At 68.4% G+C, this 57,671-nt stretch carries 50 protein-coding genes, 1 tRNA gene and 1 pseudogene (2 of these 52 running past the window's edge); 19 read left to right on the top strand and 33 right to left on the bottom strand.

Translation table 11 applies throughout. From position 1 onward, the window contains the following. Window positions 1-917: the 5' portion of a DEAD/DEAH box helicase gene (locus K9U37_RS18470; RefSeq protein ID WP_243072929.1), read on the bottom strand. 580 nt of this gene lie to the left of the window's left edge; the window shows 917 of its 1,497 coding nt (coding positions 1-917); it begins with the start codon at window positions 915-917; the stop codon falls past the left edge of the window. 247 nt (window positions 918-1,164) lie between these two features. Between K9U37_RS18470 and K9U37_RS18465 the strand changes: the two genes are divergently transcribed. After that, window positions 1,165-1,878 carry a ferritin-like fold-containing protein gene (locus K9U37_RS18465; protein ID WP_243072928.1) on the top strand — a complete coding sequence of 238 codons (714 nt, stop codon included), beginning with the start codon at window positions 1,165-1,167 and terminating at the stop codon, window positions 1,876-1,878. On the opposite strand, the gene K9U37_RS20270 is transcribed toward K9U37_RS18465, so the two are convergent. After that, window positions 1,879-2,448: an MmpS family transport accessory protein gene (locus K9U37_RS20270; RefSeq protein ID WP_243072927.1), complete on the bottom strand. Its 570-nt coding sequence runs from the start codon at window positions 2,446-2,448 to the stop codon at window positions 1,879-1,881. It lies immediately after the preceding gene. A gap of 176 nt (window positions 2,449-2,624) precedes the next feature. Here K9U37_RS20270 and K9U37_RS18455 point away from each other — a divergent pair, with 176 nt between their 5' ends. Further along, window positions 2,625-2,873 (top strand): DUF3107 domain-containing protein, encoded by a 249-nt coding sequence (locus tag K9U37_RS18455; protein ID WP_243072926.1) that lies wholly within the window; start codon window positions 2,625-2,627, stop codon window positions 2,871-2,873. Between the two features lie 18 nt (window positions 2,874-2,891). Here K9U37_RS18455 and fasR read toward each other — a convergent pair whose 3' ends face one another. After that, entirely contained in the window at window positions 2,892-3,566 is a 675-nt protein-coding gene (gene fasR, locus K9U37_RS18450; protein ID WP_243072925.1) for an HTH-type transcriptional activator FasR, read from the bottom strand. 163 nt (window positions 3,567-3,729) lie between these two features. On the opposite strand from fasR, the gene K9U37_RS18445 reads away from it, so the two are divergent. The 3 genes from K9U37_RS18445 (at window position 3,730) to K9U37_RS18435 (ending at window position 7,006) form a co-directional block, all read left to right on the top strand. Then, window positions 3,730-4,767, top strand: a complete 1,038-nt coding sequence (locus K9U37_RS18445; RefSeq protein ID WP_243072924.1) for a DUF3152 domain-containing protein — start codon at window positions 3,730-3,732, stop codon at window positions 4,765-4,767. A 180-nt stretch (window positions 4,768-4,947) separates the two neighbouring features. Then, window positions 4,948-6,114, top strand: coding sequence for an adenylyltransferase/sulfurtransferase MoeZ (gene moeZ, locus K9U37_RS18440; RefSeq protein ID WP_243073454.1), 1,167 nt, complete (start codon window positions 4,948-4,950; stop codon window positions 6,112-6,114). Between the two features lie 37 nt (window positions 6,115-6,151). Beyond that, window positions 6,152-7,006, top strand: coding sequence for a TIGR02569 family protein (locus K9U37_RS18435; RefSeq protein WP_243072923.1), 855 nt, complete (start codon window positions 6,152-6,154; stop codon window positions 7,004-7,006). Window positions 7,007-7,016: 10 nt separating this feature from the next. On the opposite strand, the gene K9U37_RS18430 is transcribed toward K9U37_RS18435, so the two are convergent. Together K9U37_RS18430 and K9U37_RS18425 are read right to left on the bottom strand one after the other, a co-directional pair. Continuing rightward, a complete protein-coding gene (locus K9U37_RS18430) occupies window positions 7,017-7,316 on the bottom strand; it encodes an MGMT family protein (RefSeq protein ID WP_243072922.1) in 300 nt (99 codons plus the stop codon). 2 nt (window positions 7,317-7,318) lie between these two features. Next, entirely contained in the window at window positions 7,319-8,104 is a 786-nt protein-coding gene (locus K9U37_RS18425) for an alpha/beta hydrolase (protein WP_243072921.1), read from the bottom strand. Between the two features lie 211 nt (window positions 8,105-8,315). Between K9U37_RS18425 and K9U37_RS18420 the strand changes: the two genes are divergently transcribed. Together K9U37_RS18420 and K9U37_RS18415 are read left to right on the top strand one after the other, a co-directional pair. After that, on the top strand, window positions 8,316-11,447 hold the full coding sequence (locus tag K9U37_RS18420) for an ATP-dependent DNA helicase (protein WP_243072920.1): 3,132 nt from the start codon (window positions 8,316-8,318) through the stop codon (window positions 11,445-11,447). Then, a complete protein-coding gene (locus K9U37_RS18415; RefSeq protein WP_243072919.1) occupies window positions 11,444-14,683 on the top strand; it encodes an ATP-dependent helicase in 3,240 nt (1,079 codons plus the stop codon). The genes K9U37_RS18420 and K9U37_RS18415 overlap by 4 nt, the downstream gene beginning before the upstream one ends. Here the strand turns inward: K9U37_RS18415 and K9U37_RS18410 are convergent. Further along, the gene (locus tag K9U37_RS18410; RefSeq protein WP_243072918.1) at window positions 14,658-15,062 is read right to left on the bottom strand and encodes a DoxX family protein; all 405 of its coding nucleotides are present in this window, start codon (window positions 15,060-15,062) and stop codon (window positions 14,658-14,660) included. The genes K9U37_RS18415 and K9U37_RS18410 overlap by 26 nt on opposite strands. A gap of 57 nt (window positions 15,063-15,119) precedes the next feature. On the opposite strand from K9U37_RS18410, the gene K9U37_RS18405 reads away from it, so the two are divergent. Then, a complete protein-coding gene (locus K9U37_RS18405) occupies window positions 15,120-16,193 on the top strand; it encodes a potassium channel family protein (protein ID WP_243072917.1) in 1,074 nt (357 codons plus the stop codon). A 99-nt stretch (window positions 16,194-16,292) separates the two neighbouring features. Here K9U37_RS18405 and K9U37_RS18400 read toward each other — a convergent pair whose 3' ends face one another. Beyond that, window positions 16,293-16,544, bottom strand: a complete 252-nt coding sequence (locus tag K9U37_RS18400) for a mycoredoxin (RefSeq protein ID WP_243072916.1) — start codon at window positions 16,542-16,544, stop codon at window positions 16,293-16,295. Between the two features lie 62 nt (window positions 16,545-16,606). On the opposite strand from K9U37_RS18400, the gene K9U37_RS18395 reads away from it, so the two are divergent. From K9U37_RS18395 to K9U37_RS18380, 3 genes are all read left to right on the top strand, one after another. Further along, complete coding sequence (locus K9U37_RS18395) at window positions 16,607-18,694, top strand: ATP-dependent DNA helicase UvrD2 (protein WP_243072915.1); 2,088 nt, start codon at window positions 16,607-16,609, stop codon at window positions 18,692-18,694. 697 nt (window positions 18,695-19,391) lie between these two features. Next, window positions 19,392-19,550: a hypothetical protein gene (locus tag K9U37_RS18385; RefSeq protein ID WP_243072914.1), complete on the top strand. Its 159-nt coding sequence runs from the start codon at window positions 19,392-19,394 to the stop codon at window positions 19,548-19,550. A 135-nt stretch (window positions 19,551-19,685) separates the two neighbouring features. Further along, entirely contained in the window at window positions 19,686-19,955 is a 270-nt protein-coding gene (locus K9U37_RS18380; RefSeq protein ID WP_243072913.1) for a WhiB family transcriptional regulator, read from the top strand. A 25-nt stretch (window positions 19,956-19,980) separates the two neighbouring features. On the opposite strand, the gene K9U37_RS18375 is transcribed toward K9U37_RS18380, so the two are convergent. The 3 genes from K9U37_RS18375 to K9U37_RS18365 all read right to left on the bottom strand — a co-directional run bounded on the left by K9U37_RS18375 (window position 19,981) and on the right by K9U37_RS18365 (window position 23,608). Then, window positions 19,981-21,348: a macrolide-binding ATPase MABP-1 gene (locus tag K9U37_RS18375; protein WP_243073453.1), complete on the bottom strand. Its 1,368-nt coding sequence runs from the start codon at window positions 21,346-21,348 to the stop codon at window positions 19,981-19,983. Window position 21,349: 1 nt separating this feature from the next. After that, a complete protein-coding gene (locus K9U37_RS18370) occupies window positions 21,350-22,162 on the bottom strand; it encodes a bacteriocin biosynthesis cyclodehydratase domain-containing protein (protein ID WP_243073452.1) in 813 nt (270 codons plus the stop codon). A gap of 66 nt (window positions 22,163-22,228) precedes the next feature. Beyond that, on the bottom strand, window positions 22,229-23,608 hold the full coding sequence (locus K9U37_RS18365; RefSeq protein ID WP_243072912.1) for a zinc-dependent metalloprotease: 1,380 nt from the start codon (window positions 23,606-23,608) through the stop codon (window positions 22,229-22,231). 96 nt (window positions 23,609-23,704) lie between these two features. Here K9U37_RS18365 and K9U37_RS18360 point away from each other — a divergent pair, with 96 nt between their 5' ends. Beyond that, a complete protein-coding gene (locus K9U37_RS18360) occupies window positions 23,705-24,727 on the top strand; it encodes a YlbL family protein (protein WP_243072911.1) in 1,023 nt (340 codons plus the stop codon). Between the two features lie 84 nt (window positions 24,728-24,811). After that, complete coding sequence (locus K9U37_RS18355) at window positions 24,812-27,805, top strand: UPF0182 family protein (protein ID WP_243072910.1); 2,994 nt, start codon at window positions 24,812-24,814, stop codon at window positions 27,803-27,805. A gap of 50 nt (window positions 27,806-27,855) precedes the next feature. Here the strand turns inward: K9U37_RS18355 and K9U37_RS20625 are convergent, their stop codons facing one another. Continuing rightward, entirely contained in the window at window positions 27,856-28,521 is a 666-nt protein-coding gene (locus K9U37_RS20625) for a hypothetical protein (RefSeq protein ID WP_372489537.1), read from the bottom strand. Window positions 28,522-28,666: 145 nt separating this feature from the next. Between K9U37_RS20625 and K9U37_RS18345 the strand changes: the two genes are divergently transcribed. Continuing rightward, window positions 28,667-28,743, top strand: a tRNA-Met gene (locus tag K9U37_RS18345). Here K9U37_RS18345 and K9U37_RS18340 read toward each other — a convergent pair. After that, window positions 28,738-29,718, bottom strand: a complete 981-nt coding sequence (locus K9U37_RS18340) for a hypothetical protein (protein ID WP_243072909.1) — start codon at window positions 29,716-29,718, stop codon at window positions 28,738-28,740. The genes K9U37_RS18345 and K9U37_RS18340 overlap by 6 nt on opposite strands. A 122-nt stretch (window positions 29,719-29,840) precedes the next feature. Between K9U37_RS18340 and K9U37_RS18335 the strand changes: the two genes are divergently transcribed. Further along, window positions 29,841-30,635: a DUF1906 domain-containing protein gene (locus K9U37_RS18335; RefSeq protein ID WP_372489536.1), complete on the top strand. Its 795-nt coding sequence runs from the start codon at window positions 29,841-29,843 to the stop codon at window positions 30,633-30,635. A gap of 20 nt (window positions 30,636-30,655) precedes the next feature. On the opposite strand, the gene K9U37_RS18330 is transcribed toward K9U37_RS18335, so the two are convergent. The 4 genes from K9U37_RS18330 to K9U37_RS18310 all read right to left on the bottom strand — a co-directional run bounded on the left by K9U37_RS18330 (window position 30,656) and on the right by K9U37_RS18310 (window position 36,128). After that, the gene (locus K9U37_RS18330) at window positions 30,656-31,060 is read right to left on the bottom strand and encodes an STAS domain-containing protein (RefSeq protein ID WP_243072907.1); all 405 of its coding nucleotides are present in this window, start codon (window positions 31,058-31,060) and stop codon (window positions 30,656-30,658) included. A 174-nt stretch (window positions 31,061-31,234) separates the two neighbouring features. Continuing rightward, complete coding sequence (locus K9U37_RS18325; RefSeq protein WP_243073502.1) at window positions 31,235-31,630, bottom strand: hypothetical protein; 396 nt, start codon at window positions 31,628-31,630, stop codon at window positions 31,235-31,237. A 218-nt stretch (window positions 31,631-31,848) separates the two neighbouring features. Further along, complete coding sequence (locus K9U37_RS18315) at window positions 31,849-33,492, bottom strand: peptide chain release factor 3 (RefSeq protein WP_243072905.1); 1,644 nt, start codon at window positions 33,490-33,492, stop codon at window positions 31,849-31,851. 101 nt (window positions 33,493-33,593) lie between these two features. Next, window positions 33,594-36,128, bottom strand: a complete 2,535-nt coding sequence (locus K9U37_RS18310) for a DEAD/DEAH box helicase (RefSeq protein WP_243072904.1) — start codon at window positions 36,126-36,128, stop codon at window positions 33,594-33,596. Window positions 36,129-36,198: 70 nt separating this feature from the next. On the opposite strand from K9U37_RS18310, the gene K9U37_RS18305 reads away from it, so the two are divergent. From K9U37_RS18305 to K9U37_RS18290, 4 genes are all read left to right on the top strand, one after another. Continuing rightward, window positions 36,199-36,942 (top strand): Crp/Fnr family transcriptional regulator, encoded by a 744-nt coding sequence (locus K9U37_RS18305; RefSeq protein ID WP_243072903.1) that lies wholly within the window; start codon window positions 36,199-36,201, stop codon window positions 36,940-36,942. Window positions 36,943-37,038: 96 nt separating this feature from the next. Further along, a complete protein-coding gene (gene hcp, locus K9U37_RS18300) occupies window positions 37,039-38,721 on the top strand; it encodes a hydroxylamine reductase (RefSeq protein ID WP_243072902.1) in 1,683 nt (560 codons plus the stop codon). Continuing rightward, window positions 38,721-39,791: a 2Fe-2S iron-sulfur cluster-binding protein gene (locus tag K9U37_RS18295; protein ID WP_243072901.1), complete on the top strand. Its 1,071-nt coding sequence runs from the start codon at window positions 38,721-38,723 to the stop codon at window positions 39,789-39,791. The genes hcp and K9U37_RS18295 overlap by 1 nt, the downstream gene beginning before the upstream one ends. A 184-nt stretch (window positions 39,792-39,975) precedes the next feature. Further along, the gene (locus tag K9U37_RS18290; protein ID WP_243072900.1) at window positions 39,976-40,923 is read left to right on the top strand and encodes an alpha/beta fold hydrolase; all 948 of its coding nucleotides are present in this window, start codon (window positions 39,976-39,978) and stop codon (window positions 40,921-40,923) included. A gap of 51 nt (window positions 40,924-40,974) precedes the next feature. Here K9U37_RS18290 and nuoN read toward each other — a convergent pair whose 3' ends face one another. The 17 genes and pseudogenes from nuoN to K9U37_RS18205 all read right to left on the bottom strand — a co-directional run. Beyond that, window positions 40,975-42,540: an NADH-quinone oxidoreductase subunit NuoN gene (gene nuoN, locus K9U37_RS18285; protein WP_243072899.1), complete on the bottom strand. Its 1,566-nt coding sequence runs from the start codon at window positions 42,538-42,540 to the stop codon at window positions 40,975-40,977. Beyond that, window positions 42,537-44,099 carry an NADH-quinone oxidoreductase subunit M gene (locus K9U37_RS18280; protein WP_243072898.1) on the bottom strand — a complete coding sequence of 521 codons (1,563 nt, stop codon included), beginning with the start codon at window positions 44,097-44,099 and terminating at the stop codon, window positions 42,537-42,539. Before K9U37_RS18280 ends, nuoN begins: the two co-directional genes overlap by 4 nt. A gap of 5 nt (window positions 44,100-44,104) precedes the next feature. Beyond that, window positions 44,105-45,997, bottom strand: coding sequence for an NADH-quinone oxidoreductase subunit L (gene nuoL / locus K9U37_RS18275; RefSeq protein WP_243072897.1), 1,893 nt, complete (start codon window positions 45,995-45,997; stop codon window positions 44,105-44,107). A 1-nt stretch (window position 45,998) separates the two neighbouring features. Beyond that, window positions 45,999-46,298: an NADH-quinone oxidoreductase subunit NuoK gene (gene nuoK / locus K9U37_RS18270; protein WP_243072896.1), complete on the bottom strand. Its 300-nt coding sequence runs from the start codon at window positions 46,296-46,298 to the stop codon at window positions 45,999-46,001. Beyond that, entirely contained in the window at window positions 46,295-47,056 is a 762-nt protein-coding gene (locus K9U37_RS18265; protein WP_243072895.1) for an NADH-quinone oxidoreductase subunit J, read from the bottom strand. The genes nuoK and K9U37_RS18265 overlap by 4 nt, the downstream gene beginning before the upstream one ends. Beyond that, window positions 47,053-47,577 carry an NADH-quinone oxidoreductase subunit NuoI gene (gene nuoI, locus K9U37_RS18260; protein ID WP_243072894.1) on the bottom strand — a complete coding sequence of 175 codons (525 nt, stop codon included), beginning with the start codon at window positions 47,575-47,577 and terminating at the stop codon, window positions 47,053-47,055. The genes K9U37_RS18265 and nuoI overlap by 4 nt, the downstream gene beginning before the upstream one ends. After that, window positions 47,570-48,811, bottom strand: a complete 1,242-nt coding sequence (gene nuoH / locus K9U37_RS18255) for an NADH-quinone oxidoreductase subunit NuoH (RefSeq protein WP_243072893.1) — start codon at window positions 48,809-48,811, stop codon at window positions 47,570-47,572. The genes nuoI and nuoH overlap by 8 nt, the downstream gene beginning before the upstream one ends. Then, window positions 48,808-51,231, bottom strand: a complete 2,424-nt coding sequence (locus K9U37_RS18250) for an NADH-quinone oxidoreductase subunit G (RefSeq protein WP_308197410.1) — start codon at window positions 51,229-51,231, stop codon at window positions 48,808-48,810. The genes nuoH and K9U37_RS18250 overlap by 4 nt, the downstream gene beginning before the upstream one ends. Beyond that, the gene (gene nuoF, locus K9U37_RS18245) at window positions 51,228-52,544 is read right to left on the bottom strand and encodes an NADH-quinone oxidoreductase subunit NuoF (RefSeq protein ID WP_243072891.1); all 1,317 of its coding nucleotides are present in this window, start codon (window positions 52,542-52,544) and stop codon (window positions 51,228-51,230) included. The genes K9U37_RS18250 and nuoF overlap by 4 nt, the downstream gene beginning before the upstream one ends. After that, on the bottom strand, window positions 52,541-53,254 hold the full coding sequence (nuoE, locus tag K9U37_RS18240) for an NADH-quinone oxidoreductase subunit NuoE (protein ID WP_243072890.1): 714 nt from the start codon (window positions 53,252-53,254) through the stop codon (window positions 52,541-52,543). The genes nuoF and nuoE overlap by 4 nt, the downstream gene beginning before the upstream one ends. Next, window positions 53,251-54,561 carry an NADH dehydrogenase (quinone) subunit D gene (gene nuoD, locus K9U37_RS18235; RefSeq protein ID WP_243072889.1) on the bottom strand — a complete coding sequence of 437 codons (1,311 nt, stop codon included), beginning with the start codon at window positions 54,559-54,561 and terminating at the stop codon, window positions 53,251-53,253. Before nuoD ends, nuoE begins: the two co-directional genes overlap by 4 nt. Next, the gene (locus K9U37_RS18230; protein ID WP_243072888.1) at window positions 54,561-55,268 is read right to left on the bottom strand and encodes an NADH-quinone oxidoreductase subunit C; all 708 of its coding nucleotides are present in this window, start codon (window positions 55,266-55,268) and stop codon (window positions 54,561-54,563) included. Before K9U37_RS18230 ends, nuoD begins: the two co-directional genes overlap by 1 nt. Further along, window positions 55,265-55,819 carry a NuoB/complex I 20 kDa subunit family protein gene (locus K9U37_RS18225; protein WP_243072887.1) on the bottom strand — a complete coding sequence of 185 codons (555 nt, stop codon included), beginning with the start codon at window positions 55,817-55,819 and terminating at the stop codon, window positions 55,265-55,267. The genes K9U37_RS18230 and K9U37_RS18225 overlap by 4 nt, the downstream gene beginning before the upstream one ends. Next, on the bottom strand, window positions 55,810-56,169 hold the full coding sequence (locus tag K9U37_RS18220) for an NADH-quinone oxidoreductase subunit A (RefSeq protein WP_243072886.1): 360 nt from the start codon (window positions 56,167-56,169) through the stop codon (window positions 55,810-55,812). Before K9U37_RS18220 ends, K9U37_RS18225 begins: the two co-directional genes overlap by 10 nt. 167 nt (window positions 56,170-56,336) lie before the next feature. Further along, a pseudogene (locus tag K9U37_RS18215) lies at window positions 56,337-56,735 on the bottom strand (Rv3143 family two-component system response regulator); the annotation flags it as partial. A 132-nt stretch (window positions 56,736-56,867) separates the two neighbouring features. Continuing rightward, entirely contained in the window at window positions 56,868-57,284 is a 417-nt protein-coding gene (locus K9U37_RS20620) for a hypothetical protein (RefSeq protein ID WP_243073501.1), read from the bottom strand. Window positions 57,285-57,304: 20 nt separating this feature from the next. After that, on the bottom strand, window positions 57,305-57,671 hold the 3' portion of the coding sequence (locus K9U37_RS18205) for a TetR/AcrR family transcriptional regulator (RefSeq protein ID WP_243072885.1). Its footprint extends 260 nt past the window's final position; 367 of the gene's 627 nt are visible here — the last part of the coding sequence; its start codon lies off the right edge, out of view; its stop codon occupies window positions 57,305-57,307.

Here is a 57,671-nt window from a genome sequence, read left to right as displayed (position 1 = left end):
AACGCCTTGAGCGCCTTCTCGCGGGCGATCTGGCCCAGGTCGCCGTGCACGGCACCGACCTTGAAGCCGCGCTCGGCGAGCTCGTCGGCGACCTTCTGCGCGGTGCGCTTGGTCCGGGTGAAGACCATCGTCGCGCCGCGGCCCTCGGCCTGCAGAATGCGGGCCACCATCTCGACCTTGTCCAGCGCGTGCGCGCGGTAGACGAACTGCTCGGTAGTGTCGTGGGTGGCCGACGACTGCGGGGCTTCGGCCCGGATGTGGGTCGGCTGGTTCATGAAGGTGCGGGCCAGCGTGATGATCGGGTCGGGCATGGTCGCCGAGAACAGCATCGCCTGCCGCGCGTCGGGGATCTGCCGCAGGATCCGCTCGATGTCGGGCAGGAAGCCCAGGTCGAGCATCTCGTCGGCCTCGTCGAGCACCAGCACCGAGAGGCCACCGAGCCGCAGGTGACCCTGCTGGGCCAGGTCGAGCAGCCGGCCGGGCGTGCCGACGACCACGTCGGCGCCCTTGCGCAGCGACTCGATCTGCGGCTCGTAGGGGCGTCCGCCGTAGATCGAGACGACGCTGAGCGGGCGCCCACCCTCGACCGTCAGGTACTTCGCGGCGCCCTCGAGGTCGCCGAAGACCTGCAGGCACAGCTCGCGGGTGGGCACCACGACCAGCGCGCGGGGCGTGCCGTCGAGCGGGCGGGTGGTGTCGGTGGTGATGCGGTGCAGCAGCGGCACGCCGAAGGCGAAGGTCTTGCCCATGCCGGTGCGGGCCTGGCCGATGAGGTCATCGCCGCTCAGCGCCAGCGGGAGGGTGAGCTCCTGGATGGCGAAGGCGTGCTCGATGCCCTGCTCGGCGAGCGCCCGGACGATCTCGTCCCGGACGCCCAGCTCGGCGAAAGTGATCTGGTGATGTGAAAGTGCGGTCATATGTTGGCGTTTGGCCTTCCGATGTCGTTCCTCGTTAGTGCTTCTACGCGCGCACGAGTTCTGACTTTCGGAATGGATTCGGTCATCATCTCGATGCCGATCCGCCGGGCCCTTCACTGAGGGAGGCGGGCTCACTGCGTGCACGCACATTTCCTGAACAACGGTGTGATACCGCGGTCCGGCTCCATCATAGCTGGTCGGCGCGGACAAGCGGGCCGGCCGTCCCGCCGCGACTACAGTGTCGGCCATGAACGTGTCGCAGCCCGTACCGGCCGCCGAAGGTGTGACCGATGCTGCGGGAGGCAGTTCCTCGCGCGTTCCATCCGACCATCCGGGCATCAGCGAGTTGTTCGCGCTACTGGCATACGGCGAGGTCGCCGCGTTCTTCCGGCTCACCGACGAGGCCCGGATGGCCCCGGATCTGCGAGGCCGGATCAACATGGCCGGCATGGCCGCCGCCGAGATGGGTCACTATGAGCTGCTGCGTGACGCGCTGGCCGCCCGCGGCGTCGACGTGGTGCCGGCCATCACGCGCTATGCCCCGGCGCTGGAGAACTATCACCGGCTGACGACGCCGAGCACCTGGCTGGAGGCTCTGGTCAAGGCCTATGTCGGCGACGCGATGGCGGCCGACTTCTACCTCGAGATCGCCGACGTGCTGCCCGACGAGGTGGCCGGGGTGGTGCGCGCGGTGCTCTCCGAGACCGGTCACTCGCAGTTCGTCGTCGCCGAGGTCCGCCAGGCCGTGATGTCCAGCGGCCGGCAGCGCAGCCGGCTGGCGCTGTGGTCGCGCCGGCTGCTGGGCGAGGCGACCACCCAGGCGCAGTACGTGCTGGCCGAGCACGACGAGCTGGTGGAGCTGGTGCTCTCTGGCCCCGGTGGGCTCGGTCAGGTGGCTGACTTCTTCGGCCGCCTGCAGCGCACGCACGACGACCGGATGCGCCAGCTCGGCTTGGCCTAGTCAGCGGTTGCAGGTCGCCGAGACGGCGTTGCTGGTCTGCGCGACCACGGTGGCCCCGCTGGCATCGGTGATCCAGCAGTTCAGCTGGCTTCCGGCGCTGTTTGCGGTGACGTAGTTGACCGGGACGTCCGGAACGACGGTGAGCCGCCACGGCAGGGCGACGTTCTCGACGGTGCGCAGCGCGCCGGTCTCGTCGGCGTAGACGATGGTGATCGGATCGTTGGGCCGCTGGTTGCCCGCCACGGTATAGACCACCAGGCGAGGGTCGACGAGCGGCTGGGCCGCCAGCGGCGCGGCCGCGGGCGTGGTCGGCGGCAGGGTCACGGCGGTCTCCGGCGGCATCCCGGGCATCGTGACGGTCACCGGCGCCGGAGCAGGGGCCGAGGTGTGCGGCCCGGAAGTGGCGACGACGGTGCGGGTCGGGGGAGCGGCGGCGTCGGTCGCCACGGTGGCGGCCCCGCCGGTGCGCACGACGAAGGTCGTCGCCGCGGTGGCGGCCAGCACGCCGACGGCGGTCAGGACCACCCGCTGCCACCGGGGCACGGCCGCCCGGCGTCTGTTGTCGGCCACGATGAAAAGGTTAGGGACGGGCCATGCCCGCACAGACACGCCGCGCGCGGCTGTTGCCATGCTGTTACCGCAGCTTGATGCGTTATTCGCTGACCGCGAACGCCTGGCCGCAACCAGGTGGGCCCGGCGTCCACTAGCCTTCTTGGGTAACGCGCATTCGAACGGAAGGGTCCCTCGTGGAGGTCAAGATCGGTGTGTCGGACAGCCCGCGTGAGCTTGTCTTCACCAGCTCCCAGACGCCCGCCGAGGTCGAGGGTCTGGTGACTGCGGCGCTATCGGGTAGCGGCCCGGATGTGCTGAGCCTGTCTGACGACAAGGGCCGTCGCATCCTGGTGCATGCCTCGAAGATCACCTATGTCGAGATCGGCGTGGCCGACGTCCGACGGGTCGGGTTCGGGATCGCGGCAGGTTCGGCCGGGGCCTGACGCCCTGGGTCGGCCGACTCAGTTACGGGTGAGCGGGACGTGTGACAGGCCGCCCCAGGCGAACTGCACGGTCCCGTCGACCGCGTCCTCCTTGGAGATCGGCCGGTCGGAGTTCAGCCAGTAGCGCGCACAGTCGACGCTGATGGCCACCAGCCCGACCGCGATCATCCGCGCGCGGTGCGGATCCAGCCCGGAATCACGGCTGATCAGGTCGAATACCGCGTCGGTGCACGACTCGGTGGCGACCTCGACCTGCGCCGAGACCTGAGGTTCGGTCACGTAGTCGTTTTCGAAGATCAGTCGGTAGCCCTGGCCGTCGTGCTCGATGAAGTCGAAGAACGCCTGCACCGCGGCACGGAGCCGCTGGCGGTTGTCGGTGGTGGTCCGCAGGGCCTGGCGAACACCGGAGACCAAGTTCTCCACGTGCCGCTGAAGCACTGCCAGGTACAGCTCGAGCTTGCTCGAGAAGTGTTGGTAGAGAACGGGTTTGCTCACGCCCGCGCGGTCGGCAATCTCGTCCATCCCGGCCGCGTGATAGCCGCGGTCGACGAAGACTTCGCTTGCCGCGACCAGCAGTTGGCCGCGGCGCTCGTCTCGGGGCAGGCGGCTGCCGCGTCGGCTCGGCGTGCTGGGACGGTCGCCATTGGCCGACCGTGCGGCGCGCCGCTCGGCGGTGTTGGCGAGATCGCTCATGGGCCCTCAATCATGGTATTCGGCCGACGTGCGAAGCTTTCACGCTTCCGGCTCGTCGCACCGACACTACTACCCGCCACCTGTTACTCGCCCGTAGCGGCTCGGGGTGCAGGTACGGGCGCGCCGGGAGTCGGGAGAACCCGTGTTGTGCGATCCTGGGTCGGTGACCTACGACCCGGGGCACCAGGGGGGCGGTCGAGTGCCGGTGCTGCGCAGTGACTGGCGTGAGCCGCTGCGCGCCCTGCGCGACCCTCTTGCCGAGGGCTCGGGCCGGCCCCGGTCCAACCGGGATCAGCGCCGCCAGTGGCGCAAGCAGACCTGGCTGGGCCGGTTCGTGTCCATGTACGGCTGGCGGGCGTATGCGCTGCCCGTGCTCATTGTGCTCACCGGCGTCGTGCTGTATCAGACCATCACCGGCACGGCGGCGCCGGCAGCGGAGACCCACAACGCGGTCGAGGGGCCGCCGACCATCGGCTCGAGCGGCACCGCGATCATCGGGGCACCGCCGCGGGGGCTGACCGCGTTCGACGCCAACCTGCCCACCGGGATCCTGCCCGAGGGCGGTCCGTTCACCGAGGCCGGCGCCAAGACGTGGCACATCGTGCCGGGCACCGCGCCGAAGGTGGGTCAGGGCACCGCCAAGACGTTCACCTACACCGTCGAGGTCGAGGAGGGCGTCGACACCGCGTCGTTCGGGGGTGACGAGGGCTTCGCCCGGATGGTCACCGAGACGTTGGGCAACCCCAAGAGTTGGATCCACAATCCGCAGTTCGCGTTCCAGCGGGTCGACGCCAGCACCCCGGACATCAAGCCGGACTTCCGGGTTTCGCTGACCTCGGCGATGACCGTTCGCGAGGGCTGCGGCTACGAGATCCCGCTGGAGTCGTCCTGCTTCAACCCGGCCTACGGCCCGGACGCCGAGCCCAGAGTTTTCATCAACGAGGCGCGTTGGGTGCGCGGTGCGGTGCCCTTTCAGGGCGACATCGGCTCCTACCGGCAATACCTGGTCAACCACGAGGTGGGACACGCCATCGGCTACCAGCACCATGAGCCCTGTGACGAGAACGGCGGGCTGGCGCCGGTGATGATGCAGCAGACGTTCTCGACGTCGGACAACGACGCCTCCAAGTTCGACCCGGAGTACGTCAAGTCCGACGGCAAGACCTGCCGGTTCAACTCCTGGCCGTATCCGATCGCCTAGTCGTGCGGCGAGCAGTCGCGGACTCGCTCGATCAGGGCTCGCGCAGTGCGATTCTGCGACTGCTCGCGACCGTGGGACGGGGCTGCCGGGAACTTTGGTGGCTGTTTGCCGTTGATTCCGCTACCTGCTGAGATGGGTGGGGAACGCCCGAAACCCGAGGAGTAACCGGTGTCTTCACCGCTGCCGCCACTGGTCGAACCGGCCGCCGAGCTCACCCGTGAAGAGGTCGCCCGGTACAGCCGCCACCTGATCATCCCGGATCTGGGTGTCGTCGGGCAGAAACGCCTCAAGAACGCGCGCGTGCTGGTGATCGGTGCGGGCGGGCTCGGCTCACCCACACTGATGTACCTGGCGGCCGCCGGCGTCGGCACCATCGGCATCGTCGAGTTCGACGTGGTCGACGAGTCCAACCTGCAGCGCCAGATCATCCACGGCCAGTCCGACATCGGCCGGCCGAAGGCCGAGAGCGCCCGCGACACCGTGCTCGAGATCAACCCTCTGGTCACCGTGCGCCTGCACGAGATGCGGCTGGAACCCGACAACGCCGTCGAGCTGTTCGAGCAGTACGACCTGATCATCGACGGCACCGACAACTTTGCCACCCGCTACCTGGTCAACGATGCCGCGGTGCTCGCCCACAAGCCCTATGTGTGGGGCTCGATCTACCGGTTCGAGGGCCAGGTGTCGGTGTTCTGGGAGGACGCCCCGAACGGCCTGGGCCTGAACTACCGCGACCTGTATCCCGAGCCGCCGCCACCGGGCATGGTCCCGTCCTGTGCTGAAGGTGGCGTGCTGGGCATCCTGTGCGCCTCGATCGCTTCGGTGATGGGCACCGAGGCCATCAAGCTGCTCACCGGGATCGGCGCGCCGCTGCTGGGCCGGCTGATGGTATACGACGCCCTGGACATGAGCTACCGGACCATCAAGATCCGCAAGGATCCCGAGATTCCGAAGATCACCGAGCTCATCGACTACGAGGCGTTCTGCGGCGTGCTGTCGGAGGCCGCCGCCGACGCCGCACACGATTCGACGATCACCCCCTCAGAGCTGCGTGACCTGCTCGATTCGGAGAAGAAGATCGCGCTGATCGACGTTCGTGAGCCGGTGGAGTGGGAGATCAACCACATCGAAGGCGCCCAGCTGGTCCCGAAGTCGGTCATCGAGTCCGGCGAGGGCCTGGCCAGGATTCCGCACGACCGGGTTCCGGTGCTGTACTGCAAGACGGGCGTGCGTTCGGCCGAGGCGCTGGCCGCCCTCAAGAAGGCCGGTTTCTCCGACGCGCTGCATCTGCAGGGCGGGATCGTGGCCTGGGCCAGGCAACTCGAACCCGACATGGTCATGTACTGACGGCCTACTCGCCCCGCAACGCCTTACCCTGACTGCTGTGACCGACGAACGTCCGCCTGACCACGTCCTGGCTGCGTTCGGGGTCAAGGGCGTCGAGCCCGAAGCGCTGGGCGCCGGCTGGGAGGGCGGCTGGCGCTGCGGGGAGATCGTGCTGTCGGTGATCGCCGACCACGCCCGTGCCGCGTGGTCGGCCAAGGCGCGCGAGACGCTCTTCGTCGACGGGGTGCGGCTGGCGCGACCGGTGCGCTCGACCGACGGACGCTACGTCGTGGCGGGCTGGCGGGCGGACACGTTCGTGGCCGGAACGCCGGAGCCGCGCCACGACGAGGTGGTCTCGGCCGGTGTGCGTTTGCACGAGGCCACCGCCAAGCTCGAACGGCCCCGGTTCCTGACGCAGCCGCCCGTGCCGCCGTGGACCGACGTCGACGTGTTCATCGCCGCCGACCGTGCCGCGTGGGAGGACCGCCCGCTGCAGTCGCTTCCGCCCGGGGCGACGGTGTCACCCGGGTCGGCCGACGGCGAACGGTCCGTCGAGTTGCTGCACCAGCTCGCCGGGCTGCGCAAGCCCACCAAGAGTCCCAATCAGCTGGTGCACGGCGATCTGTACGGCACGGTGCTCTTTGCGGGCTCGGCCGCCCCGGGGATCACCGACATCACCCCGTACTGGCGGCCCGCGTCGTGGGGGGCCGGTGTGGTCGTCGTCGACGCCCTGGCATGGGGTGAGGCTGACGACGGTCTGATCGAACGGTGGGACGGACTGCCGGAGTGGCCGCAGATGTTGTTGCGCGCCTTGATGTTCCGCCTCGCCGTGCATGCGCTTCATCCGCGCTCGACGGCGGACGCTTTCCCTGGGCTGGCGCGCACGGCGGCGTTGATCCGGCTGATCCTCTAGTCGAGTCGATCTAGCCGAATTCGTGGCGGGCCGTCGCGAGGTCGATCCGGCCGTCGCGGGCCAGCAGTCCCTCCGCGCGCAACAGTTCCAGCTGCCTGGTCGCCAGGTGTGGCGCCGGCCGACCCGAGGCGGTGATCACCCGGTGCCACGGCAGGTCCGAGGAGTCGGTGCGCATGATCCATCCGACGATGCGCGGGCTGGAAAGCGCTGCGGCCGAGGCGATGTCGCCATAGGTGGCCACCCGGCCCGGCGGGATGGACGCCACCAGGTGGCGCACCAGCTCGACCTGCTCGTCGGTGACGGGAGCCATCGCTAGCGTCGTCCGAGATGGTCCCTGATGAGTGCCGAGGTCTCAGCCGGTTTGGCCTGGGCCACCATGTGCTGGCAGGCGAAATCGACCAAGGTGAAGTCTTCACCCAGCCGGCCGGACAGGCCGTCGATCAACTCCTCGCCCACATAGGGCGGTTCCGTCCACTGCGCGCGCACCAGAGTCGTGGGAGTTCCCTTGTGCGGCAGCACGATATCGCGGGTCAACTCGCTCCAGTAGGACATCATCGCCGGCACGCTGATCCGCCAGCCGAAGCGACCGTTGGGCAGCGGCACCAGATGATCGTCGAGATCGGCGTCGATTTCCTCGGGCGGCACGTCGGTCCACACCCCGGTGAACTTCTCGGTGCGCGCCTCCTCGCGGTCGGTGTAGTCGGGGGATTCCAGCATGGCGTCGGCGATCTCGCGCATCCACTGCCCGTCCAGCCCGATCGCGGGGTCCAGCAGCACCAGGCCCGACACCAGATCCGGACGCGCTGCGGCCAGGTGCAGCGCCACCGCGCCGCCGAAGGAGTGGCCCACCACCACGACCGGGCCCTCGGCGTGGTTCTCCACCACGGCTGCCAGCGCGGCGACGTTGGCGTCGAACGTCCACGGCGCCGACCACGACGAGTGGCTGTGGCCCAGCAGATCGGGCGCGGCGACGACGACGTCGGGCAGGTGCCGCGTGGCCAGGGTGTGCCAGCGCCGGCCGTGTCCGGTCAATCCGTGCAGGGCCAGAACCTGCACGGGGCCGGGCGGCCCGAAACGGTGAAGGTGGAGGTCGGTCACGGCTTCATCGTGCCAGTCTGCATCGACAGAGGCAGACCGGTGGGCAGGAGCGGAGCGACTCGGGAAGGCAGATCGGTGGGCAGGAGCGGAGCGACTCGGGAAGGCAGATCGGTGGGCAGGAGCGGAGCGACTCGGGAAGGCAGATCGGTGGGCAGGAGCGGAGCGACTCGGGAAGGCAGAATTGTCGGACCCCCGTGGTGTCATGCCCGACATGACCAATCCCGCGCTCATCGCCGAGGACATCGACGCGGCGGCCGTATGCGAGCCGGGACTGCGCGGCACCGTGCGGATCGTGGGCGGCCCGGGCACCGGCAAGAGCACACTGCTGGTGACGGCGGCCGCGGCCCACATCTCCGCCGGGACCGCGCCGGAATCGGTTCTGCTGCTGACGGGTTCGGGCCGGCTGGCCGCTTCGGCGCGCAGCGCGCTGACCGGCGCACTGCTCAAGGCGCACTCGGGGGAGCCGTGCCGTGCGGTGGTCCGCGAACCGCTGGTGCGCTCGGTGCACAGCTACGCGTTCGCGGTGCTGCGCCAGGCAGCCACCCGCGCCGGTGACCCCCCGCCGCGACTGGTCACTGGCGCTGAGCAGGACGGCATCATCCGCGAGCTGCTCGCCGGCGACCTGGAGGACGGGGCCGATTCTCCGTCGCGGTGGCCCGAACAGCTGCGGCCGGCGCTGGGCACCGCCGGCTTCGCCACCGAGCTGCGCGACCTGTTGGCCCGCTGCGCCGAGCGCGGGGTGGACCACCAGCAGCTACAGCGCATCGGCCGGTTGTCGGGCCGGCCCGAGTGGGCCGCCGCCGGCCGCTTCGCCCAGCAGTACGAGCAGGTGATGCTGCTGCGCGCGGCGGTCGGTACCGCAGCACCGCAGGCCACCGTGCCGGCGCTGGGCGCCGCCGAGCTGGTCGGTGCCGCACTGGAGGCGCTGGCCACCGACCCCGAGCTGCTGGACGCCGAGCGCGCCCGGGTCCGCCTGCTGCTCGTCGACGATGCCCAGCACCTCGACCCGCAGGCGGCGCGGCTGGTGCGGGTACTGGCAGCGGGCGCCGACCTGGCACTGCTGGCCGGCGACCCCAACCAGGCGGTGTTCGGATTCCGCGGCGCCGACCCGGCGTTGCTGACGGCCGACGGACCGGTTATCGAACTCGGTCCTTCGCGTCGTTGTACGTCCGCGATCGCCGACGCGATCAGCGGTGTGGCTGCCGGACTGCCCGGCAGCGGTGGTTGGCGGCGCATTGACGGCATCGGCGACGGCGGGTCGGTCAGCGTGCGGTTAGCGGCCTCCGCACACGCCGAGACGGCCGTGATCGCCGACACGCTGCGCCGGGCGCATCTGGTCGACGGCCTACCGTGGTCGCAGCTGGCGGTGATCGTGCGCTCGGCGGCGGCGGCTTCCGCGCTCATGCGTGCGCTGGCTGCTGCCGGAGTTCCCGTCGCCTCGCCGTCGATGGCCGGGCCGGTCTGCGAACAGCCCGGTGCGCGCGCGCTGCTGACCGTGCTGTCGGCCACCGCCAACGGTCTGGACGCCGAACAGGCGGTGTCGTTGTTGACCGGGCCGATCGGGCGGGTCGACCCGGTGTCATTGCGGCAGCTTCGGCGTGCGCTGCGGCGCGCTGCCGGTGGGGAGCGCGACTTGGGCGAGCTGCTGGTCGAAGCGCTCGCCTCGAGCACCTCGGATCTGCCGGCGACGTTGGCCCGACCGGTGAACCGCGTGCGCGCGGTGCTGGCCGTCGCTGCGCGCGGGCACCGCGCGCACCGCGACCCGCGCTACACCCTCTGGCAAGCCTGGGAGCGCAGCGGCTTGCAGCGGCGCTGGCTGTCGGCGGTCGAACGCGGCGGTGTCGAGGGTGCGGCGGCCGATCGCAACCTCGCCGCGGTCACCGCACTGTTCGACATCGCCAACGAATACGTCACCCGCACCGCGGGCGCCTCACTGGCCGGCTTGCTCGACCACGTCGCCGCACTGCACCTTCCCTCGGTCGGCACCGACACCGCCGCTTCGACCGAGATGGTGGCAGTGCTCAGCCCGCATGCGGCGCTGGGCCGCGACTGGGAGCTCGTTGTCCTCGCCGGACTGCAGGATGGCTTGTGGCCCAATACAACTCCGCGCGGTGGCGTGTTGGGCACCCAGCGGCTGCTCGACGTGCTCGACGGGTTCGGTGACGAGGTGTCGGTGCGCGCCCCGCTGCTCGCCGAGGAACGCCGGCTGCTCATCGCCGCCATGGGGCGGGCCCGGCGCCGGCTGCTGGTCACCGCCGTCGACAGCGACGCGGGCGACGAGGCGGCGCTGCCGTCGCCGTTCGTCGCCGAGATCGCCGAGTGGGCCACCGAAGACGCTCCGGCTCCGGCCCAGCCAGTGGTGGCGCCGCCGGTGCTCACGCCCGCCGCGGTGGTGGGCCGACTGCGCGCAGTCGTGTCCGCACCGCAGGGATCGGTCGACGAGTCCCACCGCGCAACGGCCGCACAGCAATTGGCGCGGCTGGCGGCAGAAGGCGTGCCGGGGGCCGACCCGGCGCAGTGGTACGGCATGACCGCGGTCAGCACTTTCGAGCCGCTGTGGACCGGCGATGAGCACACCGTCACCCTCAGCCCATCCACGCTGCAGATCCTCACCGAATGCCCGCTGCGCTGGCTGGTCGAACGGCACGGCGGTACCGATCGCCGTGAACTGCGCTCGATGCTCGGCTCGGTGGTGCACGCGCTGATCGCCGACTCCGGCAAGAGTGCGAGCGTTTTGGCCGATGACCTCGAAAGGGTCTGGGCGACAATACCGTTCGACTCGTCATGGTTTGCCGACAACGAGCTGGCACGGCACCGGGCCATGCTGGAGGCCTTCCTGGCGTGGCGGTCCGCGACGCGCCACGAACTGACCGAGGTCGGCACCGAGATCGAAGTCGACGGAGTCGTCGCGGCATCCGACGAGCAAGCGCCGGGTGTTCGGGTGCGCGGGCGGGTCGACCGCCTGGAGCGCGACGCCGAGGGCCGGCTGGTGATCGTCGACGTCAAGACCGGCAAGAGCCCGGTCACCAAGGACGATGCGCAGCGCCACGCTCAGCTGGCCTTCTACCAGTTGGCCATCGCCGAGGGCGTCATCGCCGAGGACGACCGTCCCGGCGGCGGCCGGCTGGTCTACGTCGGCAAGCAGAGCGCGTCCGGCGCCACCGAACGTGAGCAGTCTGCGCTGACCGACGACAGCCGCGCCGAGTGGCGGCAGACGGTGCAGGACGCGGCCGCCGCCACCGCCGGCCCGCAGTTCGTCGCGCGGGTCAACGACGGCTGCACCCACTGCCCGATGCGATCCGGCTGCCCCGCCCACAACATGCCTCGAACGGAGCCGTCATGACTTACAGCCCCTCGGAACTGGCTGAGGCCCTTGGCCTTCCGGCCCCCACCGACGAGCAGGCCGCGGTCATCTGCGCCCCGCCGGGGCCGCTGGTTGTCATCGCCGGCGCCGGGGCCGGCAAGACCGAGACGATGGCCGCACGGGTGGTGTGGCTGGTGGCCAACGGATTCGCCGACCCGGGGCAGGTGTTGGGACTGACATTCACCCGCAAGGCAGCCGGGCAGTTGTTGCGCCGGGTACGCTCCCGGCTGGCCCGCCTGGCCGGGCACCTCGGGGCCGCCGCGACGGCGACGGGTGCCCCGACGGTGAGCACCTATCACGCCTTCGCCGGGGCGCTGCTGCGCGAGTACGGGCTGCTGCTGCCCGTCGAGCCCGACGCCCGCCTGCTCAGCGAGACCGAGATGTGGCAGCTGGCCTACGACGTGGTCCGCGCATACCCCGGCCCCCTGCACACCGATAAGGATCCCGCCAAGATCACCGCGGTGGTACTGCGGCTGGCCGGGGAACTCGCCGAGCATCTCGTCGACACCCATCAGCTGCTCGACACCCACATCGAACTCGAACGCCTCGTCCATACGCTGCCGGCCGGCCGCTACCAGCGGGACCGCGGGCCAAGCCAGTTCCTGCTGAACATGCTGGCTACCCAGACCGAGCGCACCGCGCTGGTCCCGCTGATCGACGCCGTGCACGCGCGGATGCGCGCGGAGAAGGTGATGGACTTCGGCTCGCAGATGTCGGCGGCAGCGCGACTGGCCGCACGCTGCCCGCAGGCCGGCGAACAGCTGCGCAGCCGCTACCGGGTGGTGCTGCTCGACGAGTACCAGGACACCGGGCACGCTCAGCGCATCGCGCTGTCGTCGCTGTTCGGCCGCGGCGCCGACGACGGCTTGGCGCTCACCGCGGTCGGCGACCCGATCCAGTCGATCTACGGCTGGCGCGGCGCCTCGGCGACCAACCTGCCGCGGTTCACCACCGACTTCCCGCAGGCCGACGGGTCCCCGGCGCCGACGCTCGAACTTCGCACCAGCTGGCGCAATCCGCCGAGCACGCTGCACATCGCGAACGCGGTGTCAGCCGAGGCCCGCCGCCGGTCGGTCGCGGTGCGCGCGCTGCGCCCCCGGCCGGGTGCCGAGCCGGGCACGGTGAGGTGCGCACTGCTGACCGACGTTGCCACCGAACGGGACTGGGTAGCCGACCACATCGCCGCGCGCTACACCGAGGCGGCCGTGGCGGGCAGCCCGCCGCCCACGGCCGCGGTGCTGGTCCGCCGCAACGCCGACGCCGGGCCGATGGCGGAGGCGTTGAGCGCGCACGGCGTTCCCGTGGAGGTGGTCGGACTGGCCGGGCTGCTGTCGATCGCGGAGGTCTCCGACGTCGTAGCGATGCTGCGCCTGGTGGCCGACCCGGCCGCGGGTACGGCGGCGATGCGGGTGCTGACCGGTCCGCGCTGGCGGCTGGGTGCCCGCGACATTGCCGCGCTGTGGCGCCGCGCGGCGAGCCTCGACGGCGAGCGGACAGTGGCCGCCACCGCCGAGCAGATCATCGCCGCAGCCGCCCCCGACGCCGACACCGCGAGCCTGGCCGACGCATTGGCCGACCCTGGCCCGGCGAGCGCCTACTCCCACGACGGATACGTTCGCATCACCGGACTCGCGGCCGAATTGGCGCGGCTGCGAACGCTGTTGGGCAACCCGGTCACCGACCTGGTCGCCGAGGTCCGGCGAACTCTCGGAGTCGACGTCGAGGTCCGCGCGGCCCGGCCGGTGACCGCGGGCTGGTCGGGCACCGAACACCTGGACCGGTTCGCAGACGTCGTGGCCGACTACGCACACCGGCCGGGCGCGAGCGTCGACGGTCTGCTCGCCTACCTGGAGGTTGCCGCGGTCGTCGAAAACGGGCTCGCGCCCGCGGACATCAGCGTGGCGGCCGACCGCGTTCAGGTGCTGACCGTGCACGCCGCCAAGGGGCTGGAGTGGCAGGTCGTGGCGGTGCCGCACCTGTCCGCCCGGGTGTTTCCGTCTACGGCGTCCAAGCGCACCTGGCTGTCCGACCCGGCCGATCTGCCGCCTCTGCTGCGCGGTGACCGCGCCGCGCAGGGACTGCACGGTGTGCCGGTGCTCGATACCTCCTCGGTCGGCGACCGGAAGGGGTTGTCCGACAGCATCATCGCCCACCGCGATCAGCTCGAACAGCGGCGTATCGACGAGGAGCGCCGGCTTCTCTACGTCGCGATCACCCGCGCCGAGGACACCCTGCTGATGTCCGGCCACCACTGGGGCGCCACCGAGTCCAAGCCCCGCGGTCCCTCTGACTTCCTCTGCGAGATCAGGGACATCATCGAGGCCGCCGCCGCGGCGGGCCGGCCGTGCGGAGAGGTGGAACACTGGGCGCCGCCTCCTGCCGACGGGAATCGAAACCCGTTGCGCAACAGCGTGCGTGAAGCAGTCTGGCCGGCTGCCCCCCTGGGCGACGGCCGTGCCGACGTCGAGCGGGGTGCGGCTCTGGTGGCCGCGGCAGCCGCCGGGACACTGCCGGTGAGCGCCGAGGATCCCGAAGGATGGGCCGCCGATGTCGACGCGCTGCTGGCCGAGCGGTCCCGTATCAGCGATCCACCGCCGGTCGAGCTGCCCGGCCAGCTGTCGGTCAGCGCTCTGGTCGAGCTGGACCGCGACCCCGCGGCGGCCGCCAGGCGGCTGACTCGGCGGCTGCCGTCGCGGCCTGATCCGCACGCCATGCTGGGCACCGCCTTCCACGAGTGGGTGCAGCGGTTCTACGGCGCCGAGCGGCTCTTCGACCTCGACGACCTGCCCGGCACGGTCGGGGAGGGCCCGGTCGAGGCCGAGCAGCTGGCCGCTCTGCAGCAGGCGTTCTCGGCGTCGCCGTGGGCGGTACGCACCCCGGTGGACGTGGAGGTGCCGTTCGAGATGGCGATCGGCGACACCATCGTGCGCGGCCGTATCGACGCGGTGTTCGTCGATCCCGACGGTGGCGTGACCGTCGTGGACTGGAAGACCGGCGAACCGCCGGCCGACGACGACGCGCGCCGGCATGCCGCCGTCCAGCTGGCGGTGTACCGGCTGGCCTGGGCGGCGCTGAGTGGCCGGCCGGAATCCGAGGTGCGCGCGGCCTTCCACTACGTGCGGTCCGGGTACACCGTCTTGCCGGAAAACCTCGCCGGCCCAGCCGAATTGGTGGCGCTGCTGGCCGCGGCTAGTAACGCGGAGCGTTGCGCCTGATGGCGATCGCCTGAGTGATCATCGGCAGCTGGAACGGCAGCCGGGCCAGTGCGGCGATCTTCATCGGCCACGGCTTGTCCCACCACAGCCGCACCATGTTGACGTTGGCCGGGAACACCGCCAGGTAGAGCAGGACCGCGGCCAGCGCACCGGCGCGCCGGGTGCGCGGTACCAGGAGCATCATGCCGATGCCCACCTCGGCGACGCCTGACGCGTAGGTGTAGTACCGCGCGTCCCCGGGCAGTTCGGCCGGTACGATCGTGTCGAACGGCTTGGGCGCCACGAAGTGGCCCACCCCGATACCGATCAGCATCGCCGCCGTTCGGTATGCGGGAAGCTGGCTGTTGGTGCGTGCGGGTTCAGCTGTCGTTGTCGCCATGGGTACATAATGCTCGTGTGGTGGTTCCCGGGCGCAACGGTTGGCTGACGGAGTCAAGTGGCCAAAGGTAGGTTGCGGCGCAGGCTCGAAGCGATCGACGAGAACCTGGCGGCCAAGCCGGACAGCGCGCTCGTCGACTACCTCCACATCCCCGAGAAGTTCGTCAGCCCCGGCAGGCGCATCGCGCGCCGGCTGTTCTACGCGTTGGCGGCGCTGTTCGCCGCGGTCCTCATCGTCTACCTCGACCGCGACGGCTACCGCGATGTCCGCGAAACCCCGCTGACGTTCCTGGACTGCTTCTATTACGCCACGGTGTCCCTGTCGACCACCGGCTACGGCGACATCACGCCGTACACAGAGACGGCGCGCCTGATCAACGTCCTGGTCATCACGCCACTACGGGTGGCGTTCCTGATCGTTCTGGTCGGCACCACCGTGGAGACGCTGACCACCGCGTCGCGCCAGGCTCTCAAGATCCAGCGTTGGAGGAACAGCGTGCGCAACCACACCGTCGTCATCGGGTACGGCACGAAGGGCAGGACGGCAGTGGCCGCGATGATCGGTGACGGCGCCGCCCCGGCCGACATCGTCGTCGTCGACACCGACCAGGCCTCCCTGGACCGGGCCAGCGCCGCCGGGCTGGTCACCGTCCGCGGTGACGCCAACAAGTCCGACGTGCTTCGGCTGGCCGGCGCCCAGCACGCCAACTCGATCATCGTGGCCACCAACAGCGACCCGACCGCCGTCCTGGTCACCCTCACCGCGCGTGAGCTGTCGCCGAAGGCCAAGATCATCGCCTCGGTCCGCGAGGCCGAGAACCAGCATCTGCTGCGGCAATCCGGCGCGGACTCAGTGGTGGTGTCCTCGGAGACCGCCGGGCGTCTGCTCGGCATCGCCACCTCCACGCCCAGCGTCGTGGAGATGATCGAGGACCTGCTGACCCCGGATGCCGGCTTCGCGATCGCCGAGCGGGAGGTCGAGACCAAGGAGGTCGGCGGATCGCCGCGACACCTTCCCGATCTGGTTCTCGGCGTGGTCCGCGAGGGCAAGCTGCTGCGGGTCGACGACCCCGACGCCGACGCCCTGGAAAGCACCGACCGGCTGCTCTACGTCCGCACCGTCGGGGACTGACCCGGTGACCTTCCGTCTGGGCAACATCCGTGCCCAAACCGACAAGCAGCCGCGAAAGAGCGAGACCACCGCGGCGTTTCGTCGATTTCGGCGCAGGCCTCAGGAGGCCAGCTTGGCCTGGACCTCTTTGAGGCTCGGATTGGTCAGCGCCGAACCGTCGGCGAACTTCACCGTCGGCACGGTCTGGTCGCCGTTGTTGACCGACATCACGAACCTGGCCGCAGCCGGGTCGTGCTCGATGTCAACCTCAGCGAAGGAGATCCCCGCCGATTTCAGTGCGGTCTTCAGTCGCTTGCAGTAGCCGCACCACACGGTGCTGTACATGGTGAGCTGGGGATCGTTGCCACTCATGAGACCCGAACTTATCGGAGCGCCACCGGGAATTGTCGCCACCCCCTGACAAGATGGACGCCATGCCGGCGATCGTGGACCAACTGACCGGCCTGGACGACGAGCAGCGCGAAGCCGTGCTGGCCGCGCGGGGGCCGTTGTGCGTGCTGGCTGGCGCAGGCACCGGCAAAACCCGCACCATCACCCATCGCATCGCGCACCTGGTGGCCAATGGCCACGTCGCCGCTGGGCAGGTGCTGGCCGTCACGTTCACCTCGCGGGCGGCGGGGGAGATGCGCGCCCGCCTGCGCGCGATGGACGCCGGCGCCGGTGTCGGGTCGGTGCAGGCGCTGACGTTCCACGCCGCCGCGCGCCGACAACTGCACTATTTCTGGCCGCGGGTGGTGGGCGACACCGGCTGGCAGCTGCTGGACACCAAGTTCGCCGTCGTCGCCCAGGCGGCCAACCGCGCCCGGTTGCAGGTCAGCACGGAAAACGTGCGCGACCTCGCCGGCGAGATCGAATGGGCCAAAGCCTCGTTGATCAGCCCGGAGGGCTACGGCGCGGCGGTGGCGGAGGCCAGCCGCGACATCCCCCTGGACGCCGAGAAGGTGGCCGCCGTGTACGCCGGCTACGAGAAGCTGAAAGCCAACCGCGACGGCATCGCGCTGCTGGACTTCGACGACCTGCTGCTGCACACCGCGGCCGCCATCGAGAACGACCCGGCGGTGGCCGAGGAGTTCCGCGGCCGCTACCGCTGCTTCGTGGTCGACGAATACCAGGACGTCACCCCACTGCAGCAGCGGGTGCTCGGCGCATGGCTGGGTGACCGGGACGACCTGACCGTCGTCGGAGATGCCAACCAGACCATCTACTCGTTCACCGGGGCCTCACCGCGCTACCTGCTCGACTTCTCCCGGCGCTTTCCCGACGCGACGGTGGTTCGCCTGGAACGCGACTACCGCTCCACCCCGCAGGTGGTGTCGCTGGCCAACCAGGTCATCGCCGCCGCGCGCGGCCGGATGGCCGGCAGCAAGCTGCACCTGGTCGGGCAGCGTCCGGCAGGCCCGTCACCCACCTTCCACGAGCACCCCGACGAGGTCGCCGAGGCCGCCACGGTGGCCCGCTCCATCAAGCGGCTCATCGAATCCGGAACGGCCCCAGCCGAAATCGCGGTCCTCTACCGCATCAACGCCCAGTCCGAGGTCTACGAGGAGGCGCTCACCGAAGCCGGCATCCCGTTCCAGGTGCGCGGCGGGGAGGGGTTCTTCAGCCGCCAGGAGATCCGGCAGTCGCTGGTGGCGTTGCAGCGCGCGGCGGAGCGAGGCGCCCAAGGGGAATTGCCGGAGACTGTGCGCGCCGTGCTGGAGCCGCTGGGTTTGACCGCCGAGCCACCGCAGGGCACCAAGGCGCGGGAACGCTGGGAGGCGTTGACGGCGCTGGCCGAGTTGGTCGACGACGAGGTGGCCGCCCGCCCGCAGTTGGACCTGCCGTCGTTGATGGCCGAGTTGCGGTTGCGCGCCGACGCCCGCCACCCACCGGTGGTACAGGGCGTCGCCCTGGCCTCGCTGCACGCGGCCAAAGGTCTGGAGTGGGATGCGGTGTTCCTCGTCGGGCTCGCCGACGGCACCCTACCGATCTCGCATGCCCTGGCCCACGGCCCGGACAGTGAGGCGGTGGAGGAGGAGCGTCGGCTCCTCTATGTCGGAATCACCAGGGCGCGAACGCATTTAGAGCTCAGCTGGGCGCTGGCTCGCGCGCCGGGTGGTCGGCAGGGCCGCCGGCCGTCGCGGTTCCTCAACGGCATCGCCCCGCAGACCCGGGCCGAGCCGACGCCGAACAAGCCGCGCCGCCAACGCGGTGCCACCCCCCGCTGCCGGGTCTGCAACGCCGTGCTGAGCACGCCACCGGCAATCATGTTGCGCCGCTGCGAATCCTGCTCGGTGGATATCGACGACGAACTGCTGGCTCAGCTCAAGGACTGGCGGCTGCGGGTCGCCAAGGAGTTGAAAGTGCCCGCCTACGTGGTGTTCACCGACAACACGCTGATCGCCATCGCGGAGTCACTGCCCACCGACGACGCCGCGCTGGTCGCGATTCCGGGTATCGGTGCGCGCAAGCTCGAACAGTTCGGGCCCGACGTGCTCGACCTGGTGCGCGCCCGCCAATAGCTAATGCCTTCACCAGTTTGGGCAGCATCGGCGAATTGATCAGCAGCTCATCCTCGTCGAAGCTGCTGCGGAAGGCCGACGCCGAGACGACGTTCTCGATGCCCTCGCAGTACACCGGTGGCCGCGGCGCACTCGTTGAACGTCCGCACGCTGGTGGCGCAGACCGCGGTGTAGACGGTCGGAAAGATGTTGAGCACCAATGCCTTTCCGGCGAACTGTCCGTCTTGGTGACGTCACCGAGGCCGGTGCCGGTGAGGCTGAATTCGGGCGCCTGGGCGCCGACTGTCGGGAACTCGCCAACAGCGTTGACCGGGTTTCCAGGCAGGGTTATCTGAGCCGTGGCACCAGTGGTGTGTCCCTCAATTAGCTGACAGTGTCGATGTGCTCCTGGACGGAGGCGATCAGGTCGGGCACCGAACGACATCGACCAACTTCTCCTCGAACTTCGGATCGCCCGACACCGTGACCGTGTCGACCCGGTTACGGTTTGTCAGCCCCGCTGCGGGGAGCGGCGTTCGGGGGACCCCGCCAAAGCGCGAGACCCCCAATCGTGGTGCGTGCGCCGACGCATGTTTCCCGCGGCAAAGCCCTGGTCAGAAAATCGCTTGTGGCGAAATCGTGTAGGTTCTAGCCTCGGGAGCGTAATCCTGCGCCGATCGATGGCTCGCAGGCGACGTGATGAGAGGAGGGTCGAACGATGGACATCTACACCGGTGACAACGGCGTAGCTGGCATGGTGCATCGCGCGTGGACCCTCCGCGCCATCGTGGCGGCCCACGCCGCCGCGGCGGCCCAGCGCAAGCGTCGCGCCAACGCCGCCCCGACCCTCGCGTCCGTGGACAGGAGCTTCATCTAGGAAAGCTCCCAGACACAGCCACTGGCCACGGACCCGAAGTCAAAGGATCCGTGGCCGTAGTTTTCCCCAAGACTCCTGGTCCGGATCCGAAGAAGAGATACGTAAGCGACACGACCAGGAAGCAGGTGAACGGACATGTCGGCACTGACAGTCCGAAAGGAAAAACTGCCGGTGTTGCCGTGCCACGTCGGAGACCCCGACCTGTGGTTCGCTCAAAGCCCCGTCGACCTCGAGCGCGCCAAGGTGCTCTGCGGGCAATGCCCGATCCGCCGGCAATGTCTTGCCGCCGCATTGGATCGCGGTGAGCCGTGGGGCGTTTGGGGCGGCGAGATTGTCGAACGCGGCACCGTGGTGGCGCGCAAGCGCCCGCGGGGCCGTCCCCGTAAGGACGCGATCGCAGCCTAGGCAGTCCCCGCCGGATCCGGGCCCGTCAGTGCACGGGTTCGGGTTCGGCGAAGCCGGGGATCAGCTGCTCGGCCAATGCCCGCACCGGCACGTGCGCGTCGAGCTGCGCCGAGATCGCCACGATCGAGGCGATCACCCGCAGCGGCATCGCCAGCTTGGCAGGCAGATCCATCTGCCGCGCCGTCTTGATCTGCTCCACCGAGCCGGACATGTTGACCGCGGCCATCTTCTGCAGCCATTTGCGGGTGTAGTGGAAGACCTCGACCTGGATCGGCTCGACGTACTGGCGCAGCATGTCGTCGATCTCCTTGGGCGGCACCTGCTCGCCTTTCTGGATGAAGCCCACCTTCTCCATGGTCGGCAGCAGCAGGTCGTAGTTCTTGTCGCGGGCCAGCCGGATGATCATCCCGAGCTCGACCGGCAGCCCGTCGGGCAGCGGGGCCACCGCGCCGAAGTCGATCACGGCCATCCGGCCGTCGTCGAGGAGCATGAAGTTGCCGGGGTGGGCATCCCCGTGCATCATCCCGACCCGCGCCGGGGCGCCGAACGTCAACTCGAGAAGCCTTGTGCCGCATAGGTCTCGCTGATCGACCGTGCCCGAGCGGATGATCTGGGCCATCGGCACGCCGTCGGTCCAGTCGGTGATCATCACCTTCGGTGAACTCGCCACCACGTGCGGCACCAGGAAATGCGGATCACCGGCGTAGGCCTTGGCGAAGGCGCGCTGGTTCTCGGCCTCCAACCGGTAGTCCAGCTCCATCTCGGTGCGCTCGATCAATTCGTCGACCACACCCCGGACGTCGGCACCAGGGGAGAGCTGCTTGAACACGCTGACCATGCGCTGCATGGTCTTGAGGTCGGCGCGCAGCGCCTCGTCGGCGCCCGGGTACTGGATCTTGACCGCGACGTCGCGGCCGTCGTGCCACACCGCCCGGTGCACCTGGCCGATGCTGGCCGAGGCCACCGGCTGGTCGTCGAAGGAACTGAACCGGGTGCGCCACTTGGTGCCCAGCTGGCCGTCGAGCACCCGGTGCACCTTGGCCGCGGGCAGCGGTGGGGCGTCCTTCTGAAGCTTGGTCAGCGCCTCGCGGTAGGGCTCGCCGAACTCTTCGGGGACGGCAGCCTCCATCACCGACAGCGCCTGGCCGACCTTCATCGCGCCGCCCTTGAGCTCGCCCAGGACGGAGAACAACTGATTGGCGGCCTTCTCCATCAGCTCGGCGTTGACCTCGTCCCGCGACTTTCCGGTCAGCCGTTTTCCGAAGCCCAGCGCAGCCCTGCCCACGAAGCCGGCCGGGATGCTGGCCAGCTTCGCGTTGCGGGCGGCTCGCCCGCGCTTGATGTCAGCCACTCCACCATCATCCCCGACACCGCCACCGCGGCAACCGCCGATGTCAGCAATGGCAGCGGGGATGCCGCGACCAGCGACGGGCCAGGATTGTGTTCCTGCTCACGTCGACTTCCAACGTGGTGTTGAGGGTGGATGGCGGCGCGCCGGGCGCATCCGGGCCGCGCACCGCGGTGATGATGCGCTGCAGCTGGCCCAGCGCCACCGCGGCGGTGCCCAGCACTGTCGGCCGGTCGGCGCATCCGATCACGTCGCGAAGCTGGGCGGCCACCGCGGGCCAGGCGGCATCCCGGTCGACCCGGTGCAGATCGGCGCACGCCAGACAGCTCGTCACCCCGGGAATCACCAACGGGCCCACCAGGCCGGTGCCGTCACGCACCCGCACCGGCAGGTGCGGCACACCGACGGCATGCAGGTCGCGCAGCAGCCGCGGGTCGACCACCAGATAGTCAGAGAGCACCACCATGTCGACGCCGGAGCTGGAGACGACGGCGTTGGCGTGGCTGCTGTGCGCCACCCGCGCTCCGGAACACCGCAGCGCGTCGAGCAGCAGATCCGACAGCGGACCAGTGCCGTGCACCCGGATCGACAGGGCGCGCGGTGTGGCCGCACGGGTGCGGCGGTGCACCACGCCGGCGGCCACCAGCGCCGCGAGCATGTCGTCGAGTGCCGACGGGTCGTGCAGTCCATGGGCGCCGGCCAGCCGCTGCAACGCATCCAGGCCCGTCGGAACCTGCATCCCGCGCAGCACGGCGGCCAGTCCCACCGGCGTCACCCCGTCGGGTGGATGGACCAGGACGGCGCGCCGCGGGTTCCAGCCGACCTGCACCGCGCCGTCGGGTCGTAGCAGTACCGGCATCGCCGGGTCGAGCGCATAGAGCCGACTCACGACAGCGAGCGTCGCATCGGGGCGTCGCGCGAGGGTTCAGCTATCCACAGGCCCATCCCCGGAGTTGGGCTTGCTGTCGTCCTCCCCGGACTCTGTCTGCCTCTGGAACTCCTCGATCGCCGCGTCGATATCCAGCGCGCTGGTGTCGCCGCCGATTACCCGGTCGATGAACGCCGCCGGATCGTCGAGGTCCCCCGAGCGGGGCAGCAGGTCGGGGTGCTGCCATACCGCGTCGCGGGTGTCGATGCCGGCGGCCTGGGTCAACCGCTCCCACAACGCGGCGGCCTCGCGCATCTTGCGCGGGCGCAGTTCCAAGCCCACCAGGGTGGCGAAGGTCTGCTCGGCCGGCCCGGCGCTGGCCCGCCGGCGCCGCTGCATCTCCGAGAGCGCCGCGGTGCCCGGGATGCGGTCACCGAGTGCGGCGCTGACCACGGTCTGCACCCAGCCCTCGACGAGGGCCAGCATGGTCTCCAGGCGCTCCAGGGCAGCGGTCTGCTCGGGGGTGGCCTTCGGTTCGAACATGCCCTGGCTGAGCAGCTGTTCCATCGCCGCCGGGTCAGCCAGCGAGGCGGGGTTGAAACCCTGTGCCAGTTCCTCGATCCCGCTCATGTCGATCTTCATGCCGCGGGCGTAGGACTCGACGGCGTTGAGCAGCTGGCTCGACAACCACGGCACGTGGCTGAACAGCCGGTGATGTGCCGCCTCGCGGGCGGCCAGGAAGGTCATGACCTCGCTGCGCGGCTGCTCGAGCCCCTCCGAGAGCTCCTCGATCGCCTGCGGCAGCAGCGCGGCCACACCCTTGGGGCCCAACGGCAGGCCGATGTCGGTCGACGTCAGGACCTCACGGGACAGCTTGCCCAGCGCCTGGCCCAGCTGCGAGCCGAACGCCATGCCGCCCATCTGGGTCATCATCGCCATCAGCGGCCCGGCGATCGCCTTGGCCTCCTCGGGCAGTGCCGAGACCCAGACCGAGGAGATCTGCTCGGCCATCGGGTCGCACAGCCGTTTCCAGGTGTCCAGGGTGTTGTCGACCCACTCGTTGGGCGTCCAGGCGACGGCCTTGACCGCGCCGGCGGGCAGCGCGGTGGCGCCGTCGAGCCAGGTGTCGGCGAGGTGCACGGCGTCGGCGACGGCCGAGGCGGTGCCGGCCGGGATCGGCGCGACGAATCCGATCGAGTTCGACGCCAGCTGGCGGGCCAGGTCGTAGTTCACCGGACCCGAGCCGCCGCCGGCCACGGCGGAGCCCGCGCCGGTGAACATCTGGCCGAGCTGGGTGAAGATCTGACCGAGGTCGCCCGCGTTGAAGTTGCCGCCGCCGAACCCGAACGGGTCGTTGGCGCCGGGGTCACGGTCCTTCTTCGGCTCGTCGCGGTCGGGGTCGTCGCCGGCGGAGAAGCCGAAGGGCAGGTCAGCCATACCTCAACCGTACTCACCCCGGGTGCGCGCTCGGGCACTGGGAGATCAGCTGTCAGTGAACCGGGCCACTGAAGCGGTCCGTCTAGTCTTGGCGGCGTGAACAGGCGGATTCTGACGCTGATGGCGGCCCTGGTGCCGATCGTGGTCTTCGGCGTGCTGCTGGCGGTCGTGACGGTCCCCTACGTGTCGCTGGGGCCCGGCCCGACATTCGACACCCTCGGCGAGGTGGACGGCAAGCAGGTGGTGGCCATCGACGGCATCCAGACCCACCCCACCTCCGGGCATCTGAACATGACGACGGTGGCCCAACGCGACGGGCTGACGCTGGGCCAGGCGCTGACGCTGTGGGCCTCGGGCCGCGAGCAGCTGGTGCCCCGCGACCTGATCTTCCCGCCGGAGAAGTCCCGCGAGGATGTCGAGAAATCGCAGAACGCCGACTTCAAGCAGTCGGAGTTCAGCGCTGAGTACGCCGCGCTGGGCTACCTCAAGTACCCCGACGCCGTGCGGGTGGAGAAGGTCAACGACCCCGGCCCGTCGGCGGGCAAGCTGCAGGTCGGCGACGCCATCGACGCCGTCAACGGCACCCCCGTGGCCAATGTCGAGGCGTTCACCTCCCTGCTGAAGGCCACCAAACCGGGCCAGGAGATCGTCATCGGCTACCGCCGCAAGAACGCCCCGCCCGGAACCGCACGCATTACCCTGGGCGACAACTCCGACCGGGACTACGGTTACCTCGGCGTGGCCGTCCTCAACGCCCCGTGGGCGCCGTTCACCATCGACTTCAACCTGGCTAACATCGGCGGCCCGTCGGCGGGGCTGATGTTCAGCCTGGCCGTCATCGACAAGCTGACCACCGGTGACCTCAACGGGTCGAAGTTCGTCGCGGGCACCGGAACCATCAGCGAGGACGGCAAAGTCGGGCCGATCGGCGGTATCACCCACAAGATGATGGCCGCGCAGGAGGCCGGTGCGACGGTGTTCCTGGTGCCGGCCGACAACTGTGACGAGGCCAAGTCGATGCGTGACGACTCGATGGAGCTGGTCAAGGTCGACACCCTGTCCGGGGCGGTGGAGTCGCTGCACACGCTGACTTCAGGCGGCGGTCCGCCCGGGTGCTAGCACGTTGCTGGAAATCGGTCCGGCCGCGGTGATGCGTAGAGTTGTGGCCGAACTTCCGCTCGACACGAATCAGGAGCCTGACACGTGAGTATGCGGCCCGCCGCCAGGATGCCGACGCTGACCCGCCGTAGCCGGATACTCATCGGGGTCGCCCTCGCGGTGGTGGTTTTGCTGCTGGTGGGCCCGCGGCTGATCGACGCCTATGTGGACTGGCTGTGGTTCGGCGAGCTGGGTTACCGCTCGGTGTTCACCACGGTGCTGGTCACCCGCCTCGTGGTGTTCCTGGTCGCCGGTCTGCTCGTGGGGGCCATCGTCTTCGCCGGCCTCGCGCCGGCCTACCGCACCCGCCCGGTGTTCGTTCCGAGCACCGGACCCAACGATCCGGTGGCGCGCTACCGCACGGCGGTCGTGGCGCGGCTGCGGATGTTCGGGGTCGGGGTGCCGGTGGTCATCGGCGTGCTGACCGGCATCGTCGCGCAGAGCTACTGGTCACGGGTGCAGCTGTTCTTGCACGGCGGCGACTTCGGCGTCACCGACCCGCAGTTCGGCAAGGACCTCGGGTTCTACGCCTTCGATCTGCCGTTCTACCAGCTGGCGCTCTCGTTCCTGTTCGTGGCGGTCTTTCTGGCGTTCCTGGCCAATCTGGTCAGTCACTACATCTTCGGTGGTATCCGGCTGTCCGGGCGTACCGGTGTGCTGAGCCGTCCGGCCCGTATCCAGCTGGTGGCGCTGGTCGGGGTTCTGGTATTACTCAAGGCTGTCGCCTATTGGTTCGACCGCTATGAGCTGCTCAGCCACACCCGTGGCGGCAAGCCGTTCACCGGGGCGGGCTACACCGACATCAACGCGGTGCTGCCGGCCAAGCTGATCCTGATGGCGATCGCACTGATCTGCGCGGCGGCGGTGTTTTCCGCACTGTTCCTGCGGGATCTGCGAATTCCGGCGATCGGCCTGGTGCTGCTGCTGTTGAGCTCATTGATCGTGGGTGCGGGCTGGCCGTTGATCGTCGAGCAGATCAGCGTCAAACCCAACGCGGCGCAGAAGGAAAGCGAATACATCAGCCGCAGCATCGCCGCTACCAGACAGGCGTACGGGCTGACCAACGAATCGGTCACCTACCGCGATTACAGCGGTACCGCGCCGACCACCGCCCAGCAGGTGGCCGCCGACCGCGCTACGACCTCCAACATCCGGGTGCTCGACCCGACCATCATCAGCCCGGCCTTCACCCAGTTCCAGCAGGGCAAGAACTTCTACTACTTCCCGGACCAGCTGTCGATCGACCGCTACCAGAGCGCGGATGGCAGCCTGCGCGACTATGTCGTCGCCGCACGAGAACTCAACCCGGACCGGCTGATCGACAACCAGCGCGACTGGATCAACCGGCACACCGTCTACACCCACGGCAACGGCTTCATCGCCTCGCCGGCCAACACCGTGCGCGGAATTGCCAACGACCCCAACCAGAACGGTGGCTATCCGGAGTTCCTGGCCAGCGTCGTCGGCGCCAACGGCAGCGTCATCTCGCCCGGTCCCGCGCCGCTGGACCAGCCGCGGGTCTACTTCGGCCCGGTCATCGCCAACACCGCGGCCGACTACGCGATCGTCGGCAAGAACGGCGCCGACCGCGAATACGACTACGAGACCAACACCGAGACGAAGAACTACACCTACGCCGGCACCGGTGGTGTGCCGGTGGGCAACTGGCTGGCCCGCACGGTGTTCGCCGCGAAGTTCGCCGAGCGGAACTTCTTGTTCTCCAACGTGATCGGGGAGAACAGCAAGATCCTGTTCAACCGTGATCCCGCGAAGCGGGTGGAGGCGGTGGCGCCGTGGCTGACCACCGACAGCACCGTGTACCCGGCGATCGTCAACAAGAAAATGGTGTGGGTCATCGACGGCTACACCACCCTGGACAACTACCCGTACTCGGAGTTGACGTCGCTGTCGTCGGCCACCGCGGACTCCAACGAGGTCGCGGTCAACCGGCTGGCACCGGACAAGCAGGTGTCCTACATCCGCAACTCGGTGAAGGCCACCGTCGACGCCTACGACGGCACGGTCACGCTGTATGCACAGGACGAGAAGGACCCGGTGCTGCAGGCCTGGATGGAGGTGTTCCCGGGCACGGTCAAGCCCAAGAGCGACATCTCGCCGGATCTGGCTGCGCACCTGCGTTATCCGGAGGACCTGTTCAAGGTGCAGCGTATGCTGCTGGCCAAGTACCACGTCGACGACCCGGTGACGTTCTTCTCGACTTCGGATTTCTGGGATGTGCCGCTGGATCCGAACCCGACGGCCAGCAGCTACCAGCCGCCCTATTATATCGTCGCCAAAGACCTTGCGCGCAACGATAATTCGGCGTCGTTCCAGCTGACCAGTGCGATGAACCGGTTCCGACGGGACTTCCTGGCGGCCTACATCAGCGCCAGTTCTGATCCCGACACCTACGGCAAGATCACGGTGCTGACCATCCCGGGTCAGGTCAACGGCCCGAAACTGGCGTTCAACGCGATCAGTACCGACACCGCGGTCAGCCAGGACCTCGGCGTGATCGGCCGGGACAACCAGAACCGGATCCGCTGGGGCAATCTGCTCACGCTGCCGGTGGGGCAGGGCGGACTGATCTACGTCTCGCCGGTGTATGCCTCGCCCGGGGCCAGTGACGCTGCATCGTCCTACCCGCGTCTGATCCGCGTGGCGATGATGTACAACGACAAGGTCGGCTACGGGCCGACGGTCAGCACCGCCCTGGACGGCATCTTCGGGGCCGGTGCGGGTGCCACGGCGACGGGTCCGGCCCCGGCCAGCGGCCCGGGTTCCGTCCAGCCACCGGACGCGCGTCCGGGTGCCGCGCCTCCGCCGGCCAACGTCGCCGAGGTACCGACACCACCGGTGGCGGTGGTGCCGCAGCCGGGCAACGTGGCGCTGTCCCCGGCCAAGGCGGCCGCGCTGCAGGAGTTGGAGTCGGCGCTGACGGCGGTCAAGGACGCGCAGCGAAGCGGCAACTTCGCCCAGTACGGGTCCGCGCTGCAGCGACTCGACGACGCGATGAACAAGTACGACGCGACGAAGTAGCCGGCGTCTCACGCACTTTCACGGTGATCGCTGCCTCGGGGTGCCCGATGTCATCCCCCGGTTGTCGCTGGAGCACCCAGTCCGACGCGCAGCGCGATGTCCTGCTTCTGGCCGGTGTCGGTCACGAACGCGCTCGACGCGGGCTGGCCTGGCACACCGTCGAATTCGACGCGCGCCAGTGCCGCTCCCTCGGTGAACAGCAGGACGGTCACCGACTTCTTGCCGTCGGGCGAGGTTCCGGACACCATCGTTCCGCCTGCGCCCACCGGTGAGGGTTGGGGTTGACCGCCGGTCACCGTGTTGGCGAGGTTCACCTGGGCTTCCTGCAGGGCCGCGGGGGCGGTGGCCGGGTCGGGAAGTCCCGCAATGAGGATGTCGACGGCCTTGGTCTGGTCCTGGTTGACCAGAAGCACCTCGGCGCCTGGCCGGCCGTCGGGGTTCGCCGTCGCGGGCTGGGCGGTGTAGGAGTCCTCGGCCGTCGAGATGTCGCGCGCCTGGAGAAGAAGGCGGGTGAAGTCGACCGATGGGGCAGCGCCAGCCGCCGACGAGGCGGTGGCTTTGGTGGTGGTCGAGGTGGTGGCTATCGGCGCAAGGACGGCAGGCGCGCTGGACGTGGCGCCCGGAACGCCACTCTGGCTGTCGCAGGCCGCCACGCTGACGCTGAGCGCGGCCAGGAGGATCGCTGTCGTGGCTCGGGTCGTGGAAGTTCTAGTCATGTCTGTACCGAGCCTGTCGGGTATCGCCGCGGGATGCAAACCGTGCAGATCAGCGGCTTCCCGGTGCGCTTATGGGGCGCGGCACCGTCGCTGAGCACGCGATTTGGATGCATTCGAAGCCATTGGGTAACGTTGTGTTCACCAACGCGGGGTGGAGCAGCTCGGTAGCTCGCTGGGCTCATAACCCAGAGGTCGCAGGTTCGAATCCTGTCCCCGCTACCAGGTAAAACGGCTCCCGGAGGCAACTCCGGGAGCCGTTTTCATGCCCTTTGGGAGCCAGCGAAACCCGGCGAATGCCATGGTGACCTCTCGTCGCGCGTCAAGGCGGTCGAGATGAGGGAATTCGGAAGGCGGAGCTGCAGTAATTGCGCCTAACTCTGGCGACACCCACGGATAGACGACGTCGGTGTATTCGTCGCGAGATATGACGAGAGTCTCTGCGGGACTGGTGATGTCGACATAGAAGTGGCCCGCGGTTCTCCCGCTGCCTCTCAGGGGGCTGAGCGCGACCAAATCCTCTGAAATCTCAGCCGCTTTGGCTTGATCCAGCCGCCACACCACTCGGGTAGGACTCAGGTCGACAGTGGCTGCGCCCGGTTCGATGTGGAACTCCTGCGCGACGCCATCGTGGAGAAAGCACGACGAGCGGTTGTTCCTCGCCTCTTCCACAGCGTCTTTCACCTTGTCGACGCCGCTGCCGTCCCAGGTCATCAGCATTGCGTCGTCACCGAGATAGAACTCGGGAAGGAAGTTGACGCGAACGACGCTCATGGCGCTCCCAGTCCGGTCCTGGCGTGAGCGGGCCGTCGACCGGCGGCTGCACACCTCCGGAGGCAAGCCCCATGCCGGTGGCTGAGGAGGCGGCTCACGGCCGTCTTCGTTGACGGTGTGGTCGTCGACCATCTGGATGGTCGGCTTGGTGCTGTCCGGCGGGGTGGTATCGGTGAAGGCGGTGCCGCCAAGTCCATCCGCCGCTGCCACTATCTTGCCTGCGACCTGGTGGTCGGCGGCGATCAGTTCACCGACGCGGGTCCGAACACCGGTGGCCAGCGATTGTGCCTGCGCTCGCCGGGCTGCCATCGAGGCTGGGCTGCCGGTCTCGCGGTCAGCAAGTGAAAAATCTTCTCCGACAGTAAATCCCGCCTGTTCAGTACGCTGCACGGCGGCTTCGTTCGAGGAGTAGTCGGTGGCGGCCAACTCAGCGGACCAGCCCTCGGGGCCCGGTCATGACCTGCCTCTATGTAGTACGTGACCAGCATCGCTGCTGGGACTTTTCACGTCGGTCGCACCGGACATGACCTGATTGGTTTACTGGACGCATGCGCGGCTGTCGAGTGTCTGCCTCCCGACGTGACGTCCTGCGTTATGCCTGGTCAACTATCGCACCGGCATTGGCTGCGCCCGGGATACTCGCGGCCACGATCGCTTCGCCCAAGGCGTCGGCGGCCGGTATGCAACTGATCGACTTTGCCGAGCGGCTGGTCTCACCGGAGCAGATCAAGGCGGCCGGCTATGACGGCGCGCTGGTCTACGTCTCCGAGCTGCGCCCCGGTGCGACGTTCGACTTCAAGCCGGTCACCCGCGAGTTCGCCGACGGACTGCGGGCAGCCGGCCTGCAGGTGGTCAGCTGTTACCAGTACGGCAAGCCGGGCTGGCCGAATTCACCATCGGACTTCACCCGCGGATACGACGGCGGGGTGGCCGACGCCCAGACAGCGTTGCGCCTGCACGCCGCGGCGGGTGGGCCGGACTCGGCGCCGATCTTCTTCAGTGTCGACGAGCCGATCGGCGCTGATGCCTGGAAACACCTTGCAGGGCAATGGTTTCGCGGCATCAACTCGGTGCTCGGCGGGGAGCGCACCGGCATCTATGGTGGCGTCCACGAACTCGGTTGGGCGATCGGTGACGGCGTCGTCGGGCACTCGAGCGCGCCAGGGTTTCGGTGGGCGTGGCAGACCAGGGCATGGTCGGGCGGTCAACGCGAGCCGGCGGCGGTGTTGTTCCAGCGGGAGGTGGTCACCGCGACCGACCCGGGAGCCGTCATCGACGGCGTCCATGTCGACGTCGACGACGTCCTCGCACCGGACTTCGGCCAGTGGGACCTATCCCGCTGACCAGCGGCGTTGTAGTATTCCTATCCGCTGACGTGTTCGCCGGTTGACAACGGCAACCGCCGGAGTGGGTCGCAGAAGTCGACGACCCGTGAGACGCAGCCAGCGGGCTGAACGATCCACGAGACGTCGGCCATGTGGCACCGGTCATCGATGTGGCACAGCGCGGCGAACCCGGCGCAGTCGAACAACGTCACCTTGCGTAGGTTCAGCGTCAGATGCCTGCAGTTGCCGGCATAACGGAACACCTGGTGGCTGAAGGGTTGCGCGGTCGACATGTCGATCTGGCCGACAGCCGCAATCCGGACGTCGGTCGTGTTGAACCATTCGATGAAGAGCTGCAAGGAATTTCGGGATCCGACGGGCAGGCCCGTGACCGATAGTACGGAGCGGGCGGCGGCAGCCGGCCCGGAGACGGCAAAAGACATCGTGACAACTTCCGATTGACGGCATGGTGAGTGAAAGCAAGTTTCGTGGGATTCGTCCGGAGGCTCACATCGCGGGTGCTATGGCACACCGCGCGCCTGCGACGGATTCCGAGGCTGGAAGATCAACCTCCCCCAACCCTACACGACAGGCCAGTGACCGCCCTTACCTCGAGGTCATCGCAAGGGCGTGGGTTCGACGACGCCGATCTCGGCCGACAGGAATCGATCGATACCGAACACGAACAACGCACCGCCGATCACCCCGCCGATGAGCGGGGCGGTCCGCGGCAGCCAGAACAACAGCTCCGGTCCGTTGGCCGAGAACATCGCCTCGTGATATCCGGTGAGCCAGGACGCCACTCGGGGCACGAAGCCCCGGGCCCGCGGAACTTCTTCCCGGCTGTCGTTTGTGCTCGCCCGCAGCGGGCTGGCCTTCCGGAACGCGCATAACGGGTGAAACTCTGTGCGATGCGGGTACACCCGATACATGGCACTGAAGACGATTTCTCTGACATCTGTTGTTCTTGCCGGTGCTGCAGCCGCGGCGATCGCGGCGGCTCCGCTGGCCATCGCCGATCCTGGCTGCGTGAACCCGGACGGCACGGCCTGCCCGACGGCGACGGCCGGCCCGGGTGGAGCCGGCGGCGCGATTCCTGGCGGTCCCGGCGGTAGTGCCGGCCCCGGTGGGGCGAGCGGCGCCATCCCGGGTGGCCCGAGCGGTACGGCCGGTCCCGGTGGGGCCACCGGCTGCATCCCGTACGTGGGCTGCGCCTCGGTCGGCTAGCGGCTCAGTTGTCGCCCGCGGCCACCAGCGAGCGCAGCTTCACGCCGGGGTTGTCCTCACAGAAGCCCTGCAGCCGCCATTTGGTGGTGAACAGCGCCAGCATGACACCGTCGGTGCGGGTGAGCACCTCCATCGACACCTGCTTCTGCGCGAACTCAGCATCGTCGGGGTCGATGGCGCGGGCGACCGTGTAGGGCAGCGACTCCAGCGAGATCGGTGCGTTGAACTCCGTGGCCATCCGGTGGCTGGCGACTTCGAATTGCATGGGGCCGACGGCGGCCAGGACGGGTGCCTGATCGCCGCGCCGGTCCGACCGCAGGACCTGCACGACGCCCTCTTGATCCAGCTGCTCGATGCCCTTGCGGAACTGCTTGTGCTTGCTGGGGTCGGTGCCGCGGGCGACTGCGAAATGCTCGGGGGAGAAGCTCGGGATGGGCGGAAAGTGGATGGGCACATCGCGGAAGAGGGTGTCCCCCGGCCGCAGCGCGGCCGCGTTGGCCAGCCCGATCACGTCGCCCGGCCAGGCGCTGTCCAGTGTCGAGCGCTGCTGGCCGAACACCGACTGCGCGTACTTGGTGACGAACGGCTTGCCGGACGCGGCATGGGTCAGGACGTCGCCGCGCTCGAAGGTGCCCGAGCAGACCCGGGCGTAGGCGATGCGGTCACGATGCGCGGAGTCCATCCCAGCCTGCACCTTGAACACGAACGCACTGAACGGCGAATCGACGGGCCGCAGGTTGCCATCGACGTCGCGCTGCCCGCCCGGTGGCGGCGCGAGCCGCACCAGGGTGTCCAGGAGTTGGTTCACGCCGAAATTCAGTGCAGCCGAGGTGAACAGGACCGGGGTGGCGTCTCCGCGCAGGAATGCGTCGTTGTCGTAGTCACCGCCGTCGGCGGACAGGAGTTCGCACTCTTCGACCGCATTCACCCAGTCATCGCCAGCGGCGTCCCGGGCGCGTTCCGGCGGGATGTGCTCCTCGGGTGCGGCGGTGGCACCGCCGGCCGTGCGGGTGAAGCGGATGAAGTTGCCGGTGCGGCGATCCAGGACGCCCTTGAAATCCCCGGCAATGCCGACCGGCCACGTCAGCGGCATGGGTTTGAGTCCGATGCGGTCGTGGATCTCGTCGAGAAGATCCAGTGCGTGCCGGCCCGGCCGGTCCCATTTGTTGATCACCGTCAGGATGGGGATCCCGCGGTGACGGCACACCTGAAACAGCTTGAGCGTCTGCGGTTCCAGGCCCTTGGCCGCGTCGATGAGCATTACCGCGCAGTCGACGGCACTGAGCACCCGGTAGGTGTCTTCGGAGAAGTCCGCGTGCCCGGGGGTGTCGAGAAGGTTGATGACGCAGTCCTGTCCGTCCGGCGATCGGTAGGGGAACTGCAGTGCTGTGGAGGTGATCGAAATGCCCCTGGCCTTCTCCATCTCCATCCAGTCCGAGACCGTCGAGCGCCGACCCGCCTTGCCGTGGATCGCGCCCGCTTCGGTGATGACCTTGGCGTGCAGAACCAGCGCCTCGGTCAGCGTCGATTTACCGGCGTCGGGATGGCTGATCACCGCGAAGGTTCGGCGGCGCCCGGCTTCGGCCGCCAGTCGGTCTGCCGCGCGCCCGGTCGGGGCAGCGCGTACTTCCAGGTCTTGATCTGTCATTACGGTGCTGATGCTATTTGCCGCGGACCCAAAACATCCAATCGTGACGGTGTGCCGTCGGCCGCTGCCTGCCGACCTGACGCGGTGGCCGTGTGCCCTGGCTAGTCCAGGCGACCGGCGTCGAGGAGCCGAATGACGGCGATTCCTTCCTCATCGGAGGCCTCCAGGTCCACCTCGGCCTCGAAACCCCAGTCGTGGTCGCCGGCCGGGTCGTCGAGGATCTGACGTACCCGCCACACCCCGGGCCCCCGGTCGATGACCAGCAGGGCCGGGCCGCGGGCGTCGGCGCCGGTGCCGACGTCGTCGTGCTCTTCGAAGTACGCGTCGACGACCTCTGCCCAGCGCTCGGCGCTCCACCCGGCGCCGGCGTCCAGCGCACCGAGGTCAGCCCAGCGGCGCCGGGCGAACAGCTCGACGCGCCGGAACAACGCGTTACGCACCATGGCGGTGAATGCCCGCTGGTTGCCGGTCAGCGGGCGCGGACGGGCCGGCATCGCCACCGGGACGTCATGCGGCTGGTCCGGGTTGGTGAGCTGCTCCCACTCGTCGAGCAGGCTCGAGTCGACTTGGCGCACCAGCTCACCGAGCCACTCGACGAGGTCGGTGAGATCCTCGGTGCGCGCGGCGGCAGGCACTCCGGACCGCAGCGCCTTGAAGGCGTCGGAGAGGTAGCGCAGGACCGCGCCTTCGGAACGGGTGAGCCCGTAGACACTGACGAATTCGCGAAAGGTGAACGCCCGCTCCCACATCTCGCGCACCACCGACTTCGGCGACAGCTGCCCGTCGGCGGCCCACGGGTTGCTCTGCAGGTACACCTCGAAGGCGTGGCGCAGCAGTTCGTCGAGCGGCTTGGGATAGGTGACGTCGTCGAGCAGTTCGATGCGCTCGTCGTAGTCGATGCCGTCGGCCTTCATCTGGGCCACGGCCTCGCTCCTGGCCTTGTTGAGCTGCGCGGCCAGAATTTGCCGCGGATCTTCCAGCGTGGCCTCGATGACCGAAACAACATCCAGCGCATAGGTTTCCGACGCGGTGTCGAGCACCTCGATCGCGGCGAGCGCGAATGTCGACAGGGGCTGGTTGAGGGCGAAGTCGGGCGGCAGGTCGACGGTCAGCCGGTAGCGGCGGCCGTCGGGTTCCGGTTCGTCGAGGCGCTCGAGGATACCGGCCTGCAACAACGAGCGCGCAATGCCGACCGCCTCACGGATGTGGGCAAGCTGACGCTTGCGTGGCTCGTGGTTCTCGGTGAGCAGCCGGCGCATCGCAACGAACGGATCTCCTGGTCGGTCGACGACGTCGAGGATCATCGCTGTCGACACCCGCATGTTGGACGTCAACGGCTCGGGGGAGGCGTCGACCAGTCGGATCATGGTGGACTCGCTCCACGGCACCATGCCCTCGGGGACCTTGCGGCGCACCAGTTTCCGGCGCCTCTTCGGGTCATCGGCCACCTTCGCGAACTGCTTGAGGTTCTCCACCTCGTGCTCGGGTGCCTGAACGACGACGGTGCCTGCGGTGTCGTAGCCGGCCCGCCCGGCGCGTCCGGCGATCTGGTGGAACTCGCGGGCGTTGAGCAGCCTGGTGCGGGTTCCGTCGTACTTCGACAACGCCGAGAAGACGACGGTTCGGATCGGTACGTTGATGCCGACGCCGAGAGTGTCTGTGCCGCAGATGACTTTGAGCAGGCCGGCCTGGGCAAGCTGCTCGACCAGGCGCCGGTATTTGGGCAGCATCCCGGCGTGGTGAACGCCGATTCCGTGGCGAACCAACCGCGACAGCGTCGCTCCGAAGGCCGACGAGAACCGGAACCCGCCGATCAACTCGGCAATCGCGGCCTTCTCCTCCTTGCTGCACACGTTGACGCTCATCAGCGCCTGCGCCCGCTCCAGCGCTGAGACCTGGGTGAAGTGGACGACGTAGATGGGCGCCTGCTTGGTGTCGAGCAGGTCGCCGATGGTCTCGTGCATCGGCGTGGTCGCATACGAATAGAAGAGCGGGACCGGCCGTTCGGCATTGGCGATCAGCGCCGTGGCGCGGCCAGTGCGTCGGGTGAGGTCTTCACGCAGGAACGTGACGTCGCCCAGGGTCGCCGACATCAGCAGGAATTGTGCGCGCGGCAGTTCCAGCAGCGGCACCTGCCACGCCCAGCCTCGGTCGGGGTCGCCGTAGAAGTGGAACTCGTCCATGACCACCAGGCCGATGTCGGCGCCGGCTCCCTCGCGTAGTGCGATGTTGGCCAGGACCTCCGCGGTGCAGGCGATGATCGGCGCGCCCGCGTTGACCGCGGCGTCACCGGTGAGCATGCCGACGTTGGCGGCGCCGAAGACCTCGCACAGGGCGAAGAACTTCTCGCTGACCAATGCCTTGATCGGCGCGGTGTAGTAGCTGCGCCGGCCCGCGGCGACCGCTGCGTACAGCGCCCCGGTGGCCACCAGTGACTTGCCCGAACCGGTCGGTGTCGCCAACACGACGTTGGCGCCGCTGACCAACTCCATCAGCGCTTCCTCCTGTGCGGGGTACAGCGTGGTGCCGCACCGCTCCGCCCACGCGGCGAAGGAGACGAACAGCCCGTCGGGATCGGCGCCGCTCGCGCGCAGTGCGGTCAGGTCGCCGGGATCGCTGAGTAGGGGAGCGGTCATCGTGAGCACCAGCGTGCCCGATCCCCGTCATTCGCCCAAGCGGGCCCCGGAAACGGTAGCGTCGCCTCCGATGAATGGGGACGTGCGGCAGGCGATCGCTTCGGCGCCGATGTTCGGTGGCCTGGACGGCGCGCACGTGGACTTCCTCGCCGCCGAGAGTCGGTCGATCTTCCTGCCCGCCGGTCAGGTGCTGTTTCGCCGCGGCACCCCGTCGACCGGCTTTTACATCGTGCGCGAGGGCCGGATGCAACTTTCGGTGTCCAACTCCGAGGGTCTGGTGAAGGTGCTGGAAATCCTCAGTCCGGGAAGCGCTTTCGGGCATGCGGTGATGTTCCTGCGCGAGCCGTATCCGGTGGACGCCACCGCACTGGCCGACACCGACCTGGTCTTCGTCCCGGTCGGCGCGGTCGACCGGGTGCTCGACGAGGATCCGTCGATGGCACGCATCATGCTGGCGTCGATGGCCAAGCGACTCCAATCCAAGGTCCAGGACATCGCGATGTTGTCCCTGCAGTCGGCAACGCAGCGGATCGTGGCGTTCGTGCTCGGCGCGGTCGGCGCCGGGTCCTATCACCTCGACGGTGAGGCATCCTCGGTGACCGATGCCGCCCCGGTCGCCCCGCAGGCGTCCAGCATCGAACTGCCGGCTCTCAAGCACGTGCTGGCCTCCCGACTCGGAATGACGCCCGAGACGTTCTCGCGAGCGATGCGCACCCTGACCTCGGCGGGACTCGTCTCCGTCGACGGCTCGGTGCTACGAGTCCCCGACGTCGCGGCATTGGACGCCTACTCCCGCGACCAGTCCATCGTGTGACCGAGCGCACATACTCGGCTTGATCTAGGTCAAGGTTGCCCGTTTCGCCGGTCCATAGCGTGAGCCACGTCAACCGCTCATCGCCGAGGAGACCCGATGTTTTGCTACCAGTGCGAACAGACCGACCGCACCGCTTCCCCTGACCGTCCGAACCTGCTGAGCTTCGGTTGCTCGGCGACCAAGGGCAACTGCGGCAAGGACGCCACGACGGCGGCGCTGCAGGACGTCCTGGTCCACGTCAACCTCGGCATCGGCCAGTACGCGCAGAAGGCCCGTCAGCTCGGCGCGCCCGACCCGGTCTTCGCCGCCCACGCCTCCTTCGACCTGTTCACCACGCTGACCAATGTCAACTTCAACGCCACCCGGTTCATGGCGCTGATCTCCGACGCCGTGGCCATGCGCGAAACGGCGAAGCTGGCCTACGAGAACGCCGCACGGGCGGCCGGCGTGGAACCCGAGGCCCTCGCCGGACCGGCCCAATTCGAGCCAGCTGCAACGATTTCCGGTGTGGTCGCCCAGGGCGCCACCGTCGGCGTCGATGCCGGACTGGCCACCGTCGGAGCCGATGTGGTGGGTCTGCGCAACCTCAACCTCTACGGCCTCAAGGGTGTCTGCGCCTACGCCCACCACGCCCACGCGTTGGGCTACCGCACCGACGAGACCGACGCGGGAATCGAATCCGCGCTGGCGTTTCTGGCCGATCAGCCCGCCGACGCCGACGCCCTGCTGGGCCATGCCTTGAACCTCGGCGCGCTGAACCTCGACGTGATGGCGATGCTCGACGCCGCCAACACCGGCAGCTTCGGCAGCCCGGTGCCCACCCCGGTACGGGTCACCCCGGTGGCCGGCAAAGCCATCCTGGTGTCCGGCCACGACCTGCACGACCTGGCCCGCATCCTCGAGGCCACCGAAGGCGCCGGCATCAACGTCTACACCCACGGCGAGATGCTGCCCGCCCACGGCTACCCCGAGTTGCACAAGTACCGCCACCTGGTCGGCAACTACGGCGGCGCCTGGCAGGACCAGCAGCGCGACTTCACCGCCTTCCCCGGCCCGATCGTGATGACATCCAACTGCCTGATCGAGCCGCAGCCGGCCTACCGCAACCGGATCTTCACCCTCGGACCGGTCGGTTGGCCCGGGATCCGTCATCTCGACAGCTCTGACCTGTCGCTGATGGTCAAGGCCGCGCTGTCGCTGCCCGGCTTCACCGCCGACGCACCGGCGGAGACCGTCACCACCGGCTTCGGGCGCGACGCGGTGCTCTCGGTCGCCGACACCGTCATCCAGGCCGTCAAAGACGGTGCGATCAGACGGTTCCTGCTCATCGGCGGCTGCGACGGCGCCGCGCCGGGACGCAACTATTACACCGACGTCGCCGACCACGCCCCGGCGGACACCGTGCTGATGACGTTGGGCTGCAATAAGTACCGCTTCAACACCCATGAGTTCGGCGAGATCGGCGGCATCCCCCGACTGCTCGACGTCGGCCAGTGCAACGACAGCTACTCGGCGGTCCAGATCGCGTTGGCGCTGGCCGACGCCTTCGACTGCGGTGTCAACGACCTGCCGCTGAGCTTGTTCGTGTCGTGGTTCGAGCAGAAGGCCGCCGCGGTGCTGCTGACCCTGCTGTCACTGGGGATCCGCAATATCCGCCTCGGGCCGACCCTGCCGGCATTCCTCACCCCGGCCGTCGTCGACATCCTCGTGGACAAGTTCGCGCTCAAGCCGATCGGAGACCCGGCCCAAGACCTCGCCGACGCCATGGCGGGTGCCTGATGACCGAGATCGCCGACCGGCCGGTGAGCACCGAACTGGAGTGCTACGACGTCGTCCTGGTCACCACCGACGGCGAGGAGTCCACCGTCCGATGTGACTCGCAGACAACGGTTCTCGCAGCAGCCGAGGGATCCGGCCTGGTGCTGAAATCAGCCTGCCAGGCCGGCGGCTGCGGGGCCTGCTCGGCAGTGCTCTCCGATGGGAGGGTGGAGATGGGCGACCACGATCCCGACGTCATCGAGACACCGGAGGAGGACGGCGGGATCCTGTTGTGCCGCACCTTCCCCCGCCGGGACTGCCGCATCGATCTGCCGTACGACAGCGGCCAGATCGTCACCGCACCGCCGACCCGCCACCAGGCCCGCGTCACCGGTCTGGACCGGGTCGCCGAGGCGGTGATGCGGCTGCGGCTGACGCTGCTCGACGACGCCGGCGAGTCCTGCTCGGCGGACTTCGAATCCGGCCAATTCGTACGCATCTCCGTCCCCGGCCGCGACGCCCGGCGCGCCTACTCGCCGGCCAACGTCGCCAACTGGGACGGCGACCTGGAGTTCTACATCCGGCTGTTGCCCGGCGGGGCGATGTCGGAGTACCTCGTCGGCGCCGCCGTTGTCGGTGACAAGCTCACCGTCTCGTCGGCCACCGGTGATTTCGGGCTGGTGGAGAACGGGCTTCGGCCACGCTGGTTCCTGGCCGGCGGCACCGGGCTGGCACCGCTGTTGTCGATGGTGCGCCGGATGGCCGAATGGGGGGACCCACAGCCCGCGCGCATGTTCTTCGGGGTCACCCGCCACACCGAGGTGTTCGCGCAGGAGGAACTGCAGGCGCTCGCCGACTCGCTGCCGGACTTCCGGTACGACACCGTGGTGTGGCATCCCGACCCGCAATGGTCCGGGGCCACCGGCAATCCCGTCGACCTGGCGGCGGCTGAGGCCGCCAAACTCGACGAGTGGCCCGACGTGTACGTCTGCGGGCCGCCGCCGATGGTCGAGGCGGCCCACGCCGCACTGACCGCCGTAGGCGTACCTGAAGACCAGATCCACGCCGAGCGTTTCTCGGCCGGCGGGTGAACTCACTCAGCCCCAGCGCTTTTCGGGCCCAGGCACAGGGGTAACTGGGCGGGCGGTCACCGGGTCATCCTCTAGGAGCGGGCACGGTGCGGTAACGACGCGGCCTGGAATCGAGTTTTAGGCCAGCTGGCGGTTACTCTATTGCTCCGGTGCGGCAGCGTCGCCGCACCGCCTAGGAGTCACCATGTCAGCGTCTCAGGTAGCCACGATCGGTGGCCCCAAGCTGCCGTCGGGCCGGACCGTCAAGGTCCGCGCGGCCGACGGAACCCGCCTGCACACCGAGGTCTTCGGCCCGGAGGACGGTTACCCGATCGTCCTGGCCCACGGCATCACCTGCGCCCTTCGGGTCTGGCATGAGCAGATCAACGACCTCGCCCGCGACTACCGCGTGATCGCCTACGACCAGCGGGGGCACGGCCGCAGCGGCCAGCCGCACCCGTCCTCCTACAGCCTGGACCACCTGGCCTCCGACCTGGACGCCGTGCTGGCCGCCACGCTGCGGCCGGCGGAGCGCGCGGTCATCGCCGGGCACTCGATGGGCGGGATCGCGATCAGCTCGTGGGCTGAGCGGCACCGCGACCGCGTCTGCGAACGCGCCGACGCCGTGGCGCTGATCAACACCACCACCGGCGACCTGCTGGAGGAGATCAACCTGCTGCGGGTGCCGCCGCTGCTGGCCGCCGGCAGGTCGGTGGCCGCGCGGCGGATGATCAAGGTCTTCGGTGGGGCACCGCTGTTCCGGGGGGCTCAGCCCGGCAGTCGCTGGTTCGTCGCGATGATGGCCGTCGGGGCCGAGGCCGATCCGACGATCGCCGACTTCGTTCACGAGCTGTTCGCGACCACCCCGGCCGCCGGTCGCGGGGCCTGGGCGCGGGTGCTCGTCGAGGAGATGGGTCCACGCCACATCGACCTCACCGCTCTCACTGTCCCCACGCTGGTGATCGGCTCCACCGATGACCGGCTGCTGCCGATGTGTCAGGCCCGCAAGATCGCGCAGGCGGCACCCAACCTCGTCGACCTGGTGGAAATGCCCGGCGGTCACTGCGCGATCCTCGAGCACCCCGAGGCCGTCAACACCCACCTGCGCTCACTGGTCGAGTCCGTGGTCGCCGAGCGGCGCATCAGCTCCTGAGCGCTGCAGCGACCGGCCGGTGCGCGCCGTGGTCCGCGCTGAGAAGGATCATCAGGGTAGGAACCCAGCGGCGTTGTCGGCCAGGTCCAGCAGCGGCTGGGGCAAGGCGCCGAGCGCGAAGGTGATGGCCGCGGTCAGGGTGATGGTCGCGACGCTCAGCGAGCTCGGGGTGATGACCTCCGGTGCGTCCTCCGGCGGGTCGGTGAAGAACATCAGCACGATCACCCGTACGTAGAAGTACGCGGCGATCGCCGAGGCGAGCACGCCGACGATCACCAGCGGGATGGCCCCGCCCTGGCCGGCGGCCTTGAACACCGCGAACTTGCTGACGAAGCCGCTGGTGAGCGGGATACCGGCGAACGCCAGCAGGAACAGTGTGAACACCGCGCCCACCAGGGGATAACGCCGGCCGAGCCCCGCCCAGCGGGCCAGCGAGGTCTCCTCGGCGCCGTTGGCGTCGCGCACCACGCTGACCACCGCGAAGGCCCCCAGCGTGGAGAACGCGTAGGTGAACAGATAGAACAACGTCGCCGACAGGCCGGGACGGTTACCCGCGATCACGCCGGTCAGGATGAAACCGGCATGCGCCACCGAAGAGTACGCCAGCATTCGTTTGACGTCGGTTTGCCTCACGGCGGCGATCGAGCCGACGACCATCGTCAGAATGGCCACCACCCACAGCACCGGCCGCCACCCGTAGTTCAGCGCGGGCAGGGCGACGTAGAACACCCGCAGCATCGCCCCGAATGCGGCGACCTTGGTGGCGGCGGCCATGAACCCAGTGATCGGCGTGGGTGCGCCCTGGTAGACGTCGGGAACCCAGGAGTGGAACGGCACCGCACCGACTTTGAACAGCAGGCCGACGGTGACCAGTCCCGCGCCGATGAGGGCGAGAGAGGTGCTGTCCGGATTGGTCTGGATGGCCGCGGCGATACCGGACAGGCTCATCGTGCCGGCGAATCCGTACAGCAGCGCGATGCCGAACAGGAAGAACGCCGAGGAGAACGCGCCCAGCAGAAAGTATTTCAGCGCGGCTTCCTGGGACAGCAGGCGCTGGCGGCGGGCCAGCCCGCACATCAGGTACAGCGGCAGGGACAGGACCTCCAGTGCGACGAACATCGTCAGGAAGTCACCGGCCGCCGGGAACAGCATCATCCCGCCGATGGCGAACATCGTCAGCGGGAACACCTCGGTCTGGATCAGCGCAGCCTTGGTGGCCACCTTCTCGGCCACGCTGCCCGGAACGGTCGAGGCGTCCGGCGTGAAGGCGTCCAATGCCACTGCACCATCCGGGGATTCGGCCGGGGCACGCCGCTCGGCGATGAGTAGCACGCTGAGCACGCCGGTCAACAGGATCGTGCCCTGCAGGAACAACGTCGGCCGGTCGATGTCGACGGCGCCGGCCACCACCGAGTTGCCGATGCCGCCCCGCAGTTGAAGGGTGACCCTGAGTACCCATAGCAGTGCGACCAGCAGGGCGGCCAGGCTGAGAGTGAGCTGCGTGCGATAGCGGGCCTTGCGCGGCAGGAACGCTTCGACGAGCACACCGACGACGGCCGCGCCGAAGACGATCAGCATCGGTGCCAGCTGAGCGTAGGCGATACTGGGCGCAGTCATGGGCGGGTCCCTTCCGCGACCGCGGGAGGCGGGTCGGGTTGGTGGATCGACGTCAGGGTCGCGGTGACGGCGGGGTTGATGACGTCCAGCGCGATCTTGGGGTACACCCCGAGCGCGATGAGCAGTGCGATCAACGGCGCCACGACGACGAGTTCGCGCGGCCGCAGGTCCCGCACGGTCTCGTTGCCGTCGGTGACCGGACCGGTCATCATCCGCTGGTAGAGCCACAGCACGTAGAGTGCGGAGAGCACGAGGGCGATCGTGGCGCACACGGCGAGGGCGGGGTATCGCGTGAATGTGCCGATGAGGACCAGGAATTCGCTGATGAACGGCGCCAGCCCGGGCAACGCGAGAGTCGCCATGCCCGCGACGAGGAAGGTGCCGGCCAGGACCGGGGCAACCTTCTGGACTCCGCCGTAGGCGGCGATGGCGCGGGTGCCGCGCCGGCTGACCAGGAAGCCGGCGATGAGGAACAGCGCGGCCGTGGAGATGCCGTGGTTGACCATGTAGAGCGCCGAGCCGGATTGGCCCTGGCTGGTCATCACGAAGATACCCAGGATGATGAAGCCGAAGTGGCTGATCGAGGTGTAGGCGATCAGCCGCATGACGTCGGTCTGGCCGATCGCCAGGATGGCGCCGTAGACGATGCCGATAACAGCCAGCGTGGAGATGGCGGGCCGGAAATAGGTTGCGGAGTCCGGAAACAGCGGCAGGCAGTAGCGCAGCATGCCGAACGTGCCGACCTTGTCCATCACGGCCATCATCAACACCGCCGAGGCCGGGGTGGCCTCCTCGGCCGCTCCGGGGAGCCAGGTGTGGAACGGCCACAGCGGGGCTTTGACCGCGAAGGCGACCATGAAACCGAGAAACAGCGCGTGAGCCACACCCGGCTGCAGGGTGAACTTCCCGCTGCCGAGCGCGTCGACGATGGCCCGGAAGTCGAAGGTGCCGCCGTCGAATGCCTTGTCGGCGGAGGTCACCACGTACAAGCCGACGACCGCGGCCAGCATGGCCAGCCCCCCAGACAGGCTGTACAGCAGGAACTTCAGTGCCGCTCGGCCGCGGTTCGCTCCCCCGAATCCGCCGATGAGGAAGTACATCGGGATCAGCATCGCCTCGAAGAAGATGAAGAACAGCAGGATGTCCAGGGCGGCCAGCGACATCAGCACCATGCCCTCGACCGCCAGGGTCAGCGCGATGTAGCTGTGCGGCCCGCGTCCGAGACCGGGCCGGTCGTCGGCGTCGTTCCAGCCGGCGATCAGCAACAGCGGCATGAGCACCGCCGTCAGCACCACCAACGCCAGTGCGATGCCGTCCAGTCCGAGGATGTAGCCGGTGCCGAAAGACGGGATCCACGGGTGGTTCTCGACGAACTGGAACTGTTCGCCCGCGGGGTCGAACCGCGCGGCCAGCATCAGCGACAGGGCGAGCACCAGCAGAGCCACCACAAGCCCGGCGTACTTGGCGAGCTGACGAAGCGAGGCCGGCAGCACGATGATGACCGCCGCGCCCACCACCGGGATTGCCCACAGCAGCGTCAGCCAGGGAAAGTTCGTCATCGTGCTCACCCCCGCGTCCTGTACAGAACCGCCGCGATCACCAGGGCACTTCCGACAAGCATCGACAGTGCATAGGAGCGGGCGAACCCGGTCTGAAGCTGCCGCAGTCCGTCGGATATCCGGCCCACCAGATGGGCCAGCCCGTTGACCGACCCGTCGATGCCCTTGTCGTCGACCACCACCAGCGCCTTGGTCAGTTCCTGACCGCCGCGCATGAAGGTGGCCTCGTTGAAGGCGTCACCGTAGAGGTCGCGCCGGGCGGCGACGGTGAGCGCCGAGACGTCCTGCGGTGCGGTCTCGGGAACCTTGTGCATCGCGTACTGCCGGTAGGCCACCGCGATGCCGACGGCCACCACGCCCAGCGCGGTCACCGTCGTCACCCATGCGGGCACGGCATGTTCGGTTTCGTGGCTGCCGACAACGGGTTCCAGCCAGCGTTGCAGCGTGTTCCCGATGGCCAGGAACGCCCCGGCACCGACGGAGCCCACGGCAAGCACGATCATCGGCCAGGTCATCACCGCCGGTGACTCGTGCGGGTAGGTCTCGGTGGCCTTCTCGGTCCAGCGCGCGCGTCCGAAGAACGTCAGCAGCATCACCCGGGTCATGTAGAACGCGGTGATCCCCGCGCCCAGCAGCGCGGCCCCGCCGAGCGCCCAGCCCTTCAATCCGCCTGAGTTGAAAGCGGTTTCGATGATGGCGTCCTTGGAGAAGAAACCCGCGAACGGTGGCACCCCGATGATCGCCAGATAGCCAAGGCCGAAGGTGACGAAGGTGATCGGCAGCAGCTTGCGCAGTTCACCGTAGCGGCGCATGTCGGTCTCGTCGCCCATGGCGTGCATCACCGAACCGGCGCCGAGGAACAGGCCGGCCTTGAAGAAGCCGTGGGCGAGCAGGTGCATGATGGCCACCGCGTAACCGGCCGGTCCGAGCCCGGCTGCGAGCACCATGTAGCCGATCTGCGACATCGTCGAGGCGGCCAGCGCCTTCTTGATGTCATCCTTGGCGCAGCCGACGATCGCGCCGAACAACAGCGTCACCGCGCCCACGATCACCACCGCGGCCTGCGCGCCCGGCGCGGCATTGAAGATCGGCCCGGAACGCACGATCAGGTACACACCGGCGGTGACCATCGTCGCGGCGTGGATCAGTGCGCTGACCGGGGTGGGGCCCTCCATCGCGTCGCCGAGCCACGACTGCAGCGGCACCTGGGCGCTCTTGCCGCACGCGCCGAGCAGTAGCAGCAGACCGACTGTGGTCAGCGCGCCGTGGGTCAGACCGGGCACCGCGGAGAACACCGTGCTGAAGGTGACCGAGCCGACGGAGGCGAACAGCACCATCAGGGCGATCGCCAGGCCCATGTCGCCGACCCGGTTGACCACAAACGCCTTCTTGGCCGCGGTGGCCGCACTCGGCTTGTACGACCAGAAGCCGATCAGTAGGTAGGACGCCAAACCGACGCCCTCCCAACCCATGTAGAGCCCGAGGTAGTTGTCGGCGAGCACCAGCAGCAGCATGGCGGCGACGAACAGGTTCAGGTAGGCGAAGAATCGCCGGCGCTCGGGGTCGTGGGACATGTAGCCCACGGAGTAGATGTGGATGAGCGCACCCACCCCGGTGATGAGCAGGACGAAGCACACCGACAGCGCGTCGAGTTGCAGACCGAAGTCCACCTTCAGCACACCGACCGGCACCCAGGAGAACAGCACCTCGTGCACCGAGCGCTCCTCGGCGGGCAGCCCGAGCAAGTGGGTGAACAGCACTGTGCCGCAGGCGAAGGCACCGAGTACGGTGGCGCAGCCGAGAAGGTGGCCCCACGCGTCGGTGGCCTTCCCGCCCAGCAGCAGGATCACCGCCCCGGTGAGGGGCAGCGCAATGGTCAACCACAGCAGTGTCTGCATATCAGTGTGCAAGCAGGTGGGCGTCGTCGACGTTGGCCGAGCGTCGGGTCCGGAAGATGGTCATGATGATGGCCAGGCCGACCACCACTTCGGTGGCAGCCACCACCATGGTGAAGAACGCGACCACCTGGCCGTCGAGATGCCCGTGCATCCGTGAGAACGTGACGAACGCCAGGTTGCAGGCGTTGAGCATCAGTTCCACGCACATGAACATCACGATCGCATTGCGGCGCAACAGCACTCCGGCCGCTCCGATGGTGAACAGCAGCGCCGACAGGTACAGGTAGTTGTCCGGGTTCATTTCTCACCGTTCCTGCCGTTGGGTGTGGTGACGATCCGGCGCTTGATGATGGTGGACACCGAGGAGTCCTCGTCGGAGCCGTCGGGCAGCCGGGCGAAGGTATCGACGGCGTTGTGCCGCGCGTAGACGCCGGGGTTGGGCTTGGGTGTGGCGCGTGCGCCGATGCGGAAGCGTTCGATGACCATTTCGCGCTGGGTCTGTCGCCGCTCGAAGCGCTCGCGATGGGCCAGCACCATCGCGCCGAGTGCCGCGGTGATCAGCAGGGCGCTGGTGATCTCGAACGCCCACAGGTCGCGGGTGAAGATCAAGGTGGCCAGCCCTTCGACATTTCCGCCGGCATTCGCCTGGCCGAGCCCGACGAACCCGGTGGTGGCCGCGCTGCCGATGCCGGCGATCAGCAGGATGCCGAAGCCCAGCGCGGCCACGATGGCCGCAACACGTTGCCCGCGAATGGTTTCCCCCAGCGACTCAAGAGAATCCACGCCGATGAGCATGAGGACGAACAGGAACAGCATCATCACCGCGCCGGTGTAGACCACCACCTGCACCACGCCGAGGAACAGCGCGTCCTGGGCGACGTAGATCATGGCCAGCGCGATCATGGTGGTGGCCAGGAAGATCGCGGCGTAGACGGCCCTGGGCGCGGCGACGACGCCGATGGCACCGGCGACGGTGATCGCGCCCAGGATCCAGAACGCCACCGCTTCCGACGTCGATGTGCGGGTGAGAGTCTCGGCCGCCAGCAGGGTGATCGTCACTTGGCCACCTCTTCGTTGGGGGTCACACGCCCCAGGTAGTAGTCCTCATCGGTCGCACCGGGGGCCATCGGATGCGGCGGTGCCTCCATGCCGGGCTGCAGTGGGGCCAGCAGCTTGTCCTTGCCGTAGATGAGGTCGCCGCGGTTGTCGTCGGCCAACTCGTAGATGTTGGTCATCGTCAGCGCGCGGGTAGGGCAGGCCTCGATGCACAGCCCGCAGCCGATGCAACGCAGGTAGTTGATCTGGTACACCCGGCCGTAACGCTCACCGGGCGAATACCGTTCGGTGTCGGTGTTGGACGCGCCCTCGACATAGATCGCGTCGGCTGGGCACGCCCAGGCGCACAGTTCACAGCCGATGCACTTCTCCAACCCGTCGGGGTAGCGGTTGAGCTGGTGGCGGCCGTGGTAGCGCGGCGCGACCGGCCCCGGCTTCTCCGGATACTCCTCGGTGATGGGCCGTTTGAACATCGTGCCGAACGTGACGCCGAATCCCTTGACGGCGTCCAGGAACTTAGGCATCTGCATTTTCCTTGGCCGCTTTCGCGCCGAGCCCCGGGATGCCGGGCAGCGGAGGGATCGGGAACGCCCCGGAGCCGACCGGGACAGGTGCTGGCCCGGATTTGCGTTGGATCGCTCTGTGCCGCAGCGCGTTCACTGCTCGCAGCGCCGCCAGCAACGCGGCGGCGGCGATCAGGCTCGGGATGATGCCCGTGAGGCCGGTGTTGCGCAGGACGGCGACGATCATGATCCACACCAGCGACACCGGGATCAGCAGCTTCCAGCCCAGTGCCATGAACTGGTCGTAGCGCAGCCGGGGCAGTGTGGCGCGCAGCCACATGAACACGAACAGGAACGTCCAGACCTTGGCCACGAACCAGACCAGCGGCAGCCAGCCGGTGATGGCGCCGTCCCACATACTCAGCGGCCACGGGGCGCGCCAGCCGCCGAGGAACAGGGTGGTCGCCAACGCCGAGACGGTGGTCATGTTGACATACTCGGCGAGGTAGAACATCGCGAACTTCAGCGACGAGTACTCGGTGTGGAAGCCGCCGACCAATTCGCCTTCGGCCTCGGGAAGGTCGAACGGGGCGCGGTTGGTCTCCCCGACCATCGCGGTCACGTACACCGCGAACGACGGCAGCAGCAGCACGGCGTACCACGTCTTCTCCTGGGCGGCGACGATGCCTGAGGTCGCCATGGTGCCGGAGTGCAGGAACACCGCGGCGAAGCACAGTGCCATCGCGATCTCGTAGGAGACCACCTGCGCGCTGGAGCGCAGACCACCCAGCAGGGGATAGATGGATCCGGAGGACCAGCCGGCCAACACGATTCCGTACACCCCGATCGAGGTGATCGCCAGGACGTAGAGCACCCCGACGGGCAGGTCAGTCAGCTGCAACGGGGTCCGGTGCCCGAACACCGAGGCCACCGGGCCCATCGGCATCACGGCGAAGCCGAGGATCGCGGTGGTCACCGAGATGACGGGTGCCATCAGATAGATGGGCTTGTCAACGCCCGCGGGTACCAGGCCTTCCTTCAGTGCCAGCTTGACCCCGTCGACAAGTGACTGCAGTATCCCGAACGGGCCGACCCGGTTGGGACCGTAGCGCATCTGCATGCGGCCCAGGATCTTTCGTTCGAGCAGGATCGCCACCAGCACGGTCAGCAGCAGGAACACGAAGATGGCGAGCGCCTTGATCAGGATCAGCCACCAGGGATCGTGCCCGAACACCGTCATGTCCGGATACCTCACGGCGTTGCCTCCCGCTCGATCTGGACCACCGCGCCCATGGTGACCGCGAGTTGGTCGTGCACGGCGCTGCTGGGCGAGTTCAGCGGCAGCCACGCCACACCGTCGACCATCTTGGTGATCACCAGCGGCAGGCTCACCTCGCCGCGGCCGCTGGACACACTGACCACGTCGCCGTCAGCCGCGCCGATCCCGGCTGCCGTCGCGGCGGATAACCGGACGATCGAGGGCCGTGCGGTGCCCGCCAGATACGGCTCGCCGTCCTGTAACCGGCCCTGATCCAACAGCATTCGCCAGCCGACCAGCACAACCTCGCCCTTACTGAGCGTCGGGGCAGACGGTGCGCGCACCTCGGGTGCGGCGGCGGGCTGACCGTCCCAGGACCCGAGCGCGGCGATCTCGCTGCGGGCCTGCTCGGCGGTGCGGAACCCGAGGTCGGCGCCGAGCTCGTCGGCCAGGATCTGCAACACCCGGAGATCGGAAAACGCGTTGGAGGTCAGTGACGGTTCGAAGGGCCGGATGCGGCCTTCCCAGTTGGTGAACGAGCCCGCCTTCTCCGCGACCGGAGCCACCGGGAACACCACGTCGGCCAGTGCGGTGACGGCCGACTCCCGCAACTCGAGGCTCACGACGAACCCGGCGGCCTCAATGGCGGCCAGTGCGGTGTGCGGGTCGGGCAGATCCGCCGGATCGACGCCGCCGATCAGCAGCGCACCGAGGTCACCGTCGGCCGCGGCCGCGAGGATGCCGCTGGTGTCGCGGCCCGGCTCGGCGGGCAATTCGCCGATGTGCCAGGCGTCTGTAAGCTGTTGGCGCGCAGTCGAATCTGCGACGGACCGTCCGCCGGGTAGCAGGTTGGGCAGACAGCCGGCGTCCACGGCGCCGCGATCGCCGGCCCTTCGCGGAACCCACGCCAGTCGCGCTCCGGTGCGCTCGGCCAGTCGCGCCGCCGCGGACAGCGCACCCGGGCTGGTCGCCAGGCGCTCACCGACCAGGAAGATCGCGCCGGCCTGCAGTTCGGTGGCCAGTGCGTCGAGCACGGCGGCCTCACCGCCAGGTGCGGTGTGTATCACCCGGGCGGCCAGTTTGGTGGACCCGCGCGAGGCGAACGGCGCGATCGACACCACGCGCAACCCGTGCTTGCGCACTGCCTTGCGCAGCCGCAGGAACACGATGGGCGACTCCTCCTCGGGTTCGAAGCCGGCCAGCACCACAACCGGTGCCGCCTCGAGGTCGGCGTAGCTGACGTCCCGTCGCCCGGCGACACAGCTGGCCAGGAACTGTGCCTCCTCCGTCGAATGCGGCCGTGAGCGGAAGTCGATATCGTTGGAGTTCAACACCATTCGGGCGAACTTCGAGTACGCGTAGGCGTCTTCGCCGCCGACACGTCCGCCCACCAGCACACCGGTACTACTGGCCGTGAGCCCCGCGGCGGCCACCGCGATGGCTTCCGACCACGAGGCGGGGCGCAGTGCGCCGTCGTCGTCGCGGACCAGGGGAGTGGTGATCCGGTCACCCACTCGTGCGTAGGTGAACGCCCACCGGCCCTTGTCGCAGTTCCATTCCTCGTTGACCTCGGGATCGTCACCGGCCAGCCGGCGCAGCACGACGTCGCGGCGCTGGTCGGTGCGTTGGGCGCAGCCGGATGCGCAGTGCTCGCAGACGCTGGGATTGGACACCAGGTCGAAGGGACGGGCGCGGAATCGGTATGCGGTTCCGGTGAGAGCACCGACCGGGCAGATCTGGACGGTGTTCCCGCTGAAGTAGGAGTCGAATGCTTCGCCGGGTGCGATGCCGACCTGCTGCAGGGCGCCGCGTTCCAGCAGGGAGATGAACGGGTCGCCGGCGATCTGGTCGGAGAACCGGGTGCACCTGGCGCACAGCACGCACCGCTCCCGGTCGAGCAGCACCTGGCTGGACAGGTTGATCGGCTTGGGGAAGGTGCGCTTGATGTCGGTGAAGCGGGTCTCCACCCGGCCGTTGGACATCGCCTGGTTCTGCAACGGGCACTCGCCGCCCTTGTCGCAGACCGGGCAGTCCAGCGGATGGTTGATCAGCAGCAGTTCCATCACCCCGTGCTGGGCCTGGTCGGCGGCCGCAGAGGTGTCCTGGGTGCGCACCACCATGCCCTCGGTGACGGTGGTGGTGCAGCTGGCCATCGGCTTTCGCTGACCCTCGACCTCGACCAGGCACTGCCGGCAGGCGCCGACCGGGTCGAGCAGCGGGTGGTCGCAGAACCGCGGGATCTGCACTCCGAGGAGTTCGGCGGCACGAATCACCAACGTGCCCTTGGGAACCGACAGCTCGGCGTCATCGATGACGATGTTCACCATCTCCACTTCTTCTCGCCGAGCAGACGCAAACGTCCCCCTTTCCTCGGCGTTTCGGGGACTTTCACGTCTGCTCGCGGAAGGAACCGTCACGCTCGCACTCCTTCCGGTGCGCCAAGCATCGAGGCGTACGGATCGAACGGGCAGCTGCCCTCCAGGTGTGCCTCGTACTCGTCGCGGAAGTACTTGATCGAGGAGATGATCGGTGAAGCCGCACCGTCGCCCAACGCGCAGAAGGACTTTCCGAAGATCGTGTCGGAGATGTCCAGCAGTTTGTCGATGTCCTCCTGGTGGGCCCGGCCGGTTTCGAGCCGTTCGTAGATCTGGCTCAGCCAATAGGTGCCCTCGCGGCAGGGCGTGCACTTGCCGCAGGACTCGTGGGCGTAGAACTGCGTCCAGCGCCGTACCGCGCGCACCACGCAGGTGGTCTCGTCGAAGATCTGCAGGGCCTTGGTGCCTAGCATCGAGCCCACCGAGGCCATGCCCTCGTAATCCAGGGCCACGTCGAGGTGTTCCGCGGTCAGCAGCGGGGTCGACGACCCGCCGGGGGTCCAGAACTTGAGTTCATGGCCGGTACGGACACCGCCGGCATACTCCAGCAGTTCGCGCAGCGTGATACCCAGTGGCGCCTCGTACTGCCCGGGTCTGTTGACGTGTCCGGACAGCGAGTACAGGGTGAAGCCGGGTGATTTCTCCGAGCCCATCGACTTGAACCAGTCCACTCCGTTGAGCAGGATCGGCGGGACGCTGGCGATGGACTCCACATTGTTGACGACGGTGGGGCAGGCGTACAGGCCCGCGACCGCCGGGAACGGCGGGCGAAGCCGCGGCTGGCCGCGGCGGCCCTCCAGCGAGTCCAGCAGTGCGGTCTCCTCACCACAGATGTAGGCGCCCGCGCCGGCGTGCACGATCAGGTCGAGGTCGAAGCCCGAGCCGAGGATGTTCGTGCCGAGATAGCCGGCCTCATAGGCTGCGGCGACGGCGTTCTGCAGTCGCCGCAGCACCGGCACCACCTCGCCGCGGACGTAGACGAAGGCGTGCCGCGCCCGGATCGCGTAGGCCGCGATGATCGCACCCTCGACCAGGAAGTGCGGGGTGGTGAACAGCAGCGGAACGTCCTTGCAGGTGCCGGGTTCCGACTCGTCGGCGTTGATGACGAGGTACTTCGGCTTGGCCTCGGCGCCGGTGGCGTCCTGCGGGATGAACGACCACTTGGTTCCGGTGGGGAAACCGGCGCCGCCACGGCCGCGCAGCCCGGATTCCTTGACCGTGGAGATGACGTCGTCGGGCTTCATCTCCAGCGCGGTGCGCAGCGCCCGGTAACCGTCATGGCGCAGATAGGTCTGCAGCGTCCACGGCTCGGGTTCGTCCCAGAACCGGCTCAGCACCGGAGTCAGCGGTGTCATGACTCTTCTCCGCCCGCAGCCGACGCCTGCGCCACCCGCAGCCCGGCCAGAGTGGCCTCACCGGGGCCACTGGTATCGGCGGTCCGTGGTCCCACCCCGGCCAACGTGCGCGCCGTCTCCCGGAACGGGCACACCAGCGCGCCGCGGGTCGGCTCGGGGGTCTCGCCGCGGCGGATGGACTCGACGAGTTCTCTTGCACTGGAGGGTGTTTGGTTGTCGAAGAACTCCCAGTTGACCATCACCACTGGGGCGTAGTCGCAGGCCGCGTTGCACTCGATGTGCTCAAGGGTGATCAGCCCGTCACCGGTGGTCTGCCCGGCGTGCAGACCGAGGTCGTTCTCCAGCGCCTCGAGAATGGCATCGCCGCCCATGATCGCGCACAGCGTGTTGGTGCACACACCGATCAGGTACCGCCCGGTCTCGGTGCGCCGGTACATCGAGTAGAACGTGGCGACTGCGGCGACCTCGGCGCCGGTGAGGTTCAATCGCTTGGCGCAGAACGCGATTCCCGCCTTGGTCAGGTAGCCGTCTTCGGACTGCACCAGGTGCAGCAGCGGAAGCAGCGCCGAGCGGGGATGCGGATAGCGGGCGATGATCGTCGCCGCGTCGGCGGCCAACCGCTCGAGCACCTCGGCCGGATAGGACTCCCGCCCGCCGATCGGCGGGCCGGGCTCTTCGGGCGGCGGGCCCAGAACCAAGTCCACGCTCATCTGTCCACACCGCCCATCACCGGATCGATCGACGCCACCGCCGCGATCACGTCGGCGACCATGCCGCCCTCGCACATCGCCGCTACCGCTTGCAGATTCGTGAACGACGGGTCCCGGTAGTGCACCCGATACGGCCGGGTGCCGCCGTCGGACACCATGTGCACGCCGAGCTCTCCGCGCGGTGACTCCACCGCGGTGTAGACCTGCCCGGCCGGCACCCGGATACCTTCGGTGACGAGCTTGAAGTGGTGGATCAGACCCTCCATCGACGGGCCCATGATTTTGGCGATGTGCTCCGCGGAGTTGCCCAGTCCGTCCGGGCCGAGCGTGAGGTCGGCCGGCCACGCCAGCTTCTTGTCGGTGATCATCACCGGGCCCGGCTCCAACCGGTCCAGGCATTGGCGGACGATCTTCAGCGACTCATACATCTCGCGAACCCGGATCAGGTACCGCCCGTAGCAGTCGGCACCGGTGTCGGTGATGACGTCGAAGTCGTAAGTCTCATAACCGCAATACGGTTGGGACTTGCGCAGATCGTGCGGCAGGCCGGTGGAGCGCAGCACCGGCCCGGTGATGCCCAGCGCCATGCAGCCGGTCAGATCGAGGTAGCCGATGCCTTGAGTGCGGGCCTTCCAGATGTAGCTCTCGGTCAGCAGATCCTCGAGCTCACGCAGCCGTCCGGGCAGGATCTTCAACAGGTCCTCGACCCGCTGCGCGCCGTCCTCGGGCAGGTCGGCCGCCAACCCGCCGGGCCGGACGTAGGCGCTGTTCATGCGCAGTCCGGTGATCGCCTCGAACACCGTCAGGATCAGCTCGCGTTCGCGGAACCCGAAGAACATCGGCGTCATCGCGCCCAGCTCCATGCCGCCGGTGGCCAGCGCCACCAGGTGCGACGAGATGCGGTTGAGCTCCATGAGCATCACCCGGATCACCGAGGCACGCTGGGGGATGGCATCGGTGATGTCCAGAAGTCGTTCGACGCCAAGGCAATACGCGGTCTCGTTGAAGAACGGCGACAGGTAGTCCATCCGTGTCACGAACGTCACGCCCTGTGTCCAGGTGCGGTACTCGAGGTTCTTCTCGATACCGGTGTGCAGATAGCCGATCCCGCAGCGGGCTTCGGTGACGGTCTCGCCCTCGATCTCCAGGATCAGCCGCAGCACTCCGTGGGTAGAGGGGTGCTGCGGGCCCATGTTGACCACGATGCGTTCGCCGGCCTCACCCAGGCGGGCGGCCGCGACGATCTCGTCCCAGTCCTGCCCGCCCAACACGATCACGCCGTCGCCGTCGTCGATGTGTTCGCTCATCAGTGATACGACCTGCGTTCGTCTGGGGGTGGGATCTGAGCGCCGTGGTACTCCACCGGAATTCCGCCCAGTGGATAGTCCTTGCGCTGTGGGTGACCCGCCCAGTCGTCGGGCATTTCGATGCGGGTGAGCCCCGGGTGGCCGTCGAAGATGATACCGAAGAAGTCGTACGTCTCGCGTTCGTGCCAGTCGCAGGTGGGATACACCGAAAACAGTGACGGCACATGAGGATCGGCGTCCGGGCACGCCACCTCCAACTGCACCCGCCGGTTGTGCGTGATCGACATCAGCGGGTAGTAGGCGTGCAGTTCGCGTCCGGTGTCGTCGGGGTAGTGCACCCCGGACACCCCGAGGCACAGTTCGAAGCGCAGCAGCTCGTCGTCGCGCAACGCCTGCGCGGTGGCCAGCAGGTGCTCCCGGCGGACGTCCAGCGTCAGCTGGTCGCGGAACACCACCACCCGCTCGACGGCCGCCTCGAACGCGTCGGCGCCGAGCACTTCGGCCAGCCGGTCGACCAGCTCGTCGAAATAGCCGCCGTAGGGCCGCGGCGCGCTGCCCGGCAGCGCGACTTCGCCGACCAGCCGGCCGTACCCCGAGGTGTCGCCGCTGCCGTTGATGCCGAACATGCCCCGGCGCACGCCGATGACTTCCTGGTCGCCCTCGGCTCGGCCATTCCCCGCGTCGCTTCGCGCCTGCCCGCCGGTCACCGCAGCAGACCCTTGGGCTCGATCGTGGGCTTGACCGACAGGGCGGCCTGCTCGGCGGCCGCGACCGCTTCCGAGCGGTGCACGCCCAGCGGCATTTCGGCGATCTTCGCATGCAGAGCCAGGATCGCATGCAGCAGCATCTCCGGCCGGGGCGGGCAGCCCGGCAGATAGATGTCCACCGGCACCACGTGATCGACACCCTGCACCACGGCGTAGTTGTTGAACATCCCTCCGCTGGAGGCGCAAACACCCATGGCCAGCACCCACTTCGGTTCGGCCATCTGATCGTAGACCTGTCGCAGCACCGGAGCCATCTTCTGGCTCACCCGTCCGGCCACGATCATCAGATCGGCCTGCCGGGGGGTGGCCGAGAACCGCTCCATCCCGAAGCGGGCGATGTCGAACCGGGGCCCAGCCGTCGCCATCATCTCGATCGCGCAGCACGCCAGGCCGAACGTCGCCGGCCACAGCGACCCCTTGCGGACGAATCCGGCCACCTTCTCCACCGTGGACAGCAGGATGCCGCCCGGCAGCGCTTCTTCTAGTCCCACTCGAGACCGCCCCGCCGCCAGACGTACCCGTAGGCCACGAAGACGGTGGCCATGAAGATCAGCATCTCCACCAGGGCGAAGGTGCCGAGCTGGTCGAACGCCACCGCCCACGGGTAGAGGAAGACGATCTCGATGTCGAACACGATGAACAACATCGCGGTCAGGTAGTACTTGATGGGAAAGCGCTGGCCCGCGGGCTCGCCGCTCATCGGCTCGATACCGCACTCGTAGGCCTCGAGCTTGGCGCGGTTGTACCGCCGAGGGCCGATTACCAGCGCGATGACCACCGAGACAACGGCGAACCCCGCTGCGATGACTCCCAGCACCAAGATGGGTGTGTAGAGACTCATACCGCTGTGCCACTCCTCGCTTGGGCTTTCGATGTGAGCTGAGGCACAGCTTAGCGATCTTGTGACGCGGGCCGACGCGTTTTGGTTAGGATGGCTTCAATAACTGGACGCGGCCCGTCTCGCGTCGAGAGGGCAAGAGCGACAGTGGAATTGGCGTCTCGACGCCACACCGTAGTTGGTAGCAAACCAACTACCGCCTCAGCCAGCCGGATCGGGTCGATCGGATGGGGTACGGCGGCTTCGGCCCGCGACCAGCTGGCCAGCCAGGCATCGTCGGCACGGCCGGTCAGGACCAGGATGGGCGGGCAGTCGGCGATCTCGTCCTTGAGCTGTTTGGCAATGCCCATGCCGCCGACCGGCGCGGCCTCGCCGTCGAGGATCACGAGATCGAATCCGCCGCGGTCCATCAGCTGGATCACCATCGGCCCGGTGGCCACATCGGTGTAGGTCAGCTCGGGCAGCTCGGGGTGGACCCGCTTGCCCAGCGCGAGCCGAACCTGCTCGCGGGTACGGGCGTTGCTGCTGTACACCAGGACATGGACGGGTGGTGCGCCGGAGCCAGACACGCCGCCGATGCTACTGCGAAAACACCTGCCCCCTGGCGCGTTCAGCGGCCCCGGTCGAAATCGCCATCGAGCGGTGGCGGGCCGAGTCGCCACATCCGTCACACCAGCACCGTCTGGCGCGCTTGTTGCCAATCAGGCCTTCGCGAACACGAGATCGGCGATCAGCGTGGTCGTCGTCGGCATCATCCCGAACATGTTGCCGCTGACACCGAAGCTGGACCGGTCGACGGTGATCTGGCCGTCTCCGCTCACGTCGGTGAATTCGCCGTTGACGGCCACCAGACCCCACAGGGTCTTGTTCTTGAACCGCACGGAGGAGCGGGCAGGCACCAGGTTCCAGACCCCGGCAGTAGCGGGGTCGGCGAGCAGGTTGTGCAGGTTGGTCATGTCATCTCCAGTCGATTCGTGCCAGCAGATCCAGGTTGGTGTCGTCGCGGCCGCCGAACTTCGACGGCAGTGGTCGGCCTCGAGCGGCTTGATCTCGGCCTCGATGAACGCGTCCATCTCGGCCAGCAGCGGCGAAAGGTGCTCGGGCCGTGTGAACTCCACGGTGATCTCCAAGCTCGGTTCTAAAAGCCGTACAGAGTCTTCTTCCAGATGGTCGACAGGGTGGCGATGGCCTCGGCGTCGGAGAGCCGAACACCGAGGCCGGCGGTGTCCGGCCGCATACACACGGTGGTGAACTGTTCGAACAGCAGCGCGATCGCCAGCGCGGTGTGCTCGGCATTCAGCGCGGCGGCGTGCCCCTGCTCCTGGGCCCGGCGAACCGACGCGGCGACGATGTCGATGCCGAACTGGCGGAACTGGTTCTGCAGCGCCGCGAAACGGGCCTCGGTGGCCGCGAGCTGGTCCACCGCCACCATGATGCCGATGCTCTGCTTGAACATCACCCAGTAGGCGCTGACCACGGTGCGGAAGAATCCGTCGTCGTTCGGG

Origin of the sequence: Candidatus Mycolicibacterium alkanivorans, from assembly GCF_022760805.1 — a bacterium.
Lineage (GTDB): Bacteria > Actinomycetota > Actinomycetes > Mycobacteriales > Mycobacteriaceae > Mycobacterium > Mycobacterium alkanivorans.
Note: the sequence above shows the minus strand (reverse complement) of the source record. Positions and strands in the feature narration are given on the sequence as shown.

Excerpts from the sequence above, each read along its gene's own strand:
- K9U37_RS18465 (WP_243072928.1), top strand. The coding sequence starts at position 1,165 with ATGAACGTGTCGCAGCCCGTACCGGCCGCCGAAGGTGTGACCGATGCT.
- fasR (WP_243072925.1), bottom strand. The coding sequence starts at position 3,566 with ATGAGCGATCTCGCCAACACCGCCGAGCGGCGCGCCGCACGGTCGGCC.
- K9U37_RS18430 (WP_243072922.1), bottom strand. The coding sequence starts at position 7,316 with ATGGCTCCCGTCACCGACGAGCAGGTCGAGCTGGTGCGCCACCTGGTG.
- K9U37_RS18420 (WP_243072920.1), top strand. The coding sequence starts at position 8,316 with ATGACCAATCCCGCGCTCATCGCCGAGGACATCGACGCGGCGGCCGTA.
- K9U37_RS18415 (WP_243072919.1), top strand. The coding sequence starts at position 11,444 with ATGACTTACAGCCCCTCGGAACTGGCTGAGGCCCTTGGCCTTCCGGCC.
- K9U37_RS18410 (WP_243072918.1), bottom strand. The coding sequence starts at position 15,062 with ATGGCGACAACGACAGCTGAACCCGCACGCACCAACAGCCAGCTTCCC.
- K9U37_RS18400 (WP_243072916.1), bottom strand. The coding sequence starts at position 16,544 with ATGAGTGGCAACGATCCCCAGCTCACCATGTACAGCACCGTGTGGTGC.
- K9U37_RS18395 (WP_243072915.1), top strand. The coding sequence starts at position 16,607 with ATGCCGGCGATCGTGGACCAACTGACCGGCCTGGACGACGAGCAGCGC.
- K9U37_RS18385 (WP_243072914.1), top strand. The coding sequence starts at position 19,392 with ATGGACATCTACACCGGTGACAACGGCGTAGCTGGCATGGTGCATCGC.
- K9U37_RS18380 (WP_243072913.1), top strand. The coding sequence starts at position 19,686 with ATGTCGGCACTGACAGTCCGAAAGGAAAAACTGCCGGTGTTGCCGTGC.
- K9U37_RS18370 (WP_243073452.1), bottom strand. The coding sequence starts at position 22,162 with ATGCCGGTACTGCTACGACCCGACGGCGCGGTGCAGGTCGGCTGGAAC.
- K9U37_RS18365 (WP_243072912.1), bottom strand. The coding sequence starts at position 23,608 with ATGGCTGACCTGCCCTTCGGCTTCTCCGCCGGCGACGACCCCGACCGC.
- K9U37_RS20625 (WP_372489537.1), bottom strand. The coding sequence starts at position 28,521 with ATGACTAGAACTTCCACGACCCGAGCCACGACAGCGATCCTCCTGGCC.
- K9U37_RS18335 (WP_372489536.1), top strand. The coding sequence starts at position 29,841 with ATGCGCGGCTGTCGAGTGTCTGCCTCCCGACGTGACGTCCTGCGTTAT.
- K9U37_RS18330 (WP_243072907.1), bottom strand. The coding sequence starts at position 31,060 with ATGTCTTTTGCCGTCTCCGGGCCGGCTGCCGCCGCCCGCTCCGTACTA.
- K9U37_RS18325 (WP_243073502.1), bottom strand. The coding sequence starts at position 31,630 with ATGGCCAGCGGAGCCGCCGCGATCGCCGCGGCTGCAGCACCGGCAAGA.
- K9U37_RS18315 (WP_243072905.1), bottom strand. The coding sequence starts at position 33,492 with ATGACAGATCAAGACCTGGAAGTACGCGCTGCCCCGACCGGGCGCGCG.
- K9U37_RS18310 (WP_243072904.1), bottom strand. The coding sequence starts at position 36,128 with ATGACCGCTCCCCTACTCAGCGATCCCGGCGACCTGACCGCACTGCGC.
- K9U37_RS18305 (WP_243072903.1), top strand. The coding sequence starts at position 36,199 with ATGAATGGGGACGTGCGGCAGGCGATCGCTTCGGCGCCGATGTTCGGT.
- hcp (WP_243072902.1), top strand. The coding sequence starts at position 37,039 with ATGTTTTGCTACCAGTGCGAACAGACCGACCGCACCGCTTCCCCTGAC.
- K9U37_RS18295 (WP_243072901.1), top strand. The coding sequence starts at position 38,721 with ATGACCGAGATCGCCGACCGGCCGGTGAGCACCGAACTGGAGTGCTAC.
- K9U37_RS18290 (WP_243072900.1), top strand. The coding sequence starts at position 39,976 with ATGTCAGCGTCTCAGGTAGCCACGATCGGTGGCCCCAAGCTGCCGTCG.
- nuoN (WP_243072899.1), bottom strand. The coding sequence starts at position 42,540 with ATGACTGCGCCCAGTATCGCCTACGCTCAGCTGGCACCGATGCTGATC.
- K9U37_RS18280 (WP_243072898.1), bottom strand. The coding sequence starts at position 44,099 with ATGACGAACTTTCCCTGGCTGACGCTGCTGTGGGCAATCCCGGTGGTG.
- nuoL (WP_243072897.1), bottom strand. The coding sequence starts at position 45,997 with ATGCAGACACTGCTGTGGTTGACCATTGCGCTGCCCCTCACCGGGGCG.
- nuoK (WP_243072896.1), bottom strand. The coding sequence starts at position 46,298 with ATGAACCCGGACAACTACCTGTACCTGTCGGCGCTGCTGTTCACCATC.
- nuoI (WP_243072894.1), bottom strand. The coding sequence starts at position 47,577 with ATGCCTAAGTTCCTGGACGCCGTCAAGGGATTCGGCGTCACGTTCGGC.
- nuoF (WP_243072891.1), bottom strand. The coding sequence starts at position 52,544 with ATGACACCGCTGACTCCGGTGCTGAGCCGGTTCTGGGACGAACCCGAG.
- nuoE (WP_243072890.1), bottom strand. The coding sequence starts at position 53,254 with ATGAGCGTGGACTTGGTTCTGGGCCCGCCGCCCGAAGAGCCCGGCCCG.
- nuoD (WP_243072889.1), bottom strand. The coding sequence starts at position 54,561 with ATGAGCGAACACATCGACGACGGCGACGGCGTGATCGTGTTGGGCGGG.
- K9U37_RS18220 (WP_243072886.1), bottom strand. The coding sequence starts at position 56,169 with ATGAGTCTCTACACACCCATCTTGGTGCTGGGAGTCATCGCAGCGGGG.